Origin of the sequence: Sphingomonas sp. So64.6b (assembly GCF_014171475.1) — a bacterium.
GTDB lineage: Bacteria > Pseudomonadota > Alphaproteobacteria > Sphingomonadales > Sphingomonadaceae > Sphingomonas > Sphingomonas alpina_A.
On sequence record NZ_CP048817.1, the window covers coordinates 3,360,374 to 3,418,044 of the forward strand.

A 57,671-nucleotide genomic window follows, 5' to 3' on the forward strand; every position below is an offset into this window, starting at 1 on the left:
GCGTCTGAGCCACCACATTTTGGTGCCTCGCCGCTCGCCAAATTCCCGCAGCTACGGGTATTTCTGCGGGGAAATGCTTTTTCGAGCGTTCTGCGGGAAAATACGGGAAAATCTGCGGGAATTTCGACGCGGCTGCACGGGAATTTTACGGATATGCTGCGGGAATATCGGGAATTGGTCGTGGCGGTCATGTCTGCTCGGCTCCGGATCTGCTCGATTCAAATATTCGGCCCATAGGCTTTCGCGGGCGACGCGCATCGCCTGCCGGAGCGCAGCTATGACGATGCGGGCCGGCCAACTGAATCAGAGCCCGCATCCCGTCGCTCAGTGACGATCGGCTCTCTCCGCGATCAGTCCTCCACCTTCGGCCAGATAAAGCCTCCGCCCCAATCCAGCAGCTGATCGGTGATCTTCAGCGCACCCTCTACCGACTCGATCCGGTAGACGGTCTCGCCGACATGCTTGCCGATGGCGATGTCGATAGCGCCGCCCTGGGGATGCGGGACGGTGAAGCCAATCGCCTTCGTGTCCGGGTCGTGGTCGGACGGCCAGCCGAGCGAGCTGGGTTCCCAATAGCTATCGGTGCGCGACCAGTAGCGGTTGTAGATGGCGAGCTTGCGGTCGATCAGCTCGCGCAGGATGCCGTCCTCGCCGTCGCGTTCGTGGTGCTCGCGGTCGATCGGCAACATTTCGGCATCATAGGCCGTCACCAGCGCATGGGATGCTTCCAGCATGTCTTCGTCGACCGGTGCCGCAGCACGGGACTTGCGAGCGGGTTGGTCGAGGCGGAGCGACATGAACACCGAGGTCGAGCCGTTGACCATGCCGCGATAGACGCCATCGGCACCGCCCGTGCGGGCGGCCAGGGCGAGCAGCGGTTTCAGATTGTCGAAGACGATCGTCTGGGTCGGTATGGTCAGGGCGGCAAGGCCGAGCCGTTCTCCTTCGGCCTTCGCGCGTTCGGCATCCTCGCACATTGCCGGCAGAAAGGAGGGATTGGCCCAGGCCCACATGAAGCTGCGGTCGCGTGGATCGAAGCTGCCGAGGATCTGGGCGCGGGCGACGACCGTGCGGCCGCGCGCGAACTTCAAGGTAAGCAGGCCGGTGTCCTGGTCGAAATCATAGTTGCGCTCAAGACCGAGCCCCCGCTCGCGGGCGAGGCGGATATTCTGCCCGACGAGCCAGTCACAGGCTTCGCGCAGGCGGGGCGCCAGGCTGTCGTCCGGGACAAGCACGGGGTAGGCGGGGCCATCCGCGCTGTCTTCGGCAAGCGACAGCGTCTGCGTCACCCGCGTGATGCGCCCCAGCTGGTCACGCTCCACGTCCCCCTGAGTCGGTTCTGCGCTCTGGTCCCCAGCCATCAATTTCCGCAGCCATTTCCGCAATTCGCCTCTCCATTTTCGTGGTGTGCGGCCCTCAATAATCTACATAATAATCTTTCGGAAAATTCTGCCCGGCAAACGCTTTCTTGCTGGTCCAACTGGCAGCGGGGCTGGTCCAGTAGCTGTCGCCAGCCGGCAGGCCGAGCGGGATCAGGCTTTCCGATGCGATATACATGCTGCCGGCGTTCGAATACCAGTCGCCCAGCTTCGGCTGATGTCCGGTGAAGCCGATCGTCAGATAACCCTTGTCATCGAAGTTGGAGTCGAACCCGAACACCGCCCGCTGCGCCGCCAGAGTCGCTGCGCGCACCTGTCCCTCCGGTAGCGAAGGCGGGAGTTGCTTGCGCCAGCTGAGCAGGCCAAGCGGCTGGAACACCGCGGTGCGATAGGTCAGCGAGCGGCCGATCGGCGCGTAGCTGCCATCGGGTGCGATGAGCCGTTCCAGATGTTCGCCGTAACGCCGCATGCGCTTATAGGCCTGATCAAGCAGCGCCTTGGCGTCGAGACTGTTGAACTTGGCGCCGGTCGCGACGAGCACTTCCAGTATCTCGACCAGCATCGGATGGATCACATAGGATCCGTAATGGTCGAAATGGAAGCGCGGACCATCCGCATACCAGCCGTCGCCGACATACCATTCATTGACCTTGCGTACCGCCAGATCGATGCGGACCGGATCCCAATCCTCGCCGATCGAAAGCAGAAACGCTTCGTTCATCGCCGCGAAGAGCAGCCAGTTGGTGTAAGGCGGGGAGAAGTGGCGGGCGCCCTTGATCTCGTCGATCACGCGTTTCTTCGTGGTCGCGTCGAGCGCCTTCCAAAGCTGCGGCGCGCGCATGAAAGCATTGGTGTAATAAGCGGAATCGACCAGCGCCTGCGCCGACTCGCGCCACAGCAGATAGTCCGGGCTCGCGGGATCGACCGAATGGGCGTAGCTCGCCACTGCCTGATCGCGCAGCGTTGAGCGCAATTTACCCTCGGGCGACGCGTCGTCGGGCAGCGCGAGCCATGGCGCTATGCCGGCGATCAGGCGGCCGAAACATTCGAGATAGGCGACCTTCGGATTGCGGCCATCCCAGGTCGGGCTAAGTTCGGGTTTGAACACCGCCTGCAGCTTGCCCTGCGACATCGGTGCCAGCACGGGGCTGGCCATTCTGGCCAAAAGATCGACCATGTAGCTGCGATCGGCGGCGCCGCTCCCCGACACCGCGGACGACCGGCTCTTCGCGTGAGCGGATGCTGTCGATATCGTAGCAAGCGTGCCGGCGCCGAGCGCCGAGGCGAGGAAATTGCGTCGTTCCATGATCTGCGGTTCCGTGTGTTGGGATTGGCTCAGCGCGTTTTCGGCACGGCGAAGTCGACCGGCTCGGCGGCGACGGCGCGGTCCCATTCGGTACGGGTCCGGAACCCGTCCTGGCCCAGGCTCCAGGCCGAACCGGAATAATAGACGAACGGCTTGCCGGGCATCGCCTTCAGCAGGACGAGGTAATTATCGGCATCGTTCCTGATCTCGACGATGGTCGCCGGATCGACACGCAGCGCGATCATCATCCGGCCGTGATGGGGATCGTCCGGCCCCCACCAGGAAAGCAGACCCTTGGCGCGGTCGACGGTGAGGTCACCACCATCGCCGGTGGTGCGCTTGCCGATGCCGATGCCGACGACGAGCGCGCCCGGCTTGTCCGAACGAAGCGTCGAGACCATGCGCGTGAAGTGCGTGCCGAGCGGCAGCGTGAAGCGACGTGTCTCCCGGACCGTCCGGGTCACGTCGATCGGCCATGGTGCATAGTCGACTTCGAAATCGGCGACATCGGGACCGTTACGGAGGATCCGGTAGCTGCGATAATTGCGCGACGTCCACAGCTTGTTATCGTGCCAGATGCCCAGGCCGCCGGCGCCGCGGCCGGTGCCGACATTGTAGAAATCCAGGCCCTCGCCGTGGAATTGATGCTGGTCGCCCGAGCGGAGCTGGCGATCGGCGAAGGGCCAGGCAACATTCTTGCCCCAGCTATCGACGCCCGATCCCGAGGGCGGCTCGGCGGCTTCGAGCGCGTGGCCGTAGATGCGGTGCGCGGTCTTGTCGTTTTCCCACAGCAGATCGTCATAGCGATAGTCGGCGAGCAACACCGCCGCGCGCGGCGTCTTGTCCGGCGTCGGCGGCAGTGGTTTTTCGACCGGCGGCAGTTGCGCGGTGCCCGGCACATCCTGTGCCAGCGCGGTGCCGGCAAACAGGGTCGCGGCCACGACCAAAACGAAGTGATGGTTCATTGCAGGGCTCCGGCATTGGCTGGCTTGGCAAGCGCGGCATTGGTGCCGTTTCCGGCAAAGGGAGTCAGCCGAAACCGATAGGTCAGCGGCTTCAGCGCGACGCGGTATTTGGGCAGGGGCCGGCCGCCCGCATCCCAGCTATTGTCGCCGCCCACGCCGGACTGGACGGCATCGATCATCAACGACACCGCATCATGCGGCACGATATCGGTGCTGCGGCGCGTGCCCGGCGGTCGGCGGGAAAGATCGTCATAGGGAAAGGCGAGCGCATTCATCGAAAGCGGCGCATCGCCCGTCACGCGCAAGCCGCCAGTGCCGGGCTGCAGCAGTTCCATCCAGCGGACATCGACCTTGTTGCCGCTTTCCTGCGGCCGCATATAGTCATGATATTGATCGGCGATCAGCCCGCGCCACAGGCCAAGCGGTGCGCCGGTCTTGCGGTCCTGATAGGTTTCATGCGGACCGCGGCCATACCATTCGAGCGTGTCGATGGCGGCGGGCATGGTGAAGGCCATGCCGATGCGCAGCGGATCGGGCAGATCGGCCTTGAGCGGCGTGAACGCGCCTTCGACCCACACCGAGCCATCACCCGCCATCCGGTAGCGCGAGACGAATGTCGCCGCGCCATCGCCCACGGCAAAGCGCACGGTGACTTCCGCGCCGTCCGTGCCGAGCTTGCGAGCTTCGATGCCCTGCACGACGCGCGCTGCGGATGCCTGTTTCCAGACGCCATGGGTCTGCTCGACGCCAGTGCCGATGTCATTGTCGATCAGCGCGCGGTAGAAATTCGGTGCGCCGCCCTGAAGCAGCAGAGTGCCATTTGCAGCATAGCGATCGACCAGGCCGGTCTTGCGATCGACCACCAATTCGGTGCCGCCGGCGGAGAGGCTTAGCTTGCCGCCAAGATCGGTCAGCGCAACCGCGCCTGAAGCGGGCGGAGTCTCCACCGGCTCGCGGCCCAGTTCGAACTGCTCCCAGCCGATCACTGCCCCGGCATCGACCGCGGGGATCGTTCCCGCCCTGGCGCGGGCGGTGACGGTCAGCACATAGTCAGCGCCGGGCTTGCGCGCGAAGGGCGGCAAGGACAGTTTTGTGATTGCGCGCCCATGCGCGGGTACCACCGGCGCACTGAAATCGCCCCTGGCGACGGAAACGCCGTCCTCCAGCACATCATAGCCGAAATCATAACCCGACAGATCGACAAAGTCGTGGCGATTGACGATCGTCACCGCGCCGCTCGCGATATCGAAGCCGGCGAACTGGATCGGCGAATAGACCTTGCGCAGCTCGAACAGCTGCGGGTTGGGCGTACGGTCGGATTGGTACAGCCCGTCGCCGAATTCGATGTCGCCGCCCGGGTTCGGGCCATATTCGCCGCCGGTGCCCCAATAGCGCTTTCCCTCGGCGGTATAGCGGTACATCGACTGATCGACCCAATCCCAGATGAAGCCGCCCTGCAGCTTGTCCGGATGCGCGTAGATCGCGTCCCAATATTCCTTCAGATTGCCGCCTGAATTGCCCTGCATATGGGCATATTCGCATTGGATCAGCGGCTGGCGGAACGCCCAGTTCTCGGCATAATCGACCATGCGTTCGACGCTGTCGTACATCGGCGCATAGATGTCGGCATAATCGTTCGGCCGATGGTCCGGGAGCCCGGGCCAGGTGCCCCAGCCAAGATAGCTGAGCAGCCGGTCCGGATCGCGCGCCTTCACGGCCGCGGCCGCTTTGTTGAAGGTCGGGCCGATCCCCGCCTCGTTGCCCAGCGACCAGAAAATGATCGAGGGATGGTTCTTGTCGCGCTCGACCATGTTGGTCACGCGGCTGACATGCGCCGCTTCCCAGGCAGGATCGAAGCCGATCTGATATTTGCCGCGAAGCTCGGAATGCTTGTTGGCCCAGTCCATATAGCCGTGGCTCTCGATATTGGCCTCGTCCATCACATACAGGCCGTATTTGTCGGCAAGGTCGTAGAGCCGTGGATCATTGGGGTAATGCGACGTGCGGATCGCGTTGATGTTCGCGCGCTTCATCAACTGCACGTCATGTTCCATCGTCTCGAGCGAGACGGTGTGGAAAGTCTCGGGATCATGCTCGTGGCGATTGACGCCGCGGATCGTGATCGGCTTGCCGTTGACGGTCACCAGCCCGTCCCGGATCACGACGCTGCGGAACCCGATCCGGCTATAGGTCGACTGGATGATCCGCCCGTTGGCGTCGTAGAGCTCGACCAGCAGCATGTAGAGATTGGGCGTCTCGGCGGTCCAGGCGCGGACGTTCGGCAGCGTGCCGTTGAGCGTGATGCTGCGCTCGGCGGTGCCGGGTGCGACCTTGTGCGAGACATCGAGCACCTGCCGATCGCCGTCGAGCAACACCGCGCGGGCGGTGGTCGCGGCGCCGGCGGTGACCGCCAGATCGACCGCGAGCTTGCCTTGCCGGTAGCTTTTGTCGAGCCCGGCATGGACGAAGAAGTCGCGCACCCGCGTTTTCGGCGCAGCCATCAGAAAGACTTCGCGCTCGATCCCCGACACGCGCCAGAAATCCTGATCCTCCAGATAGGAGCCGTCGGACCAGCGGAAGATCTGGATCGCTACGACGTTTCTGCCAGGATGGACGAAGCGGCTGACATTGAATTCGGACGGGAGTTTCGAATCCTCGGAATAGCCGACCTTCTCGCCATTGACCCACACATAATAGGCCGATCCCGCGGCGCCGATATGAAGGATGATGTCCTCGCCCGACCAGGTGGCGGGCACCTCCACATCGCGGCGATAGGAACCGACCGGATTGGTCGCATGCGGGATCAGCGGGCGATTGGCGGGGAAAGGATAGGTAATATTGTTGTAGCGCGGCTGGTCATAACCCTCGGCCTGCCAGTCGGCCGGGACCTTGATTTCCTTCCAGCCGGAGACGTCGTAGCCGGGTTTCTCGAAGCCGGCCGGCAATTTGTCGGCATCGGGCGAAAAGGCGAATTTCCACGCTCCGCTGAGCAGGAGGAAGCGATCGGATTTGGTGCGATGCCCGGCGATCGCCTTGGCGCGGCTCTCGAACGGGAAGCCGGTGGCGCGGGCCGGTTCCTTGCCGCGCGCGAACACCGCTGGATTTTCCCAGTCGGGGCGCTCGGCGGAAATCTGAGGCTGAATTGGCGGCACGGGGGCATTTTGTGCGGCCAGCACGACAGGCGTGGCGGTGAGCAGGGAGGCGGTGAACAGCCAGACCGAGCGCATTGTTCTTTTCCTCCCCCGGTTCGTTTCGCCGGATCGACTGGCTTGGCCATTGATGATAGAGCCGACTTACAATTTGGAGATTCGTATGACAAGTCGAGTCATCGGAGCCCGGTCAGTGGAGGGGGACGTCATCGGCGAAGATATGGCACGAACGTCGTCGCTCACCGACGATGTGTTCGCGAAACTCGAAGCGCAGATTCGCTCGGGCGGGATCGCGCCGGGCTCGCGCCTGCCGACCCAGAAGGAAATCGCCCTTTCCGAGAATGTGAGCCGGACCGTAGTGCGCGAGGCGGTGGCCCGGCTCAGCGCGCAGGGCCTGACGGTTTCGCGCCAGGGTTCGGGCGTGTTCGTTGCCGATACCGCAGAATATCGCGCCTTCCAGATCACCAGGGACGAGCTCAACGAGCTGGCCGATGTGATCAAGCTGCTCGAGATGCGACTCGCGGTGGAGACCGAAATGGCGGGCCTTGCCGCCGCCCGGCGCACGACCGCGGACATCGGCGCGATCCAGGAAGCGCTGCATCAGATGAACGAGCAGAGTGGCGACCCGATCGCTGCGGCCAAGGCGGATTCGGCATTCCATCTGGCCATCGCCCGCGCGACGCAGAATGACTATTATGTGCGGCTGGTCGATTTCCTCGGTCTGCGGCTGGTCCCGCCGCGCAATCTCTATCTGCGCGACCAGCCCGACGAGGCGCACGAAGCCTATGTCGCAAAGGTGCGCGGCGAACATGACGCGATCGTCGATGCGATCGTCCGCATGGATCCGCAGCGCGCACGCGAAGCGGCGCGCCACCATATGCAGGAGAGCCTGAGCCGCCACTCGATGCTGAGCGCCAGTGCGCGGGTTCGCGACCGATCGGCCTGATCAACACCGTGCGGCGGCCATGCGTTGACGGGAAAGACCAAGGTTGTATGATAACTTCATAAGCGAACGGCAAGTTTGTAGCGGAGAGATTATGCAAGGGGCAAAGGTCGTGCCGGATCCGGCACGCGCATCCAGCCGCGATTTCCGGCGCGGTGCGGCATGAGCGGCGAGAGCGACGCAATCGTTGCCGGCGCCGCGCGGCGGGCGCGTGGTTATCGTTGGGTGATCTGCGGCCTGCTCTTCGCCGCGACGGCGATCAACTATATCGATCGCCAGATGATCGGCGTGCTCAAGCCGCTGCTTCAGGCCGATCTCGGCTGGAGCGAGGGGCAATATGCCGACATCGTGTTCTGGTTCCAGGCGGCCTATGCGCTCGGTTATATCGGCATGGGCCGATTCATGGACTTTGCCGGCGCACGTTTCGGCTATGCCGCCGCGTTCGCCTTCTGGACGCTGGCCCATGTCGCACATGGGCTGGTCCATAGCGTTGCCCAGTTCGCCATGGTTCGCTTCGCGCTGGGCTTAGGCGAATCCGGCAATTTCCCCGCCGGGCTCAAGGCCGTGGCGGAATGGTTTCCGCAGCGCGAGCGCGCGCTGGCGATCGGCATCTTCAACGCCGGCGCCAATGTCGGCGCGATCGTCACGCCGCTGCTCATTCCCGCCGTGGCGCTGGCTTATGGCTGGCGCTTCGCATTCGTCGCGACGGGCGTGCTCAGTATTGTCTGGCTGATCGCCTGGATCGCGATCTACCGCGCGCCGGAAAAGCATGACCGGGTGAGTGCCGAGGAACTCGCGCTGATCCGCAGCGATCCCGAGCCGTCGGTCGAACGCCTGCCGTGGCGCCGGTTGTTCGCGGTGCGCGAAACCTGGGCCTATGCGGTGCCGAAGTTCCTGACCGACCCGATCTGGTGGATGTTCCTGTTCTGGCTGCCCGACTTTCTCGGCCGGCGCTACGGGCTCGACCTCAGAAGCTTCGGCCCGCCGCTGGTGGCAATCTATGTCCTGTCGGACGCAGGCAGCGTGATCGGCGGCTGGGCCTCGTCGCGGATGATCAAGGCCGGCCTGACGCCGAACCGCGCGCGCAAGTTCACCATGCTCGCCTGCGCGGTGGCCGTGTTGCCGATCGTTACCGTGCAATATGTCGATTCGCTGTGGATCGCGGTGTTGCTGATCGGGCTGGCGACGGCCGGACACCAGGCTTTCTCCGCCAATTTGCTGACCTTGCCCTCCGATATCTTCCCGCGCGCCGCGGTAGGATCGGTGGTCGGCATCGGCGGTACGGCAGGTGCGATCGGCGGCATGCTGATCGCCAAGTTCATCGGTTATGTGCTCGACGTTTCGGGGAGCTATGCGCTGGTCTTCGCGGTTGCGGGCGGCGCCTATTTCGTCGCGCTCGCCGCACTCCATCTGCTCAGCCCAAGGCTGATTCCCGTCAATCCCGGCGCCACCCCGGCCCCCGTAATCGAGGACCATCCATGATCCTGCGTCCGCTCGCCGCGCTTGCACTGGCGCAACTCCTGACCGTGCCTGCCTTTGGTCAAGCGTCTCCCCGGGCCGCCCAACCCGCGGCACGGGAGGCGATCGAAACCGCAACCAAGCTCGCCAAATGGCAGCTCGCCCGGATAGCGGATGCGACGCATGTGTCGCGCATTACCACCGAGACGCGCAATCCGCGCGCCTGGGAACAGGCGGTGTTTTGGATCGGCATGACCGCGCTGGCCGATGCCGGGGCCGATGCCGGGGCCGATGCCGGGGCCGATGCCGGGGCCGATGCCGGAAAGCGGCGCGAAATCCGTCAGGCGATTCTCGACATGGGCCGGGCCAATCAATGGCTGCCGGCGCGCCGACCCTTTCACGCCGACGATCTGGTTATCACCCAATCCTATCTGTGGGCGGCGCAGCACGGTGCCGGAGCCGCCGCGCTGGCGCCGACGCGTAAGGCCTTCGATTATGTCGTCACGCATAAACCCCGGGTGACGCTGGCCTTCTACCAGCCGCCCTCGGGCTATGACGACACCGAATGCCTGACGCGCTGGTGCTGGTGCGACGCGCTGTTCATGGCGCCGCCGGCAATGATCGAGCTGTCCCGCCAGACCGGCGACCGCCGTTTCCGCGACTATGCGATGCAGGAATATTGGGCGACGACCGACTTTCTGTTCGATCCGGCCGAACACCTCTTCTACCGCGACAGCCGCTTTTTCGGGCGCCGCGACGACAAGAACCGCAAGCAATTCTGGAGCCGCGGCAATGGCTGGGTATTCGCCAGCATGCCGCGCATCATCCCGCTGCTGGCGCCGGGCAGCGCCGATCGCATCCGGATGGAGAAGCTGTTCCGCGAAATGGCGGCAAAGCTGAAGACACTGCAGAAAGCCGACGGCTATTGGGCGCCGTCGCTGCTGGCGCCCGAGGATTCGCCGCCCGAATCCAGCGGCACCGGCTTCTACACCTATGGCATGGCCTGGGGAATCAAGGCGGGGCTGCTCGACCGCCGCGAATATGAGCCAGTGGTTCGGCGCGGCTGGACGGCGCTCACTCGCGCGATCCAGCCGGACGGGCGTCTCGGCTGGGTGCAGCAGGTGAGCGACCAGCCCGAGCGCGTGGAGGCGAGCGACACCCAATTCTACGGCGTCGGTGCCTTTCTGCTGGCGGCCACGGCCGTCGCCGCGCTCTGACATCGCTGGAGAATTCGGTGTTTCAAAAGACCTATTATGCCACCCATCCGGACATGATGGCGGGTGCCAGCAATGAAGACCTGCGTGACCGCTATCTCGTGAGCGGCCTGTTCCGGCCGGGCGAAATCATTCTCAACTATTCGCACGGAGAGCGTTTCATCATCGGTGGTGCCGTGCCCGCGGATGGTCCGCTTGCGCTGCCCGTGCGTTCCGAGCCGCCCAGCGACGCCGGGCGTCCGCTGCTCGAGCGGCGCGAGATGAGCGTGGTCAATATCGGATCGAGCGCAGGCACGGTGACCGTGGACGGGCAGGCGTTCGAACTCGCGCCGCGCGAGGCGCTCTATATCCCGATGAACGCGGCCGATGTGACGTTTGCCGGTGACGGTGCACGCTTCTACTTGCTGAGCGTCCCCGCGCACCGCGCGCTTACGCTGCACAAGCTGGCGCTTTCCGATGTGGTGCCGATGGAGCGCGGCAGCCTGGAGACTGCGAACGAGCGCAGCATCTATCAGTTGATCCTGCCGCACACTTGCGCCAGCGCTTCGCTGTGCCTGGGCATGACGATCCTCAAGCCCGGCAGCGTATGGAACACCATGCCGCCGCACGTCCATGAACGGCGCTCCGAAATCTATCTCTATTTCGATTTGCCGGAGGACGACCGGGTGTTCCACTATATGGGTGAGCCTGACGCGCTGCGGCATATCGTCATGGCGAACGAGGAGGTCGTGATCTCGCCGCCCTGGTCGGTTCATATGGGCGCCGGGACGCGCGCCTATAGTTTTATCTGGGCGATGGCGGGAGAGAATCTCGATTATAACGACATGAACGTGGTGGACATTTGTCAGTTGAGCTGACGCACCACGATTGCCATTTGTGCTATAACATCGGGTTTCCGGCCCGGTTCAGGTTGCGGCGCTTTCCTGTGCAGATATTGGCGGCAAGCACGGAAAGACGCGCTCCGCGAGCGATATCCGGCATGAGCGCCGCGCCGCTCTGATCTCTCGCTCTAAAGTTATCATACAACTATTGCATCATGCGGCCTTGCGGGTTACAGCGCTGCACGAAGTCAAAAGACTCAACATTCATCGCGGGAGGGGAAGGAACCCATGAAATTGCTCAACACCACGGCAGTGGCGCGCGCGCTGCTCGCCACCGGTCTCGTATTCGCGGGCGGGGGCCAGGCTCTTGCGCAGGACGCGTCTTCCAATCAGGCCCCATCTTCCGAACAGGCTGGACCTTCCACAACCGACCAGAGCATCGCCACGGGCGAAGATATCGTGGTCACCGCGCAGAAGCGTGAGGAACGCGTCCAGGACATCCCCCTCGCCGTGCAGGTCATCAGCGGCCAGACGCTGGAGGCGCAGGGAATCCGGGAATTCTCCGAACTGACCCGCGCCGCGCCCTCGCTGCTCGTCCGGTCGGCCGAACATCCGGTGAACGCGTCGGTATCGATCCGTGGTATCGGCACCTTCGCCTTCTCGCCCAGTGTCGAACCGAGCGTCGCGGTCCAGATCGACGACGTCCCGGTGCAGTTTCTTGCGCGTGCCTTCGCTGACCTTTCGGACATCGAACGGATCGAGGTTCTTCGCGGACCGCAGAGCACGCTCTACGGGCGCGCCGCATCGGCGGGCCTGCTGAATATCGTGACGCAGGGGCCGACCTCCGAGTTGAGCGGCCGGATCAGCGGCCTGGCCACGACGGATAGCGAATACGGACTCAGCGGTTCCTTGTCGGGACCGATCTCGCCGACGCTGGGCTTCCGCGTCAGCGCGAACTACGACAATTTCAAGGGCAATGTCCGCAACCTGTTCAACGGCGACAAGGTCAACGGACGCGAGATTCTCTCGCTCCGTGGCAAGCTGGTGTGGGATCCGACCGATACGCTGAGCTTCACGGCGCAGGTCGGCTATATCGACGGCCACACCACGATCGGACGCCCGTTCATTCGCGTTTCGCCGGCGGCCCGGCTCCGCGGCGTTCCTGCCTATGATGCTTCGGTATTCGCCCCCGGTGTGACGTTCGGCGAGGACAATACCGACGTCGTCAACAACGTCACGTCGGGCACGGATTATACCGACTTCAGCCAGTCGCTGCGCGGCTCGCTCGATCTTGGTTTCGCCTCGCTCGTGTCGATCACGGCGTGGGACCATTTCAAGCAGTTCGATATTCTCGACCAGGATGAGTCGGCGATCGCCGCCCTCGACAACACCCAGGCCGGCACCTTCAACGTGCATTCCTTTTCACAGGAACTGCGACTGGTGTCGCCGGGCACTCAGCCGTTCCGCTATACTTTCGGCCTGTTCTATTCGAACCTTGATGTGACGCGCGATTTCAAACGCGGTCCCTTCTTCTCGGTCGCGGACTGGTACGCCACCAACGGCAACAAGCAATACGCCGCTTTCGGTCAGCTCGAATATGACATCATCGAGGGCACCACGCTCATCGGCGGTGCACGTGTCGGCCGCAACAAGATCTATGTGACTTTCCAGGAGCGGACGGGTCTCCGACCTTATTTCGCGGGCGACAATCCGGAAACATATGAAACCTACAAGCTCGGCATCCAGCAGAAATTCACGCCCGACATCATGGCGTTCTTCACTTACGCTACGGGTCACAAGGGCGAAGCCTATGACGTCGGGACCGGGTTCAACGCGGGGCGGCTGGATCCGGTCCGTCCCGAAACCTCCAAGGATTGGCAGCTCGGCATCAAGACACAGTTCGCCGACCGCCGGGTGACGCTGAACGCGACGCTGTTCAACACGACGTTCGACGATTTCCAGGCGCAAGGTATCGAGACGATTGAAAGCCCCACTGGAAGCACCACCAATTTCCGCCTGACGAACGTCGGCAAGCTGCGCACACGGGGCGTCGAGATCGAAGGCTCGGTGCGCGCTGGCGACGATCTGAATTTTTCGGGCGGCGTTACCTATACCGATGCGAAGATCCTCTCCTTCCCCTTTGCGCAATGCTATCCGGGGCAATCCCTCGCTCAGGGTTGCGTCGGCAGCCCGGCTCGACAGAATCTCGCGGGCTACCGCCCCGCACAGGCACCGGAATGGAAGCTTTCGCTCAGCGGCGACTATACGCCGCCGCTCACCTCCTCGCTGGACGGCGTCGTGCAGGCTGCCTTTAACTATCAGAGCAAATTCAACTTCGGGATCAACAACGATCCCGAGACGATCCAGAAGGGTTATGGCATCCTGAACCTGTCGCTCGGCGTGCGCGAGCATGACAAAAAATGGGAGGTCGTGGCGTTCGTGAACAATGCCTTCGACAAGCAGTATTTCTTCAATATGAATAACTCATATGGAAACCAGGGCAACGCCCAGGCCATCCAGAGCAATCTGCCGCGTGATTTTCGGCGCTATGGCGGGATTCGTTTGTCCGCCAAGTTCTAACGATATCCCCACTATTCGACGGGCGCGCCGGCAACGGCGCGCCCGTTTGTATTTGTAGAGAAGCGAGTTCTATTTGTTCTCGAGGCGCCGGCCGGCGCGGCTGGTTCGGGGAGAGATATCGTGCCGGATAATCATCGCCGCACGGAGCAGCTGAATTTCGAACCTGTCCACGATCGCCCTGGATCGACGACGCCAAACCAAAAAATATTTGCAGGGCCGTGTCGATTCTCGAACACCCCGTTCGTCGTTCCGATGTCAGGCCGATGATGCCGGCGCAAAAAAGGAGACAGACAATGCGTGTGATTGTGTTCGTGAAGGCAACCGAGGACAGCGAAAAAGGCTTTTTCCCCACACCCGAGACGAACGAGATGATGGAGGCGATGGGCAAATATAATGATGAGCTGGTCAATGCCGGCATCATGCTTGCCGCCGATGGTCTCAAACCATCCTCGGATGGCAAGCGGATCGCGTTCGATGGTCCCGGCCGGACGGTCATCGACGGGCCTTTCGCCGAAACCCGCGAGCTGGTCGCGGGCTTCTGGCTCTGGGAAGTCAAGGACATGGACGAAGCGGTCGCCTGGGTGAAACGCTGCCCCAATCCGATGCCGGGACCGAGCGAGATCGAAATCCGGCCGCTGTACGAAATGGCCGATTTGCAATGAGATCCGTGACCAACCAGTCGGAGTTTCAATCATGACCATCACCATCACCGCCTTTGAGCGGTCCCCCGATCGCGGCAAGGGACTGGCGCGCGACATGCGGGTGCGCTGGGCACTCGAAGAAGTGGGTCAGCCCTATGACGTTCGCCTCGTGTCGTTCGCCGAAATGAAGGAACCCGCGCACCGCGCGCTCCATCCGTTCGGGCAGATCCCGACCTATGAGGAAGGCGATCTCGCCTTGTTCGAATCCGGGGCGATCATCTTCCACCTCGCGGAGCGCCATGCCGGCCTGCTGCCCGACGATGCGAACGGCCGGGCGCGCGCGATCGCCTGGATGTTCGCTGCGCTCAACACGGTCGAGCCACCAATCTTCGACTGCAGCCTTGTGCAGATTTTCGAGCGCGACGAGCCCTGGTACGAGAAGCGTCTGCGCGCGATCGACGAGAGCATCCGGAAACGGCTCGCCGACCTGTCGCGCCGCCTTGGCGACGCCGACTGGCTCGATGGTGCGTTCAGCGCCGGCGACTTGCTGATGATAACGGTGCTGCTCAGGTTGAAGGCATCATCGAATATCCTGGACGACTATCCGAACCTCGCCGCCTATGTCGCGCGCGGCGAAGCGCGGCCCGCTTACCAGCGTGCTTTCGACGCTCAATTGGCGGTTTTCAACGCCGCATCGACCGGCTGATCGGGGCGCCCGCCCCCTTCCCCGACCGTCGCTGAAGGTGGAGACTAAGATCGGCGGCTGCTTGCCTCGCTCATGGCTTTGGCCGACAAGGCTGTGACGGGCAGCACGGGGGCAGGCGAGACGCATCAGGCGATCGAAGCGGTTTTTCGGATCGAACGCGCCAGGCTCATCGCGGGCCTGGCGCGCTTCTCGGGCAATATGGATCTGGCCGAGGAGATGGCCCAGGACGCCCTGGTCATCGCCCTGTCCGAATGGCCCAGGACCGGGGTTCCGGCCAGACCCGGCGCCTGGCTGACGACCGCCGCCAAACGCCGCGCCATCGATATGATCCGTCGCGACAAGATGCGCGAACGCAAGCATGAGGAAATCGCGCGGGAATTGGATGGGCGGGAATTGGACGGCCCGGAATTGGACGGCGAAGTCGGCGTTCCGGATGTTGCGGGTCCGGACGAGGATTCTGGCGACGAGCTGCTGGGCCTTATCTTCGCGGCCTGTCATCCGATATTGTCAGCCGACGCGCGCGCCGCGCTTACGCTGCGGGTGGTCGGCGGCCTGACGACGGACGAGATCGCGCGCGCTTTCCTGTCGAGCGAGGTGACGATCGCCCAGCGCATCGTCCGCGCGAAGAAGACCATCGCCAAGGCCGGCGTGAGCTTCGAGGTGCCGCGCGGCCCCGAGCGTGCGGCGCGGCTCTCCTCGGTTCTGGAGGTCATCTACCTGATCTTCAATGAAGGCTATGCCGCGACGACGGGCGACGATCTGGTCCGGCCGAGCCTGTGCCGGGAGGCGCAGCGCCTGGGCCGCATGCTGGCGGCGCTTAGCCCGGAGGATCAAGAGGTCTTCGGCCTGCTCGCCCTGATGGAAATCCAGGCGTCGCGCCTGGCGGCGCGCATCGGGCCGGACGGTGGCTTCGTACCGCTAACCGAGCAGAATCGTACACGCTGGGACCAATTGCTGATCCGCCGCGGCCTTGATGCGCTGGCCCGCGCCGAAGCCCTGGGGGGCGATGCCCCCTATGCGCTGCAAGCCGCGCTTGCGGCCTGCCATGCACGCGCGCGAAAGGCGGCCGATACCGACTGGCCCCGCATCGCAGCGCTTTATGATCGACTGCGCGCCGTGATGCCCTCGCCGGTGGTCGATCTTAATCGAGCGATCGCCCATAGCATGGCGTTCGGGCCGGAAGCGGGCCTGAAGCTGATCGACGAGATTGCCGACGCCGATGCGTTGCGCAACTATGCGCCATTGCCGGCGGCACGCGGCGATTTCCTGTTTCGGGCCGGCCGGCCGGCCGAGGCCCGTCCCGAATTCGAGGCCGCGGCCAGACTCACCCGCAATTCGCGGGAAGCGGCTTTTCTCCTCGCCCGTGCGGACGCTTGTAACTAACCGGCATCGATCTCCGAAGCGCCGCTCGGCAGCAGTTCCGCCTTTCCCATATCTGCCCGATCTCGATGATGATCCCCCGTGATCATCGCCGGGATTGACAGAAGTTCATCACCAGAATAGTTCTGACTACAGAACATAATTCGGCGTCAGCTGAATGAGCAGGAGATGATGGATGATCGGGGAAAACTCCTTCGCACGCAGACACAGGATGCTTGTCGCCGCGAGTGCCAGCATCGTCGCACTCATACTGTCGAGCGATTTGGCCAATGCGCAGGCGGCACAGCCCGCGCCGGTCGGCGAGCAGGCGGAACAGGTCCCCGAGCAAGCCGCATCGGTTGCTCCTCAGGCAGCCCCGGCCGGCGACGATGATATCGTCGTCACGGTTTCGCGAACGGGCATCTCGGGTGCGAAAGCACCTACGCCAACCACGGTGGTTGGTGCCGCCGCACTCGACCAGCGGCAGGTTACCAACGTCGCCCAGATCCTGAACGAAGTGCCGGCCTTCCGCGCCACGACCTCGCCCGCGGCCAACGCCATTCGCACCCAGACGCCGGGAGCCTCCACCGCCGATCTGCGCGGCCTGGGTGCCGCCCGGACGCTGGTACTCGTCAACGGCGCGCGCATCCCGCCGCTGGCGCCGGCAAGCAACGGGACGGGCACGATCCCCGCCGCACCCGACCTCAACAATATTCCGACCTTGCTGGTGCAGCGGGTCGAAGTCGTCACCGGCGGCGCCTCCGCGCAATGGGGCTCGGACGCAGTCGCCGGCGTGGTCAACATCATCCTGAAAAACCAATTCAAGGGTTTCGAGCTGCGCGGCCAGGCGGGGATCAGCTCGCGCGGCGACGCCGGTCAGTACCGGATCGGCGGGATCGGCGGCTTTGGCCTGGGTGAAAGCGGCCATGTCGTGTTCGGCATGGATTACGTAAAGAGCGAGCAGGTCGGCGACGTCTACACGCGCGACTGGGGTTTCAACGAATATGGCCGCGTCGCCAATGCCAACTTCGCCACCAATGGCCAACCAGCCAACATCATCGCGAACAATGTCCATGTGGCGACGTCGCCCGGCGGGCTCATCACCGGTCCCGCGGGCTTCTCACTGCGCAACTATGAATTCACCTCGGCGACGACGGTTGCGCCGTTCGACCTGGGCGGCATCCGCAACGCGACGCTGCAGATCGGCGGCCAGGGCCAGTCGCTTGCGCGCGGCGTGTCGCTGGCGCCCAGTGTCGAGCGGCTCAATCCCTATCTGCGCGCCGAATATGAATTCGGCGACGCCATCACCGTCTATGCCGAGGGGTCCTATGCGGTAACGCTCGCCAATTTGGCGACGCTGCCGCCGCGCGACTCCGCGATCACGATCCAGCGGCAAAATCCCTATATCCCCGCGACGGTGCTGGCGGCGCTCGGCCCCGCGCCGAGCTTCACCATGTCGCGCGTCAGCTACGATTTGGGCAACGCGCTGGTGAAGGTCACCAGCCGTACGCCCTATGCCAAGGTCGGCGCGCTCGGCTCGCTCGGCGGCAGCTGGAAATGGAACGCGCATGCCAGCTGGGGCAAGAACCTCTATCGCAACGAAGTCTCCAACAACCGCAACCTCGCAAACTTCCGCTTCGCCACCGATGCGGTGCTGAACGGCGGACAGATCGTCTGCCGCGCGACGGTGCCCGGCGCGACGTTCAATGCCGCGGCGGCCGGCTGTGTGCCGATCAACCTGTTCGGCGACGGATCGCCCTCCGCAGCGGCGCTCGCCTATGTCAGGGGCCAGTCCCGCATCGCGTCGGTGTACGAGCAGAAGACCGCCGCCCTCAACATCAATGGCGAGCCGTTTGCGACCTGGGCAGGGCCCGTCGCGATCGCGGTGGGCGCCGAATATCGTGACGAGAACCAGCGCGTCACGGCCGACCCGATCGCCGCCGCGGGTGGCTTCGAGACGTCGAACGCAGTCCCCTTCAACGGCGGCTTCAACGTCAAGGAAGCCTATCTCGAGGCCGTGGTCCCGCTGGCACGGGACGTGACGCTCCTGAAGTCGCTCGACCTGAACGGTGCTGTCCGCGTGGCGGATTACAGCACCGCCGGTACGCAAACGACGTGGAAAATCGGCGGGACGTGGGAACCGTTCGACGGCCTGCGTTTCCGCGCCAGCCGATCGCGTGACATCCGTGCGCCCGCAATCTTCGAACTGTTCAGCAACGGCGCCGCGACCAACCTGCCGGTGACGGTCAATGGCATCGGTGAGCATCCCGCAAAACTCCACCATCGGCAACGCGGCGCTCAATCCCGAACGGGCCGATACGACGACGTTCGGCGTCGTGCTCGAACCGCGCTTCATCCCTGGCCTGACGATCAGCGTCGATTATTTCGACATCAACGTGCAGGACGCGATCACCACGGTCGCGGCGGCGACGGCGGGGCCGCTGTGCAGCCTGGGCCAGGCGTATTTCTGTTCGCTGTTCACCTTTTCGGGCAACACGCCGACCGCGTTCCGGTCGAACTATATCAACGCCGCGACCGTCCGTCCCAAGGGCATCGACATCGCCGGCAATTACCGCCTGCCGCTCAACCGGCTGAACGGCGGCTGGCAGGGCAGCCTGACGCTGGCGTTCACCGGCACCTATAACATCAGCTATGACAGCAACCTGGGCAATGGTTCGTCGACGATCGACTATGCCGGCGACAACAGCAACGTCGGGGTCGTCAAATTTCGCTCGAACACGTCGTTGACCTATGCATCGGGCGGTTTCGCGGCAACCGGACAAGTCACCACGCTGTCGGGCGGCGCGATCGACAAGACGGCGAACCTCAGCCGATCGACCTCGATCAACACCAACCGCGTACCGGCCGTCGCCTATGTCAATTTGCAGTTCAGTCAGGAGATCGACGATCACTTCCGTCTCTTCGGCGGGGTCAACAACCTGCTCGACAAGGATCCGCCCGCCTTGCCCTCGGCGACGCTCTTCACCCTGACGAACGGCGCCTATTACGACACCATCGGTCGAACCTTTACGGTCGGCGCCAGCGTGAAGTTCTGACCATGGATCGGCGTGCCTTTGTGACGGCGGCGGCGCTCGGCGCGGGCGCGGCAACGCTGCCGTTCCCGGCCGCGTCGCAAAATGCCGTGAACGGTGCCCCCCGTCCGTCGCCCCGTCCGCTGCGCCATCCGCGCCCGAGCGCCGCGGACGGCGGCGTCAGCGCGACGATCGCCGCGCATGTGGCGACCGCGCGGTTCGCCGATCTCGACGCGACGACGATCCGCAACGCCAAGCTGCGGCTGATCGACCTGATCGGGTGCGCAATCGGCGGCTTGCGCGGCGAAGGCAGTGCCGCGCTGGCTGCGGTCGTGTCGGGGGTCGTGGCGGGCGGCGGTGAGCGTGAGGGCGGGACGGCGAGCGTGTTCGGAACCGGGCAGCGCGCGGCGGCTCGCGACGCGGCGATGGCCAACGCCGTCCTTGCCCGCACGTTCGATTTCGAGGTGATGACCGTCGTCGTCGACGGGCTGCAGGTGCCGTCGCATCATGCGCCGACGACGGTGATGACCGCGCTGGCGCTGGCCGAACAGCACCGGGTCGATGGTCAGGCGTTCCTGACCGCGCTGGCGATCGGCGACGATCTGGCGGCGCGCACGCTGGCGGCGTCAGGCATCGATTTCAACGATGGATGGGACGGCGCGCCGCTGCATTCGACCATGGCCGCCGCCGCAATCGCCGCCCGAGTGGCCGGACTGGACGCGGTGCGCACGCGGCACGCGATCGCCCTCGCGGCCGACACCATCCACGGCACGGTGCAAAGCATCTGGGACGGTGGCAATGCATGGAAGGTCCAGCAAGGGGCCGCAGCGCGCAACGGTATTCTGGCCGCCGAACTGGCCGCGGCGGGCTGGTCCGGCATGGCCGATCCCCTGATGGCGCCGTGCGGTTTCTATGGCCAGTTCACGCCCGGCGCCGCCCGACCCGAATTGCTGACCGGGCGGCTGGGTCGCGATTGGCATGGCGAAATCTACTTCAAGCCCTGGCCCTCATGCGCGGCCAACCATCCGACAATCGAATGCGCATTGGCGCTGCGCGACCGCGAACAGCTTGCCCCCGGTGACATCGCTTCGGTGCGCCTGATGGTCGCGCCGCACATCCTGAACCTGTTCATCGCCAAGCCGCTCGAACTGGGCCCGTCCGCGCACAGCCAGGCGAATTTCAACATCTATTTCGCCTGCGCGACCGCGCTGCTGCACGGTGACCTGCGCCAGGAGCATTATAGCCCGGCCGCGCTGCGCCAGCCTGCGCTGCGCTCGCTCATCGCGCGCATAACGCTTGCCCCGCTGCCACCGGGCGCACGGGGTGTCGTGCTGGAAGTGCGGCGCACCAACGGGCAGGTCGTCACCGAAGCGCTGCCGGGCAAGCCGCGACGTTATCCGGACGTCGCCGGCTCGACCCGCGCCGAGGTGGAAGCAAAGTTCCACCAGCAAGTCGCCTTTGCCGGCAACATCGCCGCCGGGAAGGCGAACGCCATTATCGACCGCATCGACCGGGTCGAGCGCGAGCGGGACATGGCGGACTTCGCCCGACTACTCGCCGACACGATCCGCTTTCCAAGGACATGACCATGACCGACGCCGCTCCGGCCTTCACGCGTGCGCAGCTCGAGGGAGCAATCACCACCTATCTCGACGCGCTCGCCGCGCATGATCCATCGGCTTTGCCGCTGGCTGACGGGTGCCGCTTCACCGAGAACGGCGTTACCATCCCGCTGGGCGAGGCGCTGTGGGTGACGCTCGACCAGCTGGGCGACTATCGGGTCGATTATATCGACGTGGAGACCGGGCAGGCGGCGGCACACGTGTCGTTCGTCGAGAACGGGCTGGGCGGCCTGCTCGCGCTGCGCCTGAAGGTCGTCGGCGGGCTGATCGCCGAGATCGAGACGATCCTGTACCGCGGCGCACCGCTTGCGCTGGCCATGCCGCCGGTCGATCCGATCTGGTTCGAGGTCGAGGCGCAGGGCACGCGGCTCGACCGCGCCGCGCTCGCGCTTGAGACAGAGAATTATCTGCGCGCCGTCTCGACCAGCGACGGCACCAAGGTGAAGTTCAATTCGAAATCCGCGCTGCGCCTGGAAAACGGGTCGCTGATGGCGATCGGTCCGAACGACCATTGGCCGCATCCGCTAAAGCCGATCGAGGATGAGGACAGCTGGTTCTATGCGGTGCGATCGACGCTCGGGATGCCGCCGGGCGAGCAGCTGAGCACGGGCATTTATTCCTTCATCACCAGTTACGACAATGCACGCTTTCCGTTGATCGACGTCGAACGCCAGGTGGTGTTCGGCGTGTGGAATTTCCGTCGCCGCGGCGATGTGAAGGGCGCGACACTGAACGGCAAATATTACCCCCATATGGAACGCACCCAATTCCCCAACGAGAATTTGCTGGGTCAGGCGTTCAAGTATCGGGATGGCGGCATCACCCGCGTGCAGGGCGTGTTCCTGAATGCCAATGTCTACCGCGCCGGCACCGGCTGGGACGCGCGCTGATTTCTCCCCGTCCCCCAGCTAGATCGAGCCCATTCAAATGTCGCAGATGAGTGATTTCTTCGCGCCCCAGGCGTTCGAGGCCGACGTGATCGACTGCCCGGTCGAGGGAATTCTGCCCGCGGGACTAAGCGGTGCGTTCGTGCGCGTCGGCGGGGACTGGGCCTTTCCGCCCAAGCATGCCGACGATTCCGTGTTCAACCAGGACGGCTATATCAGCCGCTTCCGCTTCAAGAATGGCCGGGTCGATTATCGCGGGCGCTGGATTGACACCGAGCGGCTGCGCAACAATCGCGCCGCCGGGCGCCAGCTCTATGGCTATTACCGCAACCCCTATGATTGCGATCCGATGGTGGCGAATGTCGAACAGCCATGGCGCAACACCGTCGCGAACACGAGTGTGGAGGCGCATGCCGGTCGGCTCTTCGCGCTTAAGGAAGATGCGCACCCGATCGAGATCGATCCGATCACGCTGGAGACGCGCGGCTTTCACGATTTCGGCGGCGCCTATGCCAGCCAGACCTTCACCGCGCACCCGAAGATCGACCCTGTCACCGGCGAGATGCTGACCTTCGGGTACGAGGCGACCGGCCTCGCCAGCGACGACCTGTTCTTCTACTGCATCGACAAGGCGGGCCACGTGACTCGCGAGACGCGGTTGAAGATGCCCTATGTCAGCATGGTCCATGACTGGGCGATCACCGAACGCCACGTCATCTTTCCGGTGTTCGGCTATGTCACGGATATCGAGCGGCTGCGCGCGGGCAAGATCCACTGGACGTGGGATTCGGATGCGCCGACCTATTTCGGGATCTTGCCGCGTGATGGCGACGCTCGCGACTTGCGCTGGTTCAAGGGACCGACGCGCGCGGTGGTCCACACGTTCAACGCCTATACGGTGGGCGACAAGGTGATACTGGAAGCGCCGATGTTCGAATCCAATCCGTTCCCCTTCTTTCCCTTCGCCGACGGATCGAAATGGGATCCCGTGAAGAGCCGCTCATTCATTCGCCGACTGACGTTCGACTTGGGGTCGAAGGATGACGGCTTTGTCGAGGAAATCGTCTTTCCCGATATCCCGGTGGTCGATCTCGGCCGCGTGGACGAACGCTTTCTCGGCCGCAAGACACGCTATGCCTACACGTCGTTCAACGACGAGACGAAACCGCTCGATCGTGCTCAGCTGGGTACGGGGGTGAAGCGCATCACCAATAGCTATGGGGTGTTCGACATGCAGGATCGGACGATGCGCTCGTTCTTCGCCGGGCCGACGCACGCCTTGCAGGAAGTGACCTTCGTGCCACGCCATGCCGGCGCGGCGGAAGGCGATGGGTGGCTGATCGGTACCGCCAGCAACTATGCCGAGATGCGTACCGAATTGATCGTCGCGGATGCGCAGCACCCCGAGGACGGGGCGGTCGCGCGAGTGATCCTGCCGTTCCGCTCCAACGTGCAGGTCCATGGCCGCTGGTATCACGACAACCAGCTGGATTTCGGATGAGCACCGTGAACGGCTCGCCCACCCTGCCCGACGACGCCACCGAACGGTCCTGGACGCCGATCTCGGTCTACACCCTTGCGATCGTGACGATCATCTATGCGCTCAACTTCCTCGACCGCACGATCCTCAGCATCGTCCTGCCGCTGATCAAGCAGGACCTGCATCTGTCGGACACGATGCTGGGCCTGATCACCGGCTTCGCCTTTGTGCTGCTCTATTCGGGGCTTGCGGTGCCGATCGCGCGGCTGGCGGATCGATCCAACCGTCGCAACATCCTGGCCGCCGGCTGCGCGGCGTGGAGCGCAATGACGGTCGCGACCGGCATGGTGACCAGCGTGGCACAGCTCGCGCTTTCGCGATTCCTGATGGGCGCAGGAGAGGCAGCGGGGATCGCGCCCAGCGCTGCGCTGCTCTCCGACCGTTTCAGCGCGCGCAGCCGCCCGCTCGCGTTGTCGATCATGACCGCCGGGTCGGGCATCGCGGCTCTGTTCATGCTGCCGATCGCCGGGATCATCGCGCAGCATCATGGCTGGCGAGTCACCTATTTCGTCGCCGGCGGGATCGGCATCGTCATGGCCGCGATATTGTGGTTGACCGTGCCTGAACCCGCACGTCGCGGCGGCCCCGCCCCGAAGCTGCCTTTCCGCGACGTCTGGGCCAAGCTGCGGACGCGGCGCAGCTATCCCTGGATCTGTGTCGCGGGCGCGCTGCTGGCGATCAACGCCTATGCGGTGCTGACCTGGACGCCGACCTTTCTGATGCGCGTGCACGGCTTCGGCCCGGCCGAGGCCGGCGCCAGCTTCGGACCGATCAAGGGCTTCGCCAACATCGTCGGCGTAATCTTCGGCGGCGCGATCACCGCGTGGGCGGCGCGGCGCAACCCGCGCTGGCTGTTGCTGGTGCCGGCGATCGGGGCCGCAATAGCGATGCCGGCCGAATTGGTCTTCCTGCTGTCGGACGATCTGCCGGTCGCCTTTACCGGGCTGGCGATCGCATCGTTCGCCGGCGTGATCCATTTCGGCCCGACCTATGCGGCACTCGCCGCGATCGTGCCGACGCATATGCGCGCGACGACAACCGCGCTGTTCCTGTTCTGCGTCAACATGGTCGGGCAGATCGTCGGTCCGCTCGCGATCGGCTGGCTGAACGATCGCTGGGCAGGCACGTACGGCGCCGACGCGATCCGCTATTCGATGGTTCTGGGCGGCATTTGCGCGTTCGTCGCGGCGATCATCCTGATATTCGCTTCCAGCCGGCTGGTGGCGGACCTGCGCGACATGGAAGAGGAAGCGGCATGATCGACACCAAGGGCCTGCACCGCATCGCCGACGCCTATCGCGCGGCCTATGTCGCACATGATCCGACGCTCGCCCCGATCGCGACTCATGTCCGCTTCAGCGAGAACAATGTCGCACTGCCGTTTCCGGACGGCAGCTGGGACAGCGTCGCGGAAGAAGTCGGCCCCGCGCTGACGCTGGTCGATGTCGTCGCGGGCACGATCGGCATCTTCACCGCCATTCGCATGCTTGACGTGCCCGGCTTTCTGGCGATCCGGCTGCGCGTGACCAATGGCGAGATCGTCGAGGCGGAGCATATCCTGTCGACCCGTCGCAACCTGTCGGGGCCGCCCACGCCGATCGGCAAGATCGAGGATTTCCGCCACGACCCCGGCCTGCTCCAGCCGGTCGAACCCGCCGAACGCATGTCGCGCGCCGCGCTGATCGGCATCGCCAATGGTTATTGGTCGACACTGGAGAACAACACCGGTGAAATCCGCGACACTGCATTCTCGCCCGACTGCGTCCGGTTCGAGAATGGCATGGCCTTCCCCGACGTCGAGAAGCTGTTCCGCCTCGGTCGCTACCGTTTCAACGAACGCGTGCGCGACCGCGATTTCGTCGTCGTCGACGAAGCGCGCGGGCTGGTGATGAGCCGTGCGTTCATCGATCATAAGGGCGTGCTCGACAATTATACGCTGACCGACGGCACGGAGATGAAGTCGATCTTCCGCGAACCGCATAGCTGGAGCGTGCTGGAGCTGTTCAAGATCAAGGCCGGCCGCATCACCGCGGTGGAGGCGACCTTCATCGCCGTTCCCTATTACATGCCCTCGCCATGGACGCCGTCGCAGCGCTGGCCGGGCTGAGCCACCGGAGACCATTAATGCACATCGTCACCAGCAGCGGCTGCCGCCTGAACGTGGTCGTTGACGGGCCCGAAGACGGCAAGCCGATCCTGTTGTCGCATTATCTGGGCGGCCGGCTGGAGACGTTCGACGGCCAGCTATCCGCGCTCGCGGGGCGCCGCGTCATCCGCTTCGATACTCGCGGCCACGGCGCGAGCGATGCGCCGCCAGGCGACTATTCGGTCGCGATGCTCGGTGCCGATGCATTGGCGATCCTTGACGCACTGGACATCACGCGTGCCGATTTCGTGGGCGTGTCCCAAGGTGGCATGACGGGGATGTGGCTCGCCGCCAATTTTCCGGAACGGATCGACCGGCTGGTATTGGCGAACACCACGGCATTCATCCCGAACAAGCCCGTCTGGGATGAGCTGGCAGCACAAGCGCGGGCCGACGGCATGGCCGACATTGCGCGCAGCACAATCACCAGCTGGCTCAGCGACGGATTTCGCGAGGCTGCGCCGGCACAGGTCGAGATGCTCATCGGCCACATGGCAACGATGGCCGCGCTCGGCTATATCGGCAACACGCGCGCGCTCCGCGACGTGGACCTGCGCGCGGACCTGGCGCGGATCGGCGCCCCAACTCTCGTGATCGGCGGTGCCGAGGATGGCCCGCGTGGCGCCTCGGTGCCGATTATCACCGCTGGCGTGAGGCACGGGCACAGCACCATATTGCCGCACGCGGCACATCTTTCGCACATCGAGAATCCGGCGGCGTTCAACGACGCCCTTGCCCAACATCTGAATTCCTGAATCAGCCGTCGCTGTAGAGCGACAACAGCTCCAGCAGCTTGGCGACATTCTCCGTGCCCATGCGCGCTTCGACCCGCGCGCGCACTTCATCATGCTTTCGGGCCAAAAGCCGGACGAATGTTTCGCCCGATTCGGTCAAACGCAAATGCTTGATCCGCCGATCCGTCTCGCTCGACGTTCGCCCGACATAGCCGCGGCTTACCAGGCCGTCGATATGGGGCACCAGGTTGTTCGGCGTAATGTGCAGCAGGCTCGACAGGGCCGATGGCGGACAGCCGGGATTGTGACGGATCGTCATCAGAATCGCATAATGTTGAGTCGTGATATCCAGCGGTGCGAACACTTCCGAAAATAGTCCGTCCGCCACGCTTACCGAGCGCCGAAGTCGAAATCCGACGGCCCTGTCCAATTCGGGTGCAAGAGTGAGATCAAAGCCAATGCCGCGACGCGGTTGTGGCCGCGTAGGCGTCGCCGGACGCCCGGGCGCGGGCGTTATGGGATCGGTCACTGAGACTGGCGCGTCCGCTCCTTTGGGCATGGTGTCGCATGTCTCAGGGCACGAATATTGTCCAGTACCCATGAAGCGGGCGGTCCGAATGGCAGCTGTGTCACGGTCCGCTTTCAAGCCTGTCGGCTGTGGAATGGTCCTGTCCCCGCAATCGGCCGGGCTCGGGTCAGGCCCGTGCAGCGACGATGATGATCTCCACCCGATAATCGGGTGTTGCCAGCCTTGCTTCGCCGGTTGCCCGGGTCGGCGCCGGCGCGCCCGCGATCCACGCGTCCCAGACCGCGTTCATCTCCGCGAAATCGGCCATGTCGGCAAGCCAGATGGTCGCGCTGAGCAAGTGATCCTTGTCGCTTCCGGTGCGCGCCAGCAACGCGTCGATCTGGGCGAGCACAGCGTGAGTCTGCCGGATCACGGACTCGCCCGGTGCCCCAACCTGACCGGCGAAGTAGATGGTGTCGCCATGAATGACCGCCTGGCTCATGCGTGGGCCGGCATCGATACGGGTAATGGTCATGAAGATATCCCTGCTTGCTGACGCACAGGCCAATAACGACTGAACGGCGGATCGCGAACATTGATTGCAATCGCCGGTGTGCCGCGCGGGACATAGCTGGCTCCGCAACAGCGCAATTCAGGTCCGTATCGCCGCCGCACCACCGCCGGCCGGAGCCGTCGCGGTGCCGGCTGTGGTCGATCCGCCGGATGCCGGCGACCCGGCGCCGGCGGGCGGGTTTGGAGCGGCGGCGCCGCCCGGTGCACCGCCCCCGACCGCTGTCCCGCCGGTAGTGGTTCCACCGCTCCCGGCGACCGGTGCGGTGCCTCCAGCGCCACCGGTCGTTGTTCCGCCCGGGGGGCTGCCTGACCCAGCACCGGTCCGGGCGGCGCCTGTAGTGGTCGAGCCGCCAGCTGCGCCACCCCCGGAGGTAGAACCGGCACCCGAGGTCGAACCGGCGCCCGCGCCGCTCCCGGCTGCCCCTCCCGCGCCCCTGCCGGTAAGCGCGCCGATCGCGGAATCGACCGCGCTCGGCGGTGGCGGCGGCGGTGTGGGCGCCAGCGCGGGCGGGCGGTTGGCCCCGCGCGCGGTGTTGGCCGCCTGATCGGCGGTGATGCGGGCGCGATCGGTTTCCGCCGCGATCGACAATTCGCGTTCGGGGTTGAGCGTATTGAGGCGGAGGCGCTCGACCGTCTGCTCTGACGCAATGCGGTCGAGCGGCACCTGATCGGTGCGGAAATGCAGCTCGACCGAGCTGTTGAGGTCGGCGGATGCGTTGGTCTGCTCGCGCGTCGCGACATCGTCGGTGCGGACATAGCCGATCGTCGTATTCACCGAAGCCGATGCGCTCCATAAACCGATGCCGCCTGATGCGCTCGCGCCCATCGTCGTCCGCGTGTCGAAGCCACTGTGCGACTGTTCCTCGGCGGCCGAACTCGCGTCGATGTGAAAGCGCATCGATGCGTTGATGCGGCCCGAATCGATCACGATGCGCTGCATGCCCATCTGCACCATGGTGGCGAGCATCTGCTGACGATTGCGCGCGAGCGACGCGCGCACGAACGGCACGAGTTCCTGCGCGCCGGTCGGCACCGCCGTGCCCGGCTCCAGGCTGAGCGCCGCACGAATGGCGTCGACACTCGGCGGCGCGCCGCGTGTCGTGAGCCGCACTGGTTCGGGCTCGTCCTCCGGGTCGGGCACGTCGCGCGGGTCGGGCGGCTCGGGTTCCTCGACCGCGAAACTCTGCGGAAATTGCTGCGCGAGCCAGCGCTTCGCCGGGTCGTCGCTGCTCCCGCCGAGCGAGGAAAATCCGTCGAGCGACTGCGAGACCCCGCGAACCAGTTCGACATATTGTTGCAGCTGCTGCTGGTTGGTTTCGACCATCGCGCGAAAAACGCCGGTGATCAGTTCGTTGACGAAGCGCGGAAAGCTGATCGCCTGCAGCATGCGGCGCGTCGTGCCCGCCATCCCCTCGACCGCCGAACCGCCATAATGTCCTGCCGCATCCATGGCGCGAGCGACCGGAGGCATTTGCGGCGCCGGGGCACTGCTCTCTTCCTCCAGCAGTTTTGCCGCATGCGCGATGCGGACCAGCGCGTTGGCGATCGTCCGCCGGTCGTCCGGCGCGACCTGTTCGAACCCCTGCGCCTGAGTCAGCGCGTCGTGAACCACCGCCCGGACATGGCCGGGCGGTTGCGCCAAAGCCGCGGTGGCGGGCGCGGTCGTCATCATGTCAGCGCCCGAGGTCGCGCCAGGCCGACCCGCCCGCATCCGGTGCCCTGCCGCCCGCCGGAGCGCGGGCGGATACAGCCGGTTGTTCGCTTTCACCGCGCACGATCGACAGCGTTTCGTCGACCCAGTCGATCGCCGCGTCGACGACGAGATCGCCGTTGGAGACCAGCGACCCACCGCCTCCCTCGATCGTATCGACATGGTCGGCCAGCCAGGCCAGCACCGCCATCCCCGCGCGCCCGCGCCGCAGATGCGTCAGCGTCGGCCGTGACGTCCGACGAAAGCGGCGATCGATCGCGGTCACCGCATCCCACATCGTTCGCGCGGCGAGCATCGCACGCACCGAAGGATGATTGAGAATCGCGATCGCCTGACCCAGCGATTGCAGGATTTCACGCGCCAGCATCTGCACCATGTCATTCGACGCCGCCGCGACGTTTTCCGCCAGACGGGCAGCGGCGGCGCGGGCACGTCCCTGGCCGCCGCCATCGACCGCCTTCATGATCGAGTCGCACAAATCGAGCAGCATTTCCTCGAAGTCGCTATTCGCGCCGCCGGCGGCATCGTCCGGCCCGGCCGGCGCCCCAAACAACCGGCCGAACAGCGCGAGGCGTTCGGCTTCGTTCGCGCGGTCGTTCCGTCCATCCCAGAATGTCTCGATCAGCGCCGCCGCTTCGCCAAGATCCCCGCCCAGCGCGCCGGTCCGCACCAGCCGCGTCAGGTCGTCGGCAGCCTGGATCAGGCCGGCCGCCTCAAGCGTCGAGGCAAGGTACAGGCTGGCGATCGCGCGGAGCTGCATCGCATCGGCGCGCTCCGCCGGAGGCAAGTCGATCTGGCCAAGCTCGGCCATCATCACGCTGTGCGCTTCGGCCGCCAGCACCAGATTTTCGGCCTCTTCGAGCGCACGGCGCAGGCCGAAGGGTGTCGCCGTCGTGAGCGACCGGGTGTCCACGCCGGTCATTGCCCCGGCGTCGCCGGCGCGGCAGGCGTCGGCGTCGCTCCGGAACGCGCCATGTTGCGCGGCGGGGTGGGCTGCGAATTGCCCTGGATCGCCCCGATCATCTCGGGCGTCGCCATCTTCTCCAGCGGCAGATAATCGGACTTGAAGTTGACCCGGACCTCGCCCTGCAGCTTGGCTGTCAGATCGAGCTTCGATTCACTCGTCTCGTCGACACCAGTGCTGACGGTCGCGACATGCGATTGTTCGTTGACGTTGACCGAGCCACCGCCAAAACCGAGGAACCCGCCGCCAAAGGCGCTGACATTCTTGTTCCTGCTGGTCTGGCGATCATAGGCCGAAGCACGATAGCCGCGCTTCGCTTCATCGGTCGCGCGCATGTCGAACTTCACCTTGGCGACGATCGAGCCGTCGGTCACGACGATACGGTTGATCCCGAGCATCACCATCGATGCCAGAAGCTGCTGCCGCGACTTGGCCATGGTCAGGCGCGCCGCATTGACCAGCGCCATCTCGGTCTCTTCTTCGGAAAGATCGGTCGCCGCTTCCCCGCTCATGCCGAGCGTCGAATGCACTTCGGCCAGAGCGGCTTCCTCATCGTCCGAGGTCACCTTCAACTTCGAATTGCCCTCATCGTCGATATCCACGTCGAGCAGATCGGGGAAGCGCTGCGCCAGATAATCGCGGCCCTGACCCATGCCGATATTCTCGGCCATATAATCTTCTGCGGTCTTCGCGACGGCGGCGACCAGCTCGCCATAGGCGCGCATCTGTTCGATCGAGGTTTCCACGATCGTCTTGAACACATTGTTGATCAGCCCGCCGACAAAGGCCGGGAAATCGACTTCCTTGACCAGGCGAACGAACTGGTCGGTACCCTGTGCCGCGGCGCCCGCAACGAAATCCTTACCGGCAAAACCGGGCGACTGGGACAGGTTCTTGCGCGTCTGTTCATTGGCGTCGGCCTGTGCTTCGGCCAGGACGGGGGCCATGACAGGGGCGGTCTGTTCGACGATGCGGTTGGGGTCGTCCATATAGGCGAGCACCTTGACCATATCGTGCGCGAGCTTGGCCTGTTCCTCGTTCGTCATCTGCGCATAAGCGGGAATCTGCGTCAGCATCGACTGCACTTTGGGGCGCACGCGGGCCAGCGCATCGGGAGACAGGCCGGTCGGCGGCTGAACCGCGACCTCGTGGCGTTCGATGACGGATGCGGCGGTCATGGCTCAGACCCTTGCCGGCGCCGGTGCGGGAGCCGGCGCGGGCGGCGGCGGCGCGGCGACCGGCGCCGGCGCAGGGCCGGGCGTATATTGCGGTTTGTTGTGATCGATCGGCTTGGAGCGCATCTGGATCGCCGCCATCATTTCGGGCGTCGCCATCTTGTCGAGCGGCATATAGTCCGATTTGAAATTGACCTCGACCGCACCCATCAGGCTCGCCTTGGCGGAGAAATTGTCGTTCTGCGTCTCGCTCGCCATGGACTGCGCGGTCATGACCGGCTTCTCAGTATATTTATACTTGCCCTTGGTGTAGTAATCGGCGTCGTAAGTGCCAGTATAACTACCCTTTCCAGCCTCATAAGAACTATTGCTCGAGCGCGAACCCTTGTCGCTCGTCTCATTCTCGGTTTCGGTTGTACCCATCTTCAACAGGTTGCCTTGCGCATCGCGCGCATAGTCGCGCGCCATCGCGGTGCGCGAAAGCTGCCGTTGGCTCGACGCGTTGAAATCATACATGATCTTCGCCGAGATCTTGCCGTTGGTCACGACGATGCGCGACAGGCCCATCAGCACCATCGTCGCGAGCAATTGCTGCCGCGACGTGGCGATCTGCCCGCGCGCCGCCTTGATCAGCGTTTCCTGCACCTCCGGATCGGACACGTCGATCGACTCGATCGGCTTGTCGGCGTGCTGGTTGAGCGTGCCGGCGACATTGGCGAGTGCCGCGTCCTGATCCACCCCGTCCTTCAGCTTGAGAACGGGTTGCGTGCCCCCGGTAAAAGTGTCGGGCCCGACGTCGAACACATCCGGAAACGCCTCGCAGAGTTGATCCTTACCGTCGTCCGACGTCGTATTGTCGTCGCGGAACTGGTTGAGCGACTTCGAGACGTCGGAGACCATCTTCGAATACGCCTCCATCTGCTGGATGTTCGACGTCACGATCGAGTTGAATACGCCATCGATCAGCCCCGAAACGAATTCGACGAAATTGACCTGCCTCATGAACTCGCCGGCGATCGCCGCGCCTTCGCGCGCGGCCCCGGCGGTGAAGGGATCGTTGCCGATCGCATCGACCGCTGCCTGGTCCGATTCATACTGGTCGACCCCGCCCGCCATTGCCTGAGACGATACGGAAGAGGTGCCCGGCGCAGCCTGGCCGACCAATGCGTCGGCGATCCGCGCGGTGTCGCGCGCAACCTGCATCTGCTGGCTCGACGGCAGCTGATGAAAGGCCGGCGTCGCGGCGAGCAGTTCCTGCACCTTGGCGCGAACCTCCGGGCGCGGTGGCGGCTCGACACCAATGTCGTCGAGCGGGATGCGAGCGGCTGCGTTCATGACATGGATCCTCGGACAATCAGCGGCAGAGCGGTGGCGGCAACAGAGCGGTGACGGTGCGGCTCAGTGCACCGACAGTGGCGTCCCCTCGGACACGAGCCCGGCGGACGGGCTGATCTCGAACTCGACCGGACGCAGGAACAGGCCGATCTTGGGTGGGCCCGAGGGCGCGATCTTGACGCTCAGGATGCTGAAGCGCCCCGGCCAGACATTGTCTTCCGGCGTAAAGGCCTCGAGAAAGCGTTCCAGCGTGCCCAGTTCGCGCGGACGCTCGCGCAAGTTCATGGTCAGCAATTGCAGGAAATTCGGCGGCACGTCGGGGATCGCGTCGAGCATCACCTGCAGTTCGAGTTCGACACCTTGCGGGCTGCGGCCGAATGCGACCAGCGCAGCGCCGGGCGGGATCTCGAAGCGCCCGCCAAGCGCGACGCCGATCACCTGGAGAATGCTGGCGAGCCGCTTGCCCAGCCCGAGTTCGTCGAGCATCGGCTGCATCTCGGCAAGGCGGAAGCCGTTGGTCATCAGGAAGGTGACCATCTGGCTGCCATAATCCCGGCCCGCGACAAGCGTGGTGAATACCGGCCGCATGCCCGGCATGGTCGACATAGCAGCGCCGATCAGTCGTGCCAGCGCCGGGTTGACGTCGTTCGTCGCGCCCGAGCCGCCCTCATAGGTGACGGTCGCCGATTGCAGGCCGTTGGCATCGAAACTCGATCCGAAGAATGCGCCGTAATTGAGCGCGGAGGACCGCGACAGGCCGCGCTTGCTTTCGCTTGCGCCGTCATACCAATGCAGCGCTTCATTGCCGAAATTGTCGGCGACGAGGCGCCGCATCTCGCGCGTGGCGGCGTCGCGCCGGTCGCCTGCCGACGCATCGGGACCGAGCGGTTCCAGGTCGAAGGCCAGCGTACGAGGCTGCGCCGCACCGAATTTCGGCACGAACGGCGCAGCACCGCGCAACAGCGGATTATCCTCATAGCGCCGGTCGCCCATCGGATATGCGAAGCTGTCCTCGATCATGTTGTTGACGAAGTGCCCCGGGTCGGCGGTGCGGAGCGAGCGCGACGCCGTCATCAGGCGGGTCTTGATCCGTCGGCTCAATGGTTCGTAGCGCATGGCGCAATCCTCCTTGTGCGGGCGTGGCTATCAATAGCCCGCATAGCTGCCATGGCCGTTGGCGCGGCCGTTTGCCCGCGAGAGCCCCGGGTCGAAGCCCATGCCCAGGCCGAGCCCGGTTCCTTCGAGCAGGTCGCGCGCGATCGATGGAATCTGGATCGGGCGGGCGGTGACCTGCGGCGATTCGCGCGGCTGCGACATCTGCTCGACGCGGTCTTCGCCCATCGCCGAGTCCGCCAGCCACATCTCGCACGCGTTGACGAGATCATAGTCGGTCGGCTTGGACACGGGTGTCTGGCCCGACGCGCGCGCCGGCGGATTCTCGACATCGCGCAGCTCGACCATCGGTGCGGTCGGATCACGCAGCCGGTCGGTATGGTTGGCGATCCAGTTGGTGATGATCGCGCCGCTCGTCGCCAGCATGCGATATTTGGACGAGTTGCGGGCGCCGCCCAATTCGGTCTGGGCGATCTGGTCGATCACGCCCCACATGTCGCGAGCACCGAACGCCGCGCGCAGTTCCGGATCGCGCAGCAACGCAATCATGTCGTTGATCTGCTTCTGCAGATCGGCGGCGGCATAGAAGATCATGCCATAACCGCGCGACGACATGTTGACCGCAAGGTCGCGCGCCGCCTTCTTCACCTGTTGCTGGTTGATCGCGACCGGCAGCGAGGAGCGGATCAGGCGATCGACGCGGCTTTCGCGAACCAGCGACGACACCGACGAGACGAAGCGCAGCCACAGGTCCTGGAAGTCGCTATTGACCGATACACCGGGCTGACCGGTCGGCAGGCCAAGCGTCATGGCGTAGAAATTCTGCCGCTCGACTTCGCTCATCCGGTTCGGGGCTTCGCGCCAATAGCTGTAGAGTTGCGTGCCTGCGGGCCCGCGGATCAACGGAATCTCGCCGCGCTGCGACATCTCGACCAGCTTGTCGACGACCTGGAACGCCTTCAGCTCCTCGAATGCCGATGCGAAGATGAACGAGCCCATCAGGCGGCAATGATCGCCGACCACTTCGAACTCGGTCGTCGCTTCGAGGTCGGGCAGGTTGATCTCGAATTCGTGCATCGGTTTGTCGGCGCCGATATCCTGTACGCGCCCGAACGATTCCTCGACCTGCGGCTTCAGGTTGGGGTCCTTCGCCGAGATATTGCGCTCGACCAGCTTTTCGAAAACCTGCGCATATTCGAGGCTCGATATTTCCGGCTCGCGCGCGTCGCCCGCGACATTGACCGCGTCGGACATCGTCTTGAGGATCCGCACGGCAAGATCGATGCGCGTGGAGACACGCGCCATCGCCTTGACCAGCTGTTCACCGAACTCACCGTAGTTCGGGCCGGTGTCGTCGGCCTTCACCTCGCCGGCCGAATCCGCGATCAGGCGCGGCAGCGGCGCCTTCCACAATTGCAGCAGGCCGATGACCAGGCCGATCCGTGCGACTTCGCGGTCACGCGTCGCTTCGTCAGCATTGGCGAGCTTGGGAAAAGTCAGTTTGGCACTGGACGCGGGCGTGAAACCGCTATGCTCGACCTCGATCGGCTGCAGGCCGAGATGGTCCTGCCGGAGCAAGTGCCGCGCCGCGCCGAACAGCGGATCGATGAATTGCGGCGCCTTGGTGGCGGTGCCGTTCACCACGGCAAGCAGCTTGGTCAGGCGAGCATGTTCGGCCTGGTCGTCCTCGCCCAGCGTGCCGACCTTCTGCTTGCGCTGTTCGAGCATCTGCCAGTCGGCGCGGACGTCGCTCCGCGCAGTGTTTTCGCGATCGCGAATGTCGAAGAAATTGACGTTGACGATCTTGATGCCGCCGCTGCCGCCCCCTCCGGATGCACCGCCGGATGGCGACGCGGGAGAAGCGGGTTGGGTCGGGGTTGTCGAGGTGGCCATGTCGGTGTTCCTTTCGAAGAGAGTATGGGTGTCGGTTCAGTGCCGGGCGGAGGGTGGATCAGCCGTCATCGGCACCTCCCAATTCAGTCGTTTCATCGGCGTCGAGCGCCTGATCGAGCAGTTCGAGCGCGCGCGCGGCATCAAGCACGCCCGCGCCATTGCCGGGGCCGACGTCGCCGCGGTGCGGTTGCGCGCTGTCGATCAGCAATGACTTGATCGTCGCCGGGTCGAGCGCGGCGGCGCGGGTGTTGGCGCGCGCGACAAGCAAGGCGGCGGCACCGGCGACGAAGGGCGCGGCGAAGCTGGTACCGGTCGCGCTCTGATAACCATCGAGCGACGCGGTCCGGACGCGCTCGCCGGGCGCGCAAAGCGCGACGTGCTTGCCATGCGTCGAGAAGCTGCTGACCGACCGGTCGAGCGCAACCGAACCGACCGCGATGACATCGGGAAATGCCGCGGGCCAATAGATATGGTCGTCGCCGCTATTGCCCGATGCCGCGACCAGCGCGCAGCCACGCGCGGTCGCGAAAGCCACCGCCTCGGCATGTGGTTTCGGCGCGCCGGGTTCGAGCGCGTCATCCTCGGTGCCAAAGCTGCAATTAATGACTTTCGCGCCGAGCTGCGCCGCCATGACCAGCGCCATGTCGAGATCGCTGAGCGCGCCGACGCCCACCGCGGCATCGCGCCCGGGGAAGCGCGCGGCGCCCAGCGCGCGCAACGGGAGCATGCGGCAGTCGCCGCCAAGGCCCGGCGGCATCTCGCTGCCGCACCCGCCGATGATCCCGGCACAGCCCGTGCCATGGCCGACATAGCGGTCGGTGGGGTTGGTATCGGCACCCTGATTGTCGCCGAGCAACGCGACGCCGCCGGCCAGTTCGCCCTTGCCCAGTTGCACCGTGTCATAGCCATGGCGCAGCCGGCCGGCGAATTCGGGATGCTCCAGCGCCAGCCCGCTGTCGACGACACCGACGATGACGCTGGCATCGCCGCCTTCATAGGCGAGAGCGCGCCGCGCATTGACCAGGTCGCGCGGATCCCAGCCATCATCATCGCCAGAAGGACGCCGTGGCATATCGGGCCCGTCGAGACCGACGGTGGTGATATAATTGGGGATCGCGGACTCGACCAGATCGAGTTGCATCAGCGAGATGGCGAGCGACCCGACATGAGTGCCCTCGGCCACGTCGAAGCGCAGGACGCGGGCGATGCCCGACACCTCCTCTTCCTCGCTATACCCCATATTGCGCGCGCCGACGTTGCGCAGCGCCCGCGCCGCGGCATGGAGCCGCGACACCTGTACATGGCTGCCAAAACTGCTCACCACACGGTCGAGCGCACCGTGCCCGGTGCTGTCGGCCGGCAACGCGGCTTTGCGCCGGACGTCGAGCGCGGCCGGAATCCCGGCAGGCACTTCGCCCAGCTTCAGCCGCACGAGCAGGCTGGTCGGCAATGCATAGGCACCCGAGCGATGCGCCCAGGGCAGGATGGCGCGGCTGACGCTCATGCGTGGCCTCCATTGCCGTAGAGCGCACCATTGCCCTCGATGATGGGCTGCATCAGCGGCGGCGCGGCATGGCTCTGGTCGAACCACAATTCGGTCGGCGCCTTGCTGTCGTGGCTCAGGCTCATCTGTCCGGCGAGCTGGTCGATATCCGGCGCCAGCACGATTTCGGTATCGCTTGCATGGACGACATTGACTGGTCGCCCGGCGATCGACACGCGCGGCGGCGTGCCATCGCGCAGCAAATTGCGCCCCTTGATACGCAGCCGCTGGCGCAGCTCGTCGGCACCATCGGGTTCGCTCGACACATCGTCGACCAAGGGCCGGGTGGCGCGTGACAGCACGCTTTCCAGCTTGTCGATCGGCAGCCGCGTGATCCGCCCGACCGATCCGCCCAATCCCTGTTTGCGGATTTCGTTGAGCTTGGAGACGGTGCGCACGCCGATGCCCTCGAGCCGGCGGCGTTCGTCCTGGTCAAGCTCGTCATCGCCAAGCGACGACAACAGGACATCGTCCTTGTTATCGACCGCGAGCTGGACCGCGTTTTCCTCGATCATCGGCCGCGTGATCGCGGTGAAGGTCAGCTTCAGGACCGTCGGATCCTTGTCCTGCGGACCAGCCGGACGAATGCGGATTTCGCCGTCGTCGAGTTCGACATGCGCTTTCAGATCCATCGCGATGTCGCGGATCGCGAAGGTCAGCGGCAGCCTGTCGTTCTGCGCCTTGAGGCTCATGCGCGTCTGGGCGGTGTCGAGCTGAAGCTGGACCGCCTGGATGAAATCCTCCAGCGCGATGGAGCCGTTGCCGATCATGACACGGCCTCGACCGGCACTTCGGTCAGGGTCAGCGTGAAGCGGCCGACCGGCAAGTCGAAATCGGTTCGCGTATGGGTGCGCGGCATGTCCGCTTCGATGCGCAGCCCCGCAGGACCGCGCGTGACGCGCGTTTCGACCGGCAAGGTGAGTTCGATGCGGGTGGTGCGCAGCCCGCCGCCCGCTTGCGTCTCGGGCAACGCGATCATGCTGTCGGCGAGCTCGCCGATCATGTCTTCGAGCGGGCGGCGGGCGGACGTCATGAGGTTGCGCCGATCGGCTGTGATGGGGTGATGATCGAGGCTGGTGCGAGGACGGGCGGCGCTGCGACCGGCGGCGGCGGTGGCGCAGCAATTGCGGCCGGAGCGATCGTAGCGGGCGGGACGGCGGGAGCCGGTGCCGTGGCGGAAGCAGCGGGCGGCATCGGCCGCGCGGCGCGTTCGAGCATAGTCCGGCGCGCATCGTCGGCGAAACGGTCGAGCGGGATCGTCTCGCTGGCGAAATTGATCTTCACTTCACCAAACAGTTCGGCATTCATCGTCGTGTCGGTCTGCGCGTTGACGCCGACCGTCGATACCTTGGTCACGGGTGCCGCATAGGCGGTACTGCCGCGGGTCGACCAATTGCCCGACGGCGTCGCGCTGCCGGGATCGTCGCTGACGGCATAATCGACCGACGATTTGTCGCTGGCCGCCGCGCGGAACTTCAGCCGCGCGGTGATCGAGCCGTCGCGCACGACGATGCGGTTCATGCCGAGCATGACCAATGTCGCCAGGGTCTGCATGCGGTCGCCCGCCAGCCGGTCGCGCGCGGCGGGTATCAGCACTTCCTCGATCAGCTCGGGGGTGAGCGGCTGATCGGCGGCACCGAAATCGCGTAGCCAGTCCGGCGACGGACCGCTGCCGAACTCGTCGAGCGCACCGCGCGGCACGACCGCGACACCGCTATCGTCGCGTGCCAGAGCGAGGTCGCCGGGATATTGCGAGACGAGCCAGTCTCGCGCCTGGTTCGCGGTGACATTCTCTTCGCGGAACTGCGCCATCGGCTTGGAAATCGCCGCGACCAGATCGGCATAGGCGTCCATCTGGCGGATCGACGAGTCGACCATTGCGTCCCAGGTGCCATGGATCAGCGATGAGACGAATTCGGGAAAGTCGAGCTCATCGGTGACCGCGCCCGCCCGGCGGCCAAGCGTTTCCGTCGCGGGCGGCGCCTTGGTGCTGGCGGGCGTGGGCGACGTTTCGGTCGTCGTTTCGGACATATCGCTGCCGCCGCCAGCGGGCGCGGTCCCGGACCGGTCACCCCAGAAGTCCCCCGCCAGGGCGCTGGCGGGAACACGCTTCGATGCCTGGAGCGACCGGTGCGCGGGCGGGGAGCCGTAGGACGATGCCATGATCGATCTCTGTCCCTGGCTCAGAGTTCGCGACCGGATTCGACGTACTGGCCGGTCGGCAGCAACGTGATGACCTTTTCATAGACCTCGTCGCCCCGCACCATGCGCTCGCGACGATAGGTGATCGTCACGACCAGCATCGCCCCGGGATTGTTGATGTAGCGCGGTGCACTGGTCGGGCTCGTGCCGATAAAGGGTTTATCGGTTTCCGAAATCTGCGCATGCACGGCCAGCGCATCGCCGACGGCATCGTTGAAGCCATGCGCAACCATGATGACGTTGCCGAGCGACCAGCCGTCATATTGCCAGCGAATGTCGAGCTTCATCCCGATCGAATCGAGGATCGAATCGTCATCCCAATCGATCGTGATCGACGCGTCTTCGACCGTGTTGAGCGGCGCCTGGGCATCGAGCTGTCGCGGTCGCTTCCAGCCGCGATATGAATCGACCTGATAGGTTATGTCGGTGCCCGATGCGGAGACGATCGCGCCGCCGATGACCGATCCGACAGCGATCCCTATTTCCACCGCGACCGCGGGCGCGATGAGTGCATTGGCCGGCACGCGGCGCGCTGGGGATGCCGTTGCGCCCGCCCGCCGCGCTTGCGGCGCGGACATCGCAAAGCCGGATGGCGCGCCGGTGCCCCGGTTGATCGCCTGCCCCAGAGGAACCCCGGCATAGATGATCTGGACATAAGCGGGGTTGCCCGCCGCGGCCATTTCATACTCGTTCTGGAAATCCTCGTAGCGCATGATGTAGCGGCTGCCGCTACTGTGCGTACTCTCATAGGGATCGGGCGCACCGGGGGTGCCGACCGGGCGATCCCAGGGATCGACCACGCGCACGAAATAATTCTGGCCATCGGAATACATGCCGACGACGAGCACGGCGTGACCCGAATTGATCGTGTCGCTCATGATCTTGCCGACATAGAGCGGGCCATGCTGTTCGATCAGGCCGGCAAATCCGTCGGGCGTGTAGCAAGCCGGCGCGACCGTCCCGAGGCCAAGTGCGGCAGCGGCATCTGCGCGGTTCGCCCAGGGCAAGCCATCGTTGATGCTGCGCCCGCATTGTTCGGCGACCCAGGACGGCATGACGCTCTTGCTGTCGCGCCAGCCGATCAACATCGACAGTGTCGTCGCCCAGCAGCTTTTGCCGGTCGGTTGCGGCACCGCATCGATGCCGTCCCAGTTGATCGACCAGGTGGTGGCGTTCAGCGACCGGGCCACGCCAAGCGGCAGCACTGCAGTCGGGGCAGCAGCCGGGGGGTCGAGCTTGTCGAGCAGCGGCGTGATCGTCGCACCATCGAGCCCGAGGTCGAGTGCCTCGCCGATCCGCTGACCGAATGTGCCGCCGATGCGCGTCGCGCGCTGGCGCGGGTCGGACGGTAGCGACGGCGGCACATAGGCGGGCGAACCCGCCTTGCCTTCCATGGCTTCCTGCTCCGCCAGCTGCAGCGCGAAGCCGACGCCGATGCTGACCGCGCCGCCAATGCCGCTGCCAGTCGAATCGAGCCAGATTTCCGCGCCACCGACAAGTTCCTCACCGACGCTCACCCCGGCAACGGTGTGAAGATCGGCAAATTTCGCCAGTCCGCCGCGATTATAGCCAAGCTTCATCTTGGCCTGCAGCGCGAGTTTCAGCGAGGTGACGAATTCGCTCAAGCTATCGAAGTCGGCGCTGATTTCTCCGGTTCCGAACAAGGCGACCTGCCCATCCGGCGCGAAGACCGCGCCGACCCCGGCGCCAAACAATGGCGTGTCGAGTGCCGGACCGATCGACAAGGTCACGCCGCTATCGCGGGCAAGCCCCGGCAAGGCCGCGAGGAACGCGCTGAATGGCGAGAATAGCGCGGCGGCTCCATGGCCGATTTGCCAGGCGCGCGTGAAGATGCTGCTATTGTCGCCGAGATAATACATCGATGGCGGGTCCACCGTGTCGCCCGCCAGTTGCACGCCCTGTTCGATTTTCGCGCGGATCCAGTCGAGTGCGGCAGTGGCCGTCGTTCCGCTGCTCATCGTGATGCCGACGCGGCGGGCCGGGGCCTGTTGCGCGGCGAGCTGCAGTGCGAAACCGACACCGATGCTGACCGCGCCGCCAATGCCGCTGCCGGTCGAATCGAGCCAGATTTCCGATCCGCCGACGATCTCCTCGCCGACGTTGATGCCGGCGACCGTGCTGATATCGGCGAATTTGGCGAGCCCGCCGCGATTATAACCGAGCTTCATCTTCGCGGTGAGCGCGAGCTTGAGCGATTTCACGAATTCGAGCAGGCCGTCGAAATCGGCACTGATTTCTCCCGCGCCGAACAGCGCGACCTGGCCGTCGGGCGAGAACGCCACGCCGATACCGCCGCCGAACAGCGGCGTATCGAGTACTGGCCCGATCGACAATGTCACGCCGGTCTCGGCGGCGAGTGACGGGATGGCAGCGAGGAAGCCGTTGGTCGGCACGAACAGCGCGGTGGCCCCGAACGTGATCTGCCAGGCGCGGATGAAGATGCTGCTATTGTCGCCGAGATAATAGATCGATGGCGGATCGACATGCGATCCGGCCGCCTGCACCCCCTGCTCGATCTTGGTGCGGATCCAGTCGAGCGCGGCGGCGGCGGTCGTGCCGCTGCTCATCGTGATCCCGACCGCCTGCCTGCCACCCGTTTGCCTGCCGCTCGCTGCCGGGCGTCCGCGATAGCTGCTCTCGCGCGCCGGGATCGCCGGCATTGGGCCGAATCCGTCGTCATATTTGCCCGAAGACTGGCCAGGCTGGGGCGCCGCCGATGTGCCATTGGCGCCGTTCGGCGTGATCGTCGCGGCGCCCTTACCCGACCCGTTCGTGCCTTCGCTACCGGGCTTGGGCGCATCGCCGGTCCATTCCAGACGCGGCGCGCCCGACCCGCGCGCGCCACCGAAATTGCGCCGCAGCGTGCGGCCGGTAAAGCCGCGCAGCGACACATAGGGGCTGCCATCGCGCGGCAGCGCATCGACATTCAGGCCGCCATTGCCGCCATGGCCGGTGGCCAGGCCGAAGAATATCTTCTCACTGCCGATGAAGCGCGCCAGCACATCGGGCGGTACGACAAAGACGCCCTCGCCGCGCGGCACCGTCAGCGTGCCATGCTCCCGGCTGGAATAGAAATTGGCCGCGGTGCGCCGGTTGCTATTCTGACCGCCGAACAGGGCGATGTCATTGGCGAGCACCACTTCAGCCTCGACATTGGGTTCGTCGGTGCGAACGGCAAAGCCGAGCATCGGGAACCGGTCGCTGACTTCCATGCGGTTGGGGCGAATCTGCGCAGTCATCGAATCACCTATGGTTGTTTGAAGGGGCCGAAGTGGAATGGGGCTGTTGCGAGCGCAGCGCGCGGGCGCGCTCTTCGAAATCGCCGAGCGGGCTGAGCACTGAATCGATCGGGCTGGAGAGCGCGCCGACCACGGCGATCGGACCATATTCGGTTTCATGCTCGCGCACCGATCGGGCGAGCAGCGCCGACAGCATCTTGGCGTAAGGCGGGGCGAGCGCGATGCGGCTGTGAATCGCGGTCGCGCCCTCGCCGTCGGCGAGGCCGGGGTGGAACTGGCCGAAATCGATCAGGAACTCGAACGGGTTATGCCCCAGCTCGAAATAGTTGACGTAGATCGCGGCAACGACGCCTTCGGGCTCACCGCCCGCGCGCTCATTTGCTTCCGATACCGATCTCAACCGCTTCATGGGCAAGTCACTCCCTGCTTACCAAGCTTCAGCAGGTTGCGTGCCAGTTGATATTCGTCGGAAATCAGCCGTTTTTTGGGCGGTGTGTAACAGCTATTGTGTCACACTCGCCGATCGCGGCTGCGACAGTGTTACGCCCCCGGAGCCTTGAGCGTAAAAATCGGTCCGCTCCTGCCGAGGGTTTATCGCGTCGGCGAAATCATATCGAAACCGCGCCTCGCGCCCAGTGATGCCCAAGGCCTTATGTGTCGCATTAATATTTGATATATAACGATATTATATTAGTCGCCTCGCGGAGGTAGCGCGAAAAAGATACGACACGACTGGTGTCCCATATCTCCCGCGGCCCTGTCCCCCGGCCCTGTCCCTCGGCCTGTCGCCGGCGGCGATTCAACCGTCACACGGACCCGGGCATATCATCGCTTGCCGGACTTATATCGGCGCGCTCTTTCCCAGTGTCGAAACAGGATCGCCACGGCGCTGCCAGCGCGAGGCTTTAGCTCCCGGCACCGCCCCGCGTGACATGGTGCTTGGTCAGCTTGCGGTACAATGTCATGCGCGACCAGTGCAGTTCCTTCGCAGCTTCGACCTTGTTCCAGTCGGTCTTCTCCAGCACCGACAGGATAAGGTTGCGCTCTTCGTCGCTGCTACGCGAATAGCTCGACTGCAGCCGAAGGAAGGCGGCGGGAATATGACAGACGCCGATCGGGCCGTCGGGCGGGTCGATGAAGACCCCTTCGACGAAATTGCGCACTTCGCGAACGTTACCGGGCCAGTCATAATCGAGCAGCACGTTCATCAGTTCATTGTCGGGGCTGCCGACCCGGCAATCGTCGCGTCGATTGAAACGATCGATGAAGTGGTGGAGGTAAAGTGCGATATCCTCACGCCGCTCGCTCAGGTCCGGCAAGTCGACGCGCGCGACATTGAGGCGATAATAGAGATCACTGCGGAAGCTCCCCTCTTCGACTTGCTCCTCGACCGCGCGATTGGTCGCCGCGACGATACGCAAATCGACCTTGACCGGGCGCTGGGCGCCGATCGGATTGACTTCGCGCTCTTCGAGCATGCGCAGCAATTTGGTCTGGCTGAGTGGCGGTAATTCCCCGATTTCGTCGAGGAACAGGGTACCGCCATCGGCCAGCACGGCCTTTCCCTTCTGTGCCTGGAAGGCACCGGTAAAGCTGCCACGCTCGAACCCGAACAGTTCGGCCTCGAACAGCGTGTCGGGGATCGCGCCGCAATTGATCGCGACGAATGGCGCATGAGCCCGGCGGCTTGCGCGATGCAGTCCGCGTGCGAAATGCTCCTTGCCGGTGCCGGTGGAGCCGGTGATCAGGATCGGAGCGGAACTGCGGGCGATTTTAGGCGTCAGCGCGCGCAGACGCGTAATCGCGTCGCTCGTGCCAAGCATCTCGCCTACCGCATCGGACATGCTTTCCCCGTGCGCGACCCGGGGTTGTTTTCGTTGAGTGGCACGATCCGCATCAAACCGACCGTCCCGACGAAAGGCCGGGCCGGTTGGCAACGAACATTGCAGACCGCAGATTTTTGCGACTCTTGGACAGTAGAGGTAGTTTAACGCTCCCCCAAAACCGGTCAATCGACTCTGATCGGGAAAAGATCACGCACTGTCGCTTAACTACAGCGTGTGAAATGTCGGCGGGCATCGCGGCACAGCGTCATATATGTGATTACCGATCAGCAAGCCTTGTCCGGACGGTTGACGGAAGCGACGCGCATCGATCTCTCCTTCTTCGCCGAATCGACTCTCGATCTTCGCGGCAGGCACCTGAAAATCGGCACCAGCCTTGCGGTCGGCAACAATTGCAATCGCCTGCTTCCCCCCCTTACATTGTCGCACGCCGAGGCCGATATCGCGCTCGAGCGGATGGACGAGACGTGCACCGTAATGCTTGGGACAATGACAACCTGATATGATGACGACCTTCGATTCACGCGATCCGGCCAGCGGCGATATCGTCTGGTCCGGGCCCGCTGCCTCTGCGCAGCAATGTGCCGACGCCGTTTCCTCTGCGCGCCAAGCTTTCGCCGCCTGGTCAGCAATGAGTATTGACGAACGGGTCGCTGTCGTCCGCCGCTATCAGGACGCGCTCAAGGCCAATGCCGAAGCCATGGCCACCGCGATCTCGCGTGAGACCGGCAAGGCGTTGTGGGAAACGCGGACCGAAATCACATCGATGATCGGCAAGGTCGACCTGTCGATCGCCGCCCATGCCGAACGCACCGGCAGCCGCGAACAGGCCGCGCCGTTCGGCCGCGCGGTGCTGCGCCACCGCCCGCACGGCGTGATGGCGGTGCTCGGCCCGTATAATTTCCCCGGCCATCTGCCCAACGGTCATATCGTACCCGCGCTGCTTGCCGGCAACACGGTGGTGTTCAAGCCGTCCGAGGAGACGCCGCTGACCGGCGAGCTGATCGGTGCCGCAATGCGCGAAGCAGGCGTGCCGGAGGGCGTATTCGCCGTCGTTCAGGGCGGTCGCGATACCGGCGCGGCATTGCTCGATCAGGATATTGACGGGTTGCTGTTCACCGGATCGGCCGGGGCCGGCGCACATTTCGCACGCATCTTCGCCGATCGGCCCAAAGTGATCCTCGCGCTCGAACTGGGCGGCAACAACCCGCTCATCGCCTGGGACGGCGACGGGGACGCAATCGCGTCGATCGTCGTCGCGTCGGCCTTCATCACCACCGGCCAGCGCTGCTCCTGCGCCCGCCGCCTGATCGTGCCGCAAGGTGCGGCCGGCGATGCGATCGTCGCTGCCGTTGTCGCGCTGTCCGACCGGCTGGTGATCGGCGCATGGAACGACGACCCTGAACCGTTCATGGGCCCGCTGATCTCACCCGCCGCCGCTACCCGCGTCTCCGAACAGGTCGCCGAACTCGTGCGGCGTGGCGCGCGTCCTATCCGCCGGATCGAGGCCGTGGCGGGCCGCCCTACTGCTTTTCTCAACCCCATAATCCTCGACGTGACCGGGATCGACGCACCGGACGAAGAGATGTTCGGCCCGGTGCTACAGGTGATCCGCGTCGCCGATTTCGACGCCGCGATCGAGGCCGCAAATGCGACGCGTTTCGGCTTGTCCGCCGGGCTGGTCACCGATGACGATGCGCTGTGGGAGACATTCCTGCAGCGGATCCGCGCCGGCGTGGTCAATCGCAACCGGCCGACCACCGGCGCTGCCGGATCGATGCCGTTCGGCGGGCTTGGCGAATCGGGCAATCATCGCCCCAGCGCCTATTATGCGGCCGATTACTGCGCCTATCCCGTCGCGAGCTTCGAGGCCGACACCGTCGTCGACCAGCGGGCTGAGTTGAAGGGTGTGCGCGGCTGACCGTCGGAACCGGTATCGGTCGGAGTGCCGATCGAAGCTGGAGCGCATTCGCGTTGGATCGATCCACCCTTTCCCGTTTGTATGACCGGGCTAGAGGCCCAGGTCGGTCAATCCTGGATGATCGTCCGGGCGACGCCCGGACGGCCAGTGGAAAAGGCGGTCGCTTTCGTCGATCGGCAGGTCGTTGATGCTGGCGATCCGCCGCCGCATCAGGCCGTGTTCGTCAAACTCCCAGTTTTCGTTGCCATAGGCGCGGAACCACTGCCCGTTCGCGTCGCGGCATTCATAGGCGAAGCGCACGGCAATCCGGTTGCCGGTAAAAGCCCATAATTCCTTGATCAGCCGATAATCGCGCTCGCACGACCATTTTCGCGTCAAAAAGGCTTCGATATCCTCACGGCCTTCAAGAAACTCAGCACGATTCCGCCATTGGCTGTCGACAGTATAAGCCAATGCGACACGGGCGGGATCCTGAGAGTTCCAGGCATCTTCGGCAAGCCGCACCTTCCGGCGAGCACTGCTTTCGTCAAACGGCGGCAGGGGCGGACGCTCTTCATTCATGGTTTTCTCCAGCAAGCCGTGCGCGAAGACCGGCATTCTCGCTCTTGAGCGCTTTGAGCTGTTCGCGCAGCGGTCGGACTGCGTCGGCGATTTCCGCCTCGGTGAAACGTGGCGTAATATGTTGCGGACAATTCCAGTCGAATGCTTCGAGCCGCAACCGAAAGATGCGTTCCGGCCTGGCCTTGTAATCCGGCATGGACACTGCCTCGGCAAGCGCGGAATCACCGTCAAGCGGCACGACATCGACATGGGCGTAGATCTTGAGCCGGGCGCGCCTGGCGTAGTCCATCAGGATCAGCGCAACGCGGTCGTCGGCGTTGAAATTGCCGAGACTGATATATTGGCGATTGCCGCGATAATCGGCGAATGCGAGCGTCTTCTGGTCGATGACCTTGAGGAAGCCCTTGGGTCCACCGCGGTGCTGCACATAGGGCCATCCCGTTTCGGAGACGCTCGCCATATAGAAGCTGTCCCGGTCGGCAATGAAAGCCGCTTCGTTTTCGGTAAACCGGTCGAACTCGCGATGTCCTTTGAAATCCAACCAGGCCGTGTCGCTGGCCATCGCTTTCTGCGCGGCGAGGACGCTGGGCGTCACTGCGATATCGAGGAATCCGTAGGACATGAACGCTCTCCGGAAATGAGGAGTGAGCCTGATGAAGGCAAATGGCGCTTTCCGGTTTCCAACAAAATCCCGTATGATTGAAAACCATTATTCCGGAAAATGGAAAGATAGATGGATCGCTTCGAAGCCATGTCCATCCTCCTCGCGGTCGTCGAAGGAGGGAGCCTTTCCGCCGCCGGACGTGCGTTGCGCATTCCGGTCCCGACCGTGAGCCGCAAGCTCACCGATCTCGAGGTACTTCTCGGCACGCGGCTCCTGATCCGCTCGACCCGAAAGCTCACACTCACCGATGCTGGCGTCGCCTATGTCGCTGCGGCACGGCGAATCCTTGAACAATTGGACGATGCGGAGCGCGAAGCCGCAGGCGAGTTCACGACACCGAAAGGCGAACTCGTCATCACCGCGCCGCTCATGTTCGGGCGGTTGCATGTGCTGCCGGTGGTAGCCGATTTTCTTGCGAGCTTCCCCGATATCGATGTTCGCCTGAGCCTTTCGGACAGAAACCTGCATCTGATCGACGATCATGTCGACATGGCGGTTCGCATCGGCAGGCTGCCCGACAGCGGGCTCATGGCGACAAATGTGGGCGCCATGCCGATGGTTGTTTGTGCAACCCCGTCGCTTCTCGCCGGGCACGGCACGCCGACCTCTCCTGATGAGCTCGATCGGCTGCCATGCGTGAGCATGAACACGCAGACCATAAAAACCGCCTGGCAATTCAAGGTGCGCGGGGAAAAGCATCCGTTCGAGCAGGCGGTGTCGCCACGCCTCATCGTTTCATCGGCGGAGGCGGCTGCCGATGCTGCAAGGTGCGACGTCGGCGCCACGCAACTACTACGGTATCAAGTAGCCGACTCTCTCGACGCGGGAATTTTGCAGGTCATTCTCGCAGACTTCGAGATCGATCCGTTGCCGGTCAATCTCGTCCATGCAGGGCGTGGCCAGCTGCCGCTCAAGATGCGCCGCTTTCTCGATTTTGCCGCACCCAGGCTCAGGCAAGTCCTCGCCCAATTTCGCGAAAATGGCCCTTATATGTAGCGGCCAGCCATCTGCTACGGCCACACGCGGCCGCACCGTGATCGCTGACCCTCAGGTTTCCCGCACGATGATCTGGGTGGGCAGCATGACCGATTTGGGGCGCGCGCCGTCGATCCGCTGCATGAGTTTCTCCACCAGGATGGCACCCGCCACGCTGGTTTCCTGCTCGATCGTGGTGATTGCCGGATTGAAATGCGCGCTGGGTGGTATGTTGTTGTAGCCGACCAGAGAGTAATCGCGCGGGGTGAGATGATCCTGTTCGCGAAATGCGCTGATCACCGCCATCGCGGCTGTGTCGGAAAAGGCAAAGACAGCATCTGGCTTGGAGCCGTCGCGCAGGTAATCGGTTGCGCATTGATAGGTTGCGGCGAAGGTCATCGACCCTGTCGGCAGCAGGTCGATCGTGATTTCGGGCATTCTCGCCGCGACTTCACACAGACCGTTATATCGCAAGCGGATTTCCTCGTGCCCGATATTGCCGACAAACAGCCATTTGCGGCGCCCCTGAGATATGAAGCGCTCACCGGCCAGTCGTCCCCCGGCAAGGTTATCGCTGCCGATCGCGCAATATCCCGCCGTCTGGCTCACCGCACCCCATACGACCATCGGAACGTCCTTGCGTGCCAGATCGCGCAGCATCTCATCACGCGTGCCCTGGCCAAGCACGATAAACCCGTCGGTGCCGCGTGACCGGTAGAGTTCCATGAACCCTGCCGCATTCTCGAGGCCCGAGGGCGACAGGAGCAAATCAACGTCGCGCACGGACAATGCTTCCGACACGCCAGCAAGCAATTCGAAGATGAACGGATCGCCGATCGCTCCATGACGATGCGATCCGAAATCCAGCACGACCGCGACCGTGTTGGTTCGCGCCTGACGCAGCTTTTGCGCATTACGATTGACTGCATAACCGTTCTCGCGCGCCACCTCGAGCACACGATCGCGGGTCTTCGCCGACACCAGCGTGCTGCCGTTGAGCGCACGCGACACGGTAGGCTTAGAGACGTTCGCGAGGCGCGCGATATCGTCCATCGTCATGGCCGCCATGATCTTGCTCGGCTTGCGCCCAGGTTCGCTGTCACTCATGCAAATGCCGTATGCGCCTGAAATCGATCTAGGCAACCCTCCTTGCCATGAAGAATCTTTTGCAACAGGTATTGAAATGCATTTCATAAAACGATAGCCAGTGGCGAGACCGTGCGAAACAGCACGGATGGGGAGGATGCGATGATTCAGCGGAAGATGATGTCTGTTCTGGCGCGGGGCGTGGCCCCGGCGGCGCTTCTGATCGGCGCGGCGGGCGCCCAGGCGCAGAGCACCCCGCAAGGCGATGCTCCGACAGCCACAGCGACGGCTTCCCCTGCGGCGACACCCGATGACAATGGCCTTGAAGACATTGTGGTCACCGCCCGGCGCACCGAGGAGCGCGCTCAGCGGGTGCCGGTATCGATTACGGCCTTCACGCAGGATAGCTTGCGCGAAAAGAGTATCAACACCGGCACCGACCTGCAGAATTATACGCCGTCGCTATCCGTCCTGGGTGACGTCGCGCGTAATCAGGAAACCTACTCGATCCGCGGAATGGGCGGGAACGGCGGACCCGGCACAGGCAGTGGACCTGGGGTGGTGGGTTATTTCGCCGAAGTGCCCTCAACCGTCAGCGGTCCGGGCAATTTCTTCGACCTTGCGTCGCTTCAGGTGCTGAAAGGACCACAGGGCACCTTGTTCGGCCGCAACACGACCGGCGGCGCCGTGCTGTTGGAGCCCGCCCGCCCCAAGATGAACGTCGCCGAAGGGTATATCGACGGAACGCTCGGCAATCTCCGGCGGCGAAGCGGTCAGGCCGCGCTGAACATCCCGATCATCGACGACATTCTGGCGATCCGGGTCGCCGGGCAATTCGACAAGCGCGATGGTTATGTCCGCGATGTGGTGACGGGCCGCGACTATCTCAATCGCAACAATTACAGCCTGCGGCTGGGCGTGCAGTTCAATCCCACGGACACGATCAGCAGCTATTCCGCGGTCAGCTATCTCGACGTCAAAGAGCACGGCGGCGGTAGTATCCTGCTCGCGGTCAATCCGGCCCGTCCCTATGGCGCATTGCTCCAGCCCTATCTCCAGGCACAGCAGACGCGTGGCGTGCGTGAGACGTCCCTTGGCGTGGCGACACGCGAGGTCGCAACGAACCTGCTCATCCTCAACAATACCGAATGGCGGCCGAGCGAGTCGCTGACGATCAAGAATATCTTCAGCTACGGCCGGACGCGCTCGACCAGCGCCACCGACCGGGATTCGACGCCGTTGCCGATCGCCGATCTGCTCGGCGCTTATCCGGGAAGCTATAACAACAATCTTCGTACCATCACGGAAGAGCTTCAGGTGCGCTACGAGACCGGGCCGCTCCGCCTGCAGGTGGGCGGTTTCTATCTCGACCAGAAGACACCAGCTCCGCTGACCTTCCAGACCGTCAATCCCATGCAGGCCGGCGGCTTGCTGGGTGGCGGACCGATCATCCTGCCACCGGCGCTTCAGGCCGCACTTGGCGTCAATGGCCCGCTATTGCCGGCGCTGAGCCTGCAGCCCTCAGCGCATGTGGATGGCCGTAGCAAGGCGCTTTATGCCCAGGCACAGATCAAGCTGACGCCGGAATTGACGGCGACTGCCGGCTTCCGCTGGACATGGGATCGCTTCGGCGGCGACATCCAGAGCTATCAGGATGCGCAAAGCTATGATGTGTTCAACAGGCTGGCGGCGCTTGGCGTGGTCACGCCCGCACAGGCGGCCCAGATCATCGGTCTCAACGCCAATCTGTGCGTCTATGACGCGTTCCTCGCGGTCGCCGCGGGCGGCTTCCCGACGCTCAAATATCCTAACTGCACGAATGTACAGTTCCAGGGGAAGAGCAACGGGCCGACATGGCAGCTTGGACTGGACTGGCAGGCCGACGCACACACATTGCTTTATGCGGTCAGCCGGCGTGGTTATAAATCCGGCGCCAGCAATGCGATCGTTTCGCTGTTCCTCGGCGAACAGCACCCGTTGTTCGCGGTTCGACCAGAGCGGGTGACCGACGCGGAGATCGGCCTGAAGCGCGACTGGACGTTCGGCGGCGTGCAGGCGCGGACCAACATTTCGGCCTTCTATACCTGGTACAATGATATCCAGGTGATCCAGCGCGCCGCGATTGCGGGCGCGGACATTCTGACCAACGCTCAGCGCGCTCGTGTCATGGGTCTTGAGTTCGAAGGTACGCTGGTCCCGACCAAGGGCCTGACGCTTAGCGGTGTGTATTCGTACAATTCGGCCAAGTATCTCGAATACAACACGATCGCGATTCCGGCCATTCCCCAGGCACTGACCGCTGCCCAGCCGAGCCGCAACCTTGCCGGAACCGAATTTTCTTTCGTGCCGAAGCACAAATTCAGCCTGAACGCACGGCTGGCGCTGCCCATCGCGCCGTCGGCCGGCGACATGGCGCTGAGCGCGAACTGGTCCTATCAGACCAGCCAGCGCGTCACGCCGGAATTGCAGCCGTTCGACACGATCGCGGGTTACGGTCTGCTTAACCTGCGGTTCGAATGGAACGACGTTCGCGGTGCGCCGCTTGACCTGGCGATCTACGGCACCAACGTGCTGGACAAGGAATATCGGGTCACGGCGAACCCCGGCTACAACAATTCGGGGTTCATCAACTCGATCTATGGCGAACCGGCGCAATATGGCGTCCAGGTCCGTTACCGTTTCTAAGGCCGTAACGATGAAACGCCTGGCGATCGTCGCAGCCCTGCCGCTGGCCGGACTCGTCGCAAACGCGACCCCGGCACAGCAGCCGGCGGCGGGCCCGGCGTTTGCGGCCGCCGTCGCGTTTCACCCATCACCGGCGCAAGCTGCGCTGCTCGCCCGTGCGCAACGGGCCGGGGCCACCGAAATCGTGACGTCGGCTGCTCCGGGCGGCGGGATGATCCTCAACGGCAAGCTCGACGGGCGTGCCTTTGTGCTCGCATTGCCGGCCGGCTGGAATCACGAAGCCGTGCTGTTTGGTCAGGGGTACGGTACGCCGGGAGCTACACCCACCGTGCCGACCGATCCGATCGCCAAGGACCCTGGCGGCGGCACGCTGCGCCATGTCTACGAGCAGGGGCTTGCGGTCGGCATCGCGGCGTTCGACAAGTCGGGCGTCGCGACCGAGAGCGGTGCAAAGAATGCGCTCCGGTTGCGCGACCTGATCGCGAAGCTTGGCGCGACCCATTTCTATGCGCTTGGCGGATCGATGGGCGGCAGTATCGTCATGGCACTGATCGAGCTGCACCCGAAAGCGTTTGCAGGTGCCGTGTCGATGTGCGGCATCACCCAGGGTTGGCTGCCCCTGATTCGTCAGCTCGCCGATATGCGCGGCGCCTATAATGTGCTGACCAAGGGCATGCCTTATGCGCTGCCCGGCGACAAGGATGTGACACACTCGGCGCTGCCGACCGTGCCGCCGGCCGGCAATACGACGCCGGGCGACACGTTTCGCGAGCAGCAGAAGATGAAGGTGCTGATACCGGTATTCGCGCTGTTCAAAGCGGCGAAAACCAATCCTTCCGGTCACGAGGCGAGGATCATTCGCCAGGTCGCGGCGATCGGCGGCTTTGCACCGGATCCCGCCGCGCTTGGCGCGCCGCTTTATGCCGCAGCGCTGGGCATGGACGATATCGTTGCGACCATGGGCGGCCAGCCTGTGGGCAATGTCGATACCGTTTATGCTCCGCCGGAGATGTCGGCGGTGGAGGCAGTCGACTTCAACCGTCGCATGCAACGCTATGCGGCGGACCCGAAGGCGATCGACTATGCCCGGCAATGGCATGAATCGACCGGCCGTTTTCGCGTGCCGTTGCTCACTGTCCACCAGACGATCGACGCGCTGGTGCCCTATTCGCAATCCGAAGCGCTGGGGCGGATCGTCGTCAGGGCAGGCAATGCCCGTAACCTCGCGCAATATGCCGTGCCGCCGACGCGGATTCCGCTGCCGGGTGGTTTCGATGGTTATACGCATTGCGGCTTCACCCCGGCACAGAACGTCGCCGCGTTCGAAGCGATGCGCAATTGGGTCAAGACGGGCAAGCGCCCCGGGCCGGGAGCCGTGCAATGAGCGATGCAACAGTACCGATCGACCGCCGCGGCTTGCTCGGCCTGAGTGCCGCAGCCGTAATTGCCGCCGCCACACCGGTCCGCGCGCTTGCTCGTTCGCCCTTCTTGTGGGGCGCGGCCACCGCTGGTCACCAGATCGAGGGCAACAACGTCAACGCCGATATCTGGCTGCTCGAACAGCTGAAGCCGACATTGTTCGTGGAGCCGTCGGGCGATGCCTGCGACAGCCTGAACCGGTGGCGCGAGGACGTCGCGCTGGTCCGCGCGCTCGGCCTGAACTGCTACCGCTTTTCGGTCGAATGGCCGCGGATCGAGCCCGCCGAGGGACAGTTCAGTCAGGCTTATCTCGACCATTATCGCCGCATGATCGACCATTGCCGCGCGCAGGGCCTGGCCCCGATCGTCACGCTGAATCATTTCACCACGCCGCGCTGGTTTGCCGCACGCGGCGGATGGGAGGCGGCCGACGCGCCCGAATTGTTCGCGCGTTATTGCGATCGCGTGGCGCGCGCGATGGCTGCTGGCATGAGTCATGCGGTGACCTTCAACGAACCCAACCTTGCGTTGGGCGGACCATGGTCGCGCAATCCACCTGACGCCAAGGCACGCGCCGCGATGGCAGCGCTGACCCGCGCGGCGGCAAAGGCGAGCGGATCGGACCGGTTCTCGCTGCTCAACGCCGGCGATCCCGCGCCGATGATCCCTGGCGTGCTGCGCGCGCATCAGCTTGGCCGCGCCGCGATCAAGGCGGTGCGCGGCAATCTTCCCGTTGGTCTTAGCCTGGCCATTTCCGACGATGTGGCGGCGGTACCCGACAGCGCGCTCGCGGCAAAACGCCGCGCTGTCTACGAACCCTTTTTCGACGCGGCACGCGACGACGAATTCATCGGCGTGCAGACCTATGAGCGCACTTATATGGGCCGCGAGCGGGCGATCGCGCCGCCCGCCACCGTCCCGCGCCGCGCCGATGGCAAGCCCTGGGAACCCGAAGCGATCGGCGGCTCGATCCGTTACGCGCACCAGGCCACCGGCAAGCCGATCCTGATCACCGAGAACGGTATCGAAACCGATGACGATACCGAGCGCGCCCGCTTCATTCCGGCTGCGGTCGCCGCAGTCGATGCGGCGCGGCGCGACGGGGTGCCGGTGATCGGTTACATCCACTGGTCGCTGCTCGACAATTTCGAATGGTTCGGCGGTTATCGCCCCAAATTCGGCTTGGTCGCGGTCGATCGCACGACATTCAAGCGCACGCCGAAACCAAGCGCGCGGGTCCTTGCGCGGCTCGCACGCGGCGGGTCGGCGCGGTGATCACGCCGACGCCCTTCCTATGGGGAGCCGCGACCGCCGGCCACCAGGTCGAGGGCAACAATGTCAACGCCGATATCTGGCTGCTCGAACAGGTGCAGGGCACGCTGTTCGCCGAACCGTCCGGCGATGCGTGCAACAGCCTCGCGCACTGGCGCGAGGATGTCGCGCTGATTGAATCGCTCGGGCTCAATTGTTACCGCTTCTCCGTCGAATGGTCCCGCATCGAGCCCGCACAGCGCCAATTCAGCATCGCCTGGCTGGATCATTATGCGCGCATCGCCGCGCATTGCCGTGATCGTCACATCGCCCCGGTCGTCACGCTTAGCCACTTCACCTCGCCGCGCTGGTTCGCGGCAGCGGGCGGGTGGGAGAATGGCGATGCCCCGGCGCTGTTTGCGCGCTTTGCGGATCGCGTCGCGCGGCGCATCGCCGGCGAAGCGAGCCATGTCGTAACCTTCAACGAGCCCAATCTGCAGAAGCTCGGGACTTGGAGCACGACGCCGCTCAGTGCCGATATGCGCGACGGCTTCGCCACGATGATGGCTGCGGCGGCAAAGGCGAGCGGATCGGATCGGTTCTCGGTACTTGTCTATCCCGGCGACACCGATGCGCAAATCGCGCTGGTCGCCGCCGGCCATGCCCAGGCGCGCGCAGCCTTGAAGGCAGTACGCGGCGACCTGCCGGTCGGGCTCAGCCTCGCGGTACCGGATGCCCAGGCGACCGGACCGGAAAACGCACTCGCCGCGTTTCGAAAAAGCGTCGACGCGCCCTTCTTCGCGATGGTGAAGGACGATGATTTCATCGGTATCCAGACCTATAGCCGCCTGCTCATCGGACCAAAGGGCAGCCTGCCGCCGGCGCCGGGCATGGAACTGACCGAGGCTGGCGACGAATTCTACCCCGAGGCGCTGGGCAACGCAGTGCGCTATGTCCACGCTGCCACCGGCAAACCAATATTCGTCACCGAGAACGGCATTGGCGCGGCCGACGATGCGCAGCGCCGCCGCTTCCTGCCGGCCGCGCTCGCCTCACTCGATGCGGTGCGGCGCGATGGGGTCCCGGTGATCGGTTATATCCATTGGTCGCTGATGGACAATTTCGAATGGCGCCGCGGCTATAGCAAGCATTTCGGACTGGTTGCGGTGGATCGCAGGACGTTTCGGCGTACGCCAAAACCAAGCGCGCGGCTCTACGCCAAACTGGTGGAGGCCCGGGCATGATCTCGACGCTCCTTTGGCTGGCGGCGCAGGCGATGGCCGCGCCGCCGCCCGATATACTGAGCGCAGAAGCCAAAGCCGGACTCGCGATCGACGCGGCGCGTCCCCAGACGGCGAGAACAATGGCTGAGCGCCGCGCTGCCGCCGAGGCGATCCAGCAGGATATCGGACAACGTCAGATGCGTCGTTATGGCGTGACGATGACCGACGGCGTCGTCGCCGGCGTGCCGGTGCGCATCTTCACGCCGCGCACCATGCGGCGCGGGGCGCCGGTGCTGATGAACCTGCATGGCGGCGGTTTCATGGTCGATTCCGGATCGATCACCGAGAATGTGCCAGTCGCTGCGCTGACCGGCTACAAGGTGGTCGCGGCGCGGTATCGGCTGATGCCGGAAACCACCTTCCCCGCCGCGCTCGACGACGCGCTGGCGGTCTATCGGGACCTTGTCAGGACGCACCCGACGCGCCGGATCGGTGTCTATGGGACCTCGGCCGGTGCGGTGCTGACCGCGCAACTCGCGGCGCGGCTGAAGCATGATCGCCTGCCCTTGCCCGGCGCACTCGGCATCTTTTCGGGCAGCGGCGATCTGTCGCGGCCGGGGGATTCGGTCAGCCTTTTCCTCGACCCGACCGCGTTGCGCGACTTGGCACAGGCCTATGCCGCGAAGCGCGAGCTGACCGACCCAGCCTTGTCACCGGCCCGCACTTCGCTTGCAGGCTGGCCGCCGACGTTGTGCGTGGCGAGCAGCCGCGACTATCTGCTCAGCGCGACCGCCGATCTGTGCCGCAAGCTCGACGAGGACGGCTCGCCGGCGCGCTTCGTGATGTTCGATGGCCTGCCACACGCCTTCTGGAGCTATATCGAAGCGCCCGAAAGCGACGCCGCCTTTGCGACGATGGCGCGCTTCCTGAAGACTGCCCTCGAGCGGGAAAAACGATGATCAAACGCCTTTGCTTCGTTCTCGCCTGTATGGCCGCGATGCCGGCCATTGCCGCGAGCCCCGACACCATTGTACGGGTTCCTGCCTTCACCTTGCCGCCATCGAGCCAGCTGAGCGATGCGGCAAAGGCCGTGCTGCTACGCATGCAGGCGGAAACCGCGCCCGACCTGAAGGGCGATTTGGCCAGGCAGCGCGCCTTTTATCAGACCTGGAACGACAATCGCCTGAAGGAGATGCACCGCCGTTTCGCGACGGTCGAGACGCATCGCACGATCGGCGGCGTCGGCGTCGATGTCGTGGTGCCCAAAGCCGGGGTGCCGACCC

The 57,671-nt window shown here is 64.5% G+C and carries 46 protein-coding genes and 1 pseudogene (1 of these 47 cut by a window edge); 25 read left to right on the plus strand and 22 right to left on the minus strand.

The window, feature by feature from the left end:
- Nucleotides 1–350: 350 nt before the first annotated feature.
- The 4 genes from G4G27_RS16155 to G4G27_RS16170 are packed head-to-tail and all read right to left on the minus strand — an operon-like array spanning nucleotide 351 to nucleotide 6,877.
- Nucleotides 351–1,385, minus strand: coding sequence for a DUF6882 domain-containing protein (locus G4G27_RS16155; RefSeq protein WP_183109601.1), 1,035 nt, complete (start codon nucleotides 1,383–1,385; stop codon nucleotides 351–353).
- A 31-nt stretch (nucleotides 1,386–1,416) separates the two neighbouring features.
- The gene (locus tag G4G27_RS16160; protein ID WP_183109602.1) at nucleotides 1,417–2,685 is read right to left on the minus strand and encodes a DUF2264 domain-containing protein; all 1,269 of its coding nucleotides are present in this window, start codon (nucleotides 2,683–2,685) and stop codon (nucleotides 1,417–1,419) included.
- A gap of 29 nt (nucleotides 2,686–2,714) precedes the next feature.
- Nucleotides 2,715–3,650, minus strand: a complete 936-nt coding sequence (locus G4G27_RS16165; protein ID WP_183109603.1) for a DUF4861 family protein — start codon at nucleotides 3,648–3,650, stop codon at nucleotides 2,715–2,717.
- Nucleotides 3,647–6,877 (minus strand): glycoside hydrolase family 2 TIM barrel-domain containing protein, encoded by a 3,231-nt coding sequence (locus tag G4G27_RS16170; RefSeq protein WP_183109604.1) that lies wholly within the window; start codon nucleotides 6,875–6,877, stop codon nucleotides 3,647–3,649. Before G4G27_RS16170 ends, G4G27_RS16165 begins: the two co-directional genes overlap by 4 nt.
- Nucleotides 6,878–6,962: 85 nt before the next feature.
- On the opposite strand from G4G27_RS16170, the gene G4G27_RS16175 reads away from it, so the two are divergent.
- The 16 genes and pseudogenes from G4G27_RS16175 to G4G27_RS16245 all read left to right on the plus strand — a co-directional run bounded on the left by G4G27_RS16175 (nucleotide 6,963) and on the right by G4G27_RS16245 (nucleotide 26,503).
- Complete coding sequence (locus tag G4G27_RS16175) at nucleotides 6,963–7,745, plus strand: FadR/GntR family transcriptional regulator (RefSeq protein ID WP_183109605.1); 783 nt, start codon at nucleotides 6,963–6,965, stop codon at nucleotides 7,743–7,745.
- Nucleotides 7,746–7,904: 159 nt separating this feature from the next.
- Nucleotides 7,905–9,224 carry an MFS transporter gene (locus G4G27_RS16180; protein ID WP_183109606.1) on the plus strand — a complete coding sequence of 440 codons (1,320 nt, stop codon included), beginning with the start codon at nucleotides 7,905–7,907 and terminating at the stop codon, nucleotides 9,222–9,224.
- Nucleotides 9,221–10,417 carry a glycoside hydrolase family 88 protein gene (locus tag G4G27_RS16185; protein ID WP_183109607.1) on the plus strand — a complete coding sequence of 399 codons (1,197 nt, stop codon included), beginning with the start codon at nucleotides 9,221–9,223 and terminating at the stop codon, nucleotides 10,415–10,417. The genes G4G27_RS16180 and G4G27_RS16185 overlap by 4 nt, the downstream gene beginning before the upstream one ends.
- 17 nt (nucleotides 10,418–10,434) lie before the next feature.
- Nucleotides 10,435–11,271 carry a 5-dehydro-4-deoxy-D-glucuronate isomerase gene (gene kduI / locus G4G27_RS16190; protein ID WP_183109608.1) on the plus strand — a complete coding sequence of 279 codons (837 nt, stop codon included), beginning with the start codon at nucleotides 10,435–10,437 and terminating at the stop codon, nucleotides 11,269–11,271.
- 252 nt (nucleotides 11,272–11,523) lie between these two features.
- On the plus strand, nucleotides 11,524–13,815 hold the full coding sequence (locus G4G27_RS16195) for a TonB-dependent receptor (RefSeq protein WP_183109609.1): 2,292 nt from the start codon (nucleotides 11,524–11,526) through the stop codon (nucleotides 13,813–13,815).
- Between the two features lie 293 nt (nucleotides 13,816–14,108).
- On the plus strand, nucleotides 14,109–14,477 hold the full coding sequence (locus G4G27_RS16200) for a YciI family protein (RefSeq protein ID WP_183109610.1): 369 nt from the start codon (nucleotides 14,109–14,111) through the stop codon (nucleotides 14,475–14,477).
- Nucleotides 14,478–14,508: 31 nt separating this feature from the next.
- Nucleotides 14,509–15,162: a glutathione S-transferase family protein gene (locus G4G27_RS16205; protein WP_183109611.1), complete on the plus strand. Its 654-nt coding sequence runs from the start codon at nucleotides 14,509–14,511 to the stop codon at nucleotides 15,160–15,162.
- Nucleotides 15,163–15,255: 93 nt separating this feature from the next.
- The gene (locus tag G4G27_RS16210; RefSeq protein WP_244624367.1) at nucleotides 15,256–16,545 is read left to right on the plus strand and encodes an RNA polymerase sigma factor; all 1,290 of its coding nucleotides are present in this window, start codon (nucleotides 15,256–15,258) and stop codon (nucleotides 16,543–16,545) included.
- Between the two features lie 208 nt (nucleotides 16,546–16,753).
- Nucleotides 16,754–18,691, plus strand: a pseudogene (locus G4G27_RS16215) (TonB-dependent receptor); the annotation flags it as partial.
- Between the two features lie 79 nt (nucleotides 18,692–18,770).
- Nucleotides 18,771–19,577: a TonB-dependent receptor gene (locus G4G27_RS24335; RefSeq protein WP_267134670.1), complete on the plus strand. Its 807-nt coding sequence runs from the start codon at nucleotides 18,771–18,773 to the stop codon at nucleotides 19,575–19,577.
- 2 nt (nucleotides 19,578–19,579) lie between these two features.
- Nucleotides 19,580–21,139, plus strand: a complete 1,560-nt coding sequence (locus G4G27_RS16220) for an MmgE/PrpD family protein (RefSeq protein WP_183109613.1) — start codon at nucleotides 19,580–19,582, stop codon at nucleotides 21,137–21,139.
- A gap of 2 nt (nucleotides 21,140–21,141) precedes the next feature.
- Nucleotides 21,142–22,065 (plus strand): hypothetical protein, encoded by a 924-nt coding sequence (locus tag G4G27_RS16225; RefSeq protein WP_183109614.1) that lies wholly within the window; start codon nucleotides 21,142–21,144, stop codon nucleotides 22,063–22,065.
- Between the two features lie 37 nt (nucleotides 22,066–22,102).
- Entirely contained in the window at nucleotides 22,103–23,563 is a 1,461-nt protein-coding gene (locus G4G27_RS16230) for a carotenoid oxygenase family protein (RefSeq protein ID WP_183109615.1), read from the plus strand.
- Nucleotides 23,560–24,861, plus strand: a complete 1,302-nt coding sequence (locus G4G27_RS16235) for an MFS transporter (protein ID WP_183109616.1) — start codon at nucleotides 23,560–23,562, stop codon at nucleotides 24,859–24,861. Before G4G27_RS16230 ends, G4G27_RS16235 begins: the two co-directional genes overlap by 4 nt.
- Nucleotides 24,858–25,709, plus strand: a complete 852-nt coding sequence (locus G4G27_RS16240) for a hypothetical protein (protein ID WP_183109617.1) — start codon at nucleotides 24,858–24,860, stop codon at nucleotides 25,707–25,709. Before G4G27_RS16235 ends, G4G27_RS16240 begins: the two co-directional genes overlap by 4 nt.
- Before the next feature lie 17 nt (nucleotides 25,710–25,726).
- Nucleotides 25,727–26,503, plus strand: a complete 777-nt coding sequence (locus G4G27_RS16245) for an alpha/beta hydrolase (RefSeq protein ID WP_183109618.1) — start codon at nucleotides 25,727–25,729, stop codon at nucleotides 26,501–26,503.
- A 1-nt stretch (nucleotide 26,504) separates the two neighbouring features.
- On the opposite strand, the gene G4G27_RS16250 is transcribed toward G4G27_RS16245, so the two are convergent.
- The 15 genes from G4G27_RS16250 to G4G27_RS16320 all read right to left on the minus strand — a co-directional run bounded on the left by G4G27_RS16250 (nucleotide 26,505) and on the right by G4G27_RS16320 (nucleotide 44,603).
- Complete coding sequence (locus tag G4G27_RS16250; RefSeq protein ID WP_183109619.1) at nucleotides 26,505–26,801, minus strand: MarR family transcriptional regulator; 297 nt, start codon at nucleotides 26,799–26,801, stop codon at nucleotides 26,505–26,507.
- A 376-nt stretch (nucleotides 26,802–27,177) separates the two neighbouring features.
- Nucleotides 27,178–27,525: a RidA family protein gene (locus G4G27_RS16255; RefSeq protein ID WP_183109620.1), complete on the minus strand. Its 348-nt coding sequence runs from the start codon at nucleotides 27,523–27,525 to the stop codon at nucleotides 27,178–27,180.
- A 117-nt stretch (nucleotides 27,526–27,642) separates the two neighbouring features.
- Complete coding sequence (locus G4G27_RS16260; RefSeq protein ID WP_183109621.1) at nucleotides 27,643–29,235, minus strand: hypothetical protein; 1,593 nt, start codon at nucleotides 29,233–29,235, stop codon at nucleotides 27,643–27,645.
- Nucleotide 29,236: 1 nt separating this feature from the next.
- Complete coding sequence (locus G4G27_RS16265; RefSeq protein ID WP_183109622.1) at nucleotides 29,237–30,196, minus strand: hypothetical protein; 960 nt, start codon at nucleotides 30,194–30,196, stop codon at nucleotides 29,237–29,239.
- A complete protein-coding gene (locus tag G4G27_RS16270; protein WP_183109623.1) occupies nucleotides 30,193–31,416 on the minus strand; it encodes a hypothetical protein in 1,224 nt (407 codons plus the stop codon). The genes G4G27_RS16265 and G4G27_RS16270 overlap by 4 nt, the downstream gene beginning before the upstream one ends.
- A gap of 3 nt (nucleotides 31,417–31,419) precedes the next feature.
- On the minus strand, nucleotides 31,420–32,748 hold the full coding sequence (locus G4G27_RS16275) for a hypothetical protein (RefSeq protein WP_183109624.1): 1,329 nt from the start codon (nucleotides 32,746–32,748) through the stop codon (nucleotides 31,420–31,422).
- A gap of 63 nt (nucleotides 32,749–32,811) precedes the next feature.
- On the minus strand, nucleotides 32,812–33,864 hold the full coding sequence (locus G4G27_RS16280) for a hypothetical protein (RefSeq protein WP_183109625.1): 1,053 nt from the start codon (nucleotides 33,862–33,864) through the stop codon (nucleotides 32,812–32,814).
- Nucleotides 33,865–33,894: 30 nt separating this feature from the next.
- On the minus strand, nucleotides 33,895–35,754 hold the full coding sequence (locus tag G4G27_RS16285; RefSeq protein WP_183109626.1) for a hypothetical protein: 1,860 nt from the start codon (nucleotides 35,752–35,754) through the stop codon (nucleotides 33,895–33,897).
- A gap of 58 nt (nucleotides 35,755–35,812) precedes the next feature.
- A complete protein-coding gene (locus tag G4G27_RS16290; RefSeq protein WP_183109627.1) occupies nucleotides 35,813–37,258 on the minus strand; it encodes a S8 family serine peptidase in 1,446 nt (481 codons plus the stop codon).
- Entirely contained in the window at nucleotides 37,255–38,067 is an 813-nt protein-coding gene (locus G4G27_RS16295; RefSeq protein ID WP_183109628.1) for an IPT/TIG domain-containing protein, read from the minus strand. Before G4G27_RS16295 ends, G4G27_RS16290 begins: the two co-directional genes overlap by 4 nt.
- Nucleotides 38,064–38,330, minus strand: a complete 267-nt coding sequence (locus G4G27_RS16300; protein WP_183109629.1) for a hypothetical protein — start codon at nucleotides 38,328–38,330, stop codon at nucleotides 38,064–38,066. The genes G4G27_RS16295 and G4G27_RS16300 overlap by 4 nt, the downstream gene beginning before the upstream one ends.
- The gene (locus G4G27_RS16305; RefSeq protein WP_183109630.1) at nucleotides 38,327–39,460 is read right to left on the minus strand and encodes a hypothetical protein; all 1,134 of its coding nucleotides are present in this window, start codon (nucleotides 39,458–39,460) and stop codon (nucleotides 38,327–38,329) included. Before G4G27_RS16305 ends, G4G27_RS16300 begins: the two co-directional genes overlap by 4 nt.
- 20 nt (nucleotides 39,461–39,480) lie before the next feature.
- Nucleotides 39,481–42,759, minus strand: a complete 3,279-nt coding sequence (locus G4G27_RS16310; protein ID WP_183109631.1) for a papain-like cysteine protease family protein — start codon at nucleotides 42,757–42,759, stop codon at nucleotides 39,481–39,483.
- A gap of 4 nt (nucleotides 42,760–42,763) precedes the next feature.
- Nucleotides 42,764–43,168: a DUF3467 domain-containing protein gene (locus G4G27_RS16315; RefSeq protein WP_183109632.1), complete on the minus strand. Its 405-nt coding sequence runs from the start codon at nucleotides 43,166–43,168 to the stop codon at nucleotides 42,764–42,766.
- Between the two features lie 496 nt (nucleotides 43,169–43,664).
- Nucleotides 43,665–44,603, minus strand: coding sequence for a sigma 54-interacting transcriptional regulator (locus G4G27_RS16320; protein ID WP_202049594.1), 939 nt, complete (start codon nucleotides 44,601–44,603; stop codon nucleotides 43,665–43,667).
- A gap of 255 nt (nucleotides 44,604–44,858) precedes the next feature.
- Here G4G27_RS16320 and G4G27_RS16325 point away from each other — a divergent pair, with 255 nt between their 5' ends.
- Both G4G27_RS16325 and astD read left to right on the plus strand, forming a co-directional pair.
- Complete coding sequence (locus tag G4G27_RS16325) at nucleotides 44,859–45,104, plus strand: hypothetical protein (protein ID WP_183109633.1); 246 nt, start codon at nucleotides 44,859–44,861, stop codon at nucleotides 45,102–45,104.
- 4 nt (nucleotides 45,105–45,108) lie between these two features.
- A complete protein-coding gene (gene astD / locus G4G27_RS16330) occupies nucleotides 45,109–46,524 on the plus strand; it encodes a succinylglutamate-semialdehyde dehydrogenase (RefSeq protein WP_183113852.1) in 1,416 nt (471 codons plus the stop codon).
- A 90-nt stretch (nucleotides 46,525–46,614) separates the two neighbouring features.
- Here astD and G4G27_RS16335 read toward each other — a convergent pair whose 3' ends face one another.
- Both G4G27_RS16335 and G4G27_RS16340 read right to left on the minus strand, forming a co-directional pair.
- Nucleotides 46,615–47,085: a nuclear transport factor 2 family protein gene (locus G4G27_RS16335; RefSeq protein ID WP_183113853.1), complete on the minus strand. Its 471-nt coding sequence runs from the start codon at nucleotides 47,083–47,085 to the stop codon at nucleotides 46,615–46,617.
- On the minus strand, nucleotides 47,078–47,707 hold the full coding sequence (locus G4G27_RS16340; RefSeq protein ID WP_183109634.1) for a pyridoxamine 5'-phosphate oxidase family protein: 630 nt from the start codon (nucleotides 47,705–47,707) through the stop codon (nucleotides 47,078–47,080). Before G4G27_RS16340 ends, G4G27_RS16335 begins: the two co-directional genes overlap by 8 nt.
- Before the next feature lie 111 nt (nucleotides 47,708–47,818).
- Here G4G27_RS16340 and G4G27_RS16345 point away from each other — a divergent pair, with 111 nt between their 5' ends.
- Entirely contained in the window at nucleotides 47,819–48,745 is a 927-nt protein-coding gene (locus G4G27_RS16345) for a LysR family transcriptional regulator (RefSeq protein ID WP_183109635.1), read from the plus strand.
- Between the two features lie 51 nt (nucleotides 48,746–48,796).
- On the opposite strand, the gene G4G27_RS16350 is transcribed toward G4G27_RS16345, so the two are convergent.
- Complete coding sequence (locus G4G27_RS16350) at nucleotides 48,797–50,071, minus strand: LacI family DNA-binding transcriptional regulator (RefSeq protein ID WP_244624368.1); 1,275 nt, start codon at nucleotides 50,069–50,071, stop codon at nucleotides 48,797–48,799.
- Between G4G27_RS16350 and G4G27_RS16355 the strand changes: the two genes are divergently transcribed.
- The 6 genes in view from G4G27_RS16355 to G4G27_RS16380 are tightly spaced (at most 10 nt apart) and all read left to right on the plus strand, a layout consistent with a single transcriptional unit that may run on beyond the window.
- Nucleotides 50,012–52,495 carry a TonB-dependent receptor gene (locus G4G27_RS16355; RefSeq protein WP_244624369.1) on the plus strand — a complete coding sequence of 828 codons (2,484 nt, stop codon included), beginning with the start codon at nucleotides 50,012–50,014 and terminating at the stop codon, nucleotides 52,493–52,495. The two genes, G4G27_RS16350 and G4G27_RS16355, sit on opposite strands and share 60 nt — an antisense overlap.
- A gap of 10 nt (nucleotides 52,496–52,505) precedes the next feature.
- Nucleotides 52,506–53,879, plus strand: a complete 1,374-nt coding sequence (locus G4G27_RS16360) for an alpha/beta fold hydrolase (RefSeq protein ID WP_183109637.1) — start codon at nucleotides 52,506–52,508, stop codon at nucleotides 53,877–53,879.
- Nucleotides 53,876–55,189, plus strand: coding sequence for a family 1 glycosylhydrolase (locus tag G4G27_RS16365; protein ID WP_183109638.1), 1,314 nt, complete (start codon nucleotides 53,876–53,878; stop codon nucleotides 55,187–55,189). The genes G4G27_RS16360 and G4G27_RS16365 overlap by 4 nt, the downstream gene beginning before the upstream one ends.
- Nucleotides 55,186–56,409, plus strand: coding sequence for a family 1 glycosylhydrolase (locus G4G27_RS16370; RefSeq protein WP_183114006.1), 1,224 nt, complete (start codon nucleotides 55,186–55,188; stop codon nucleotides 56,407–56,409). Before G4G27_RS16365 ends, G4G27_RS16370 begins: the two co-directional genes overlap by 4 nt.
- On the plus strand, nucleotides 56,406–57,347 hold the full coding sequence (locus tag G4G27_RS16375; protein ID WP_183109639.1) for an alpha/beta hydrolase: 942 nt from the start codon (nucleotides 56,406–56,408) through the stop codon (nucleotides 57,345–57,347). Before G4G27_RS16370 ends, G4G27_RS16375 begins: the two co-directional genes overlap by 4 nt.
- A protein-coding gene (locus G4G27_RS16380) for an alpha/beta hydrolase fold domain-containing protein (RefSeq protein ID WP_183109640.1) crosses the window boundary here: on the plus strand, nucleotides 57,344–57,671 show its 5' portion. It continues 719 nt past the right edge of the window; only the first 328 of its 1,047 coding nucleotides appear in the window; its start codon is at nucleotides 57,344–57,346; the stop codon falls past the right edge of the window. The genes G4G27_RS16375 and G4G27_RS16380 overlap by 4 nt, the downstream gene beginning before the upstream one ends.

What these genes read in the sequence shown, in the direction of transcription:
- G4G27_RS16185 (WP_183109607.1), top strand. Translation starts at nt 9,221, where the DNA reads ATGATCCTGCGTCCGCTCGCCGCGCTTGCACTGGCGCAACTCCTGACC.
- G4G27_RS16225 (WP_183109614.1), top strand. Translation starts at nt 21,142, where the DNA reads ATGACCGACGCCGCTCCGGCCTTCACGCGTGCGCAGCTCGAGGGAGCA.
- G4G27_RS16245 (WP_183109618.1), top strand. Translation starts at nt 25,727, where the DNA reads ATGCACATCGTCACCAGCAGCGGCTGCCGCCTGAACGTGGTCGTTGAC.
- G4G27_RS16160 (WP_183109602.1), bottom strand. Translation starts at nt 2,685, where the DNA reads ATGGAACGACGCAATTTCCTCGCCTCGGCGCTCGGCGCCGGCACGCTT.
- G4G27_RS16205 (WP_183109611.1), top strand. Translation starts at nt 14,509, where the DNA reads ATGACCATCACCATCACCGCCTTTGAGCGGTCCCCCGATCGCGGCAAG.
- G4G27_RS16340 (WP_183109634.1), bottom strand. Translation starts at nt 47,707, where the DNA reads ATGTCCTACGGATTCCTCGATATCGCAGTGACGCCCAGCGTCCTCGCC.
- G4G27_RS16270 (WP_183109623.1), bottom strand. Translation starts at nt 31,416, where the DNA reads ATGACCGCCGCATCCGTCATCGAACGCCACGAGGTCGCGGTTCAGCCG.
- G4G27_RS16220 (WP_183109613.1), top strand. Translation starts at nt 19,580, where the DNA reads ATGGATCGGCGTGCCTTTGTGACGGCGGCGGCGCTCGGCGCGGGCGCG.
- G4G27_RS16250 (WP_183109619.1), bottom strand. Translation starts at nt 26,801, where the DNA reads ATGACGATCCGTCACAATCCCGGCTGTCCGCCATCGGCCCTGTCGAGC.
- G4G27_RS16300 (WP_183109629.1), bottom strand. Translation starts at nt 38,330, where the DNA reads ATGACGTCCGCCCGCCGCCCGCTCGAAGACATGATCGGCGAGCTCGCC.
- G4G27_RS16290 (WP_183109627.1), bottom strand. Translation starts at nt 37,258, where the DNA reads ATGAGCGTCAGCCGCGCCATCCTGCCCTGGGCGCATCGCTCGGGTGCC.
- G4G27_RS16240 (WP_183109617.1), top strand. Translation starts at nt 24,858, where the DNA reads ATGATCGACACCAAGGGCCTGCACCGCATCGCCGACGCCTATCGCGCG.
- G4G27_RS16295 (WP_183109628.1), bottom strand. Translation starts at nt 38,067, where the DNA reads ATGATCGGCAACGGCTCCATCGCGCTGGAGGATTTCATCCAGGCGGTC.
- G4G27_RS16280 (WP_183109625.1), bottom strand. Translation starts at nt 33,864, where the DNA reads ATGCGCTACGAACCATTGAGCCGACGGATCAAGACCCGCCTGATGACG.
- G4G27_RS16335 (WP_183113853.1), bottom strand. Translation starts at nt 47,085, where the DNA reads ATGAATGAAGAGCGTCCGCCCCTGCCGCCGTTTGACGAAAGCAGTGCT.
- G4G27_RS16345 (WP_183109635.1), top strand. Translation starts at nt 47,819, where the DNA reads ATGGATCGCTTCGAAGCCATGTCCATCCTCCTCGCGGTCGTCGAAGGA.
- G4G27_RS16200 (WP_183109610.1), top strand. Translation starts at nt 14,109, where the DNA reads ATGCGTGTGATTGTGTTCGTGAAGGCAACCGAGGACAGCGAAAAAGGC.
- G4G27_RS16360 (WP_183109637.1), top strand. Translation starts at nt 52,506, where the DNA reads ATGAAACGCCTGGCGATCGTCGCAGCCCTGCCGCTGGCCGGACTCGTC.
- G4G27_RS16375 (WP_183109639.1), top strand. Translation starts at nt 56,406, where the DNA reads ATGATCTCGACGCTCCTTTGGCTGGCGGCGCAGGCGATGGCCGCGCCG.
- G4G27_RS16195 (WP_183109609.1), top strand. Translation starts at nt 11,524, where the DNA reads ATGAAATTGCTCAACACCACGGCAGTGGCGCGCGCGCTGCTCGCCACC.
- G4G27_RS16315 (WP_183109632.1), bottom strand. Translation starts at nt 43,168, where the DNA reads ATGAAGCGGTTGAGATCGGTATCGGAAGCAAATGAGCGCGCGGGCGGT.
- G4G27_RS16310 (WP_183109631.1), bottom strand. Translation starts at nt 42,759, where the DNA reads ATGACTGCGCAGATTCGCCCCAACCGCATGGAAGTCAGCGACCGGTTC.
- astD (WP_183113852.1), top strand. Translation starts at nt 45,109, where the DNA reads ATGACGACCTTCGATTCACGCGATCCGGCCAGCGGCGATATCGTCTGG.
- G4G27_RS16285 (WP_183109626.1), bottom strand. Translation starts at nt 35,754, where the DNA reads ATGGCCACCTCGACAACCCCGACCCAACCCGCTTCTCCCGCGTCGCCA.
- G4G27_RS16275 (WP_183109624.1), bottom strand. Translation starts at nt 32,748, where the DNA reads ATGAACGCAGCCGCTCGCATCCCGCTCGACGACATTGGTGTCGAGCCG.
- G4G27_RS16170 (WP_183109604.1), bottom strand. Translation starts at nt 6,877, where the DNA reads ATGCGCTCGGTCTGGCTGTTCACCGCCTCCCTGCTCACCGCCACGCCT.
- G4G27_RS16230 (WP_183109615.1), top strand. Translation starts at nt 22,103, where the DNA reads ATGTCGCAGATGAGTGATTTCTTCGCGCCCCAGGCGTTCGAGGCCGAC.
- G4G27_RS16235 (WP_183109616.1), top strand. Translation starts at nt 23,560, where the DNA reads ATGAGCACCGTGAACGGCTCGCCCACCCTGCCCGACGACGCCACCGAA.
- G4G27_RS16255 (WP_183109620.1), bottom strand. Translation starts at nt 27,525, where the DNA reads ATGACCATTACCCGTATCGATGCCGGCCCACGCATGAGCCAGGCGGTC.
- G4G27_RS16175 (WP_183109605.1), top strand. Translation starts at nt 6,963, where the DNA reads ATGACAAGTCGAGTCATCGGAGCCCGGTCAGTGGAGGGGGACGTCATC.
- G4G27_RS16305 (WP_183109630.1), bottom strand. Translation starts at nt 39,460, where the DNA reads ATGGCATCGTCCTACGGCTCCCCGCCCGCGCACCGGTCGCTCCAGGCA.
- G4G27_RS16265 (WP_183109622.1), bottom strand. Translation starts at nt 30,196, where the DNA reads ATGACCGGCGTGGACACCCGGTCGCTCACGACGGCGACACCCTTCGGC.
- G4G27_RS24335 (WP_267134670.1), top strand. Translation starts at nt 18,771, where the DNA reads ATGGCATCGGTGAGCATCCCGCAAAACTCCACCATCGGCAACGCGGCG.
- G4G27_RS16165 (WP_183109603.1), bottom strand. Translation starts at nt 3,650, where the DNA reads ATGAACCATCACTTCGTTTTGGTCGTGGCCGCGACCCTGTTTGCCGGC.
- G4G27_RS16260 (WP_183109621.1), bottom strand. Translation starts at nt 29,235, where the DNA reads ATGATGACGACCGCGCCCGCCACCGCGGCTTTGGCGCAACCGCCCGGC.
- G4G27_RS16365 (WP_183109638.1), top strand. Translation starts at nt 53,876, where the DNA reads ATGAGCGATGCAACAGTACCGATCGACCGCCGCGGCTTGCTCGGCCTG.
- G4G27_RS16320 (WP_202049594.1), bottom strand. Translation starts at nt 44,603, where the DNA reads ATGTCCGATGCGGTAGGCGAGATGCTTGGCACGAGCGACGCGATTACG.
- G4G27_RS16180 (WP_183109606.1), top strand. Translation starts at nt 7,905, where the DNA reads ATGAGCGGCGAGAGCGACGCAATCGTTGCCGGCGCCGCGCGGCGGGCG.